Raw genomic sequence first — 56,431 nt, forward strand, 5'->3', positions numbered from 1 at the left:
CGCCACTGCAAGCGCGCCGAGCGCTTGAGCAATTTGAGGGCTCCGCGCCCGGCGCGCTTGCCCAAACCGAAACCCATGATTATCAAGATCAAACCCGCAGACTCTCGTTATGAACGAGGGACCGAAGGGGGGCAGGTCACGGACAAGAGACCTGCAGCGCATGTCCTATCAAGAAAGCCTGCACCGACGCGCCATTTCGAACCGTCACGCGCCACATGGATGAAGAGGCGCGCCAAACCGTGCGTGAGTTGCGCGATACCGCCGCCTATGACGAGAGCCGACGCCGACGAAAGAAAGTCGAGATGTTGTTCGCCCATCTGAAACGACATCTCGGCTTCAAACGCCTCCGGCTCCGAGGCCTCAAGGGAGCCAACGAAGAATTCCTCCTCGCCGCCACAGCCCAGAACCTAAAACGTCTGGCCAAAATGGTTCCCTGTTAGGGATCGGCATCGCCCTCAATAACAACCGCCAAAAACACTGTCTTTGACCGCGATTACAGCGGGTTGGAAAGGCGCGCTTCGACCAAACACAAGATGTAGTAGGTCGAGTTTTTCACCTAAATCGAACGTTTCTGGCGATATCTTCTTCGCTATTGCCGACATTGGCGCAAGCGCAGCGAAAGCTCGGTCTGTCCGCATAGTTGCTACTCGGTCGGCGGTGTGCCGCACAATGCCGCCGGTGAGAAGAGACAGGGCCGATGCCACTCGGCTCTGGGCATCACTCGAACTTCGGCGCGCGTCCCTGCATTTGTGCTGCGACCACTTCCATCTGGTCGGGCTTGCCGATCAGAGCTGCAGATTCTCGGCTCTCCTGCAGCAGGACCTCGGCCCGTTCCTGCGTCTCGGCGGTCTCGATCAGCCGCTTGGCCGCGCGGATCGCCGACGGGCTCTTGCCCGCGATCGTCCGCGCCAGGTCAAGCGCCGTTGCCTGTGGATCGTCGGCCAGTTGCGTCACAAGCCCCCAGCGTTCGCCCTGCTCTGCCGAAACCGGCTCGGCGGTATAGGTCATCAGGCGCAGCACGTCCGAGCGCACCAGCGGCGGCAATGTCACCATGCCGCCAAGATCGGGCACCAGCCCCCATTTCATTTCCATCAGCGACAGCCTGGCATCCGGCGACGCGATCCGGATATCGGCCCCGAGCGCAAGTTGCAGACCGCCCCCGTAGACCGCGCCGTGCAACGCCGCGATCACCGGGACGGGCACCCGGCGCCAGACCAGCGACATTTCCTGCAACAGGTTGGTGTCACCGTGGCTGCGCCCCATCAGCCATTCGACCGGGTCGATCTGGCCCATACTGGCAAAGCTGGCGAGATCCAGCCCCGCGCAAAAGCTCTTGCCTTCACCGGACAATACCACCGCCCGCGCATCGGACGCGGCAACCTGCTGGCCCGCGTCGACAATTGCACGAAACATCTCGTCATCCAGTGCATTCATCTTGTCCCCCCGGGTCAGTGTCACCCGGGCAATGTGGTCCTGATAGTCGACGGAAACGCGTGTCATGAAATCTCTCCGGTTGTCTGCGCCTCACCTCACCGCAAACCGACGCCCGGATCCAGATGAACGTGGCGGCACGCGACAGCCCTGCATTTACAAGCCCGGCGGTCGCGGTCATGGTCGCACCGGTTCACAAAGGCATCGACAGTGGCACAAGAGACGCCCCCTCCGCAGAAACCACCGCGTCATGCGATTGCCCGCGTGGCGTGGAACACGCTGGGTGCTGTGGCGCTGCTGCTCGGTCTGATCGGGGTGGTTCTTCCGGTGTTGCCGACCACGCCGTTCGTGCTGGTTGCCGCCTTCGCCTTTTCCAAGGGATCGCCGCGCATGCGCCGCTGGCTGACCGATCACGCGATTTTCGGTCCGCTGATCGCGGATTGGGAAGCGCATGGTGCCATCGCGCGGCCGATCAAGCGGCTGGCCTGCGGCATCATGGGCGGTGTGTTCCTGATCAGTGTCATTGCCGGCGTGCCGGTCAAGGTTCTGGTCATTCAGGCCATTTGCCTGGGCGGCGCGGCGGCCTATGTGCTCACCCGGCCGGACGGGCCGCGATAGGTCACGCTTGCGATGAATCATCGGCTGGGGTTATCTGCGCCCATGACAGAGCCCCGCTATACCCCGCTTGCCCGTTCCCTGCCCGCGACCGTGCCCTTTGTCGGGCCGGAAACCCAGGAACGTCAACGCGGGAAGACCTTTGCCGCCCGTCTCGGGGCGAATGAAAACGTGTTCGGCCCCTCGCCCCGCGCGGTTGCCGCGATGCAGGACGCCATGTGCGGTATCTGGATGTATGGCGATCCCGAGAATCACGACCTGCGCCACGCCCTCGCAGCGCATCATGGCGTCACGCCGGACCATATCGTTGTCGGCGAAGGTATCGACGGGTTGCTGGGCTATCTCGTGCGGCTTTTCATCGGCCGCGGCGACCCGGTTGTGACGTCCGACGGAGCCTATCCCACCTTCAACTATCATGTGGCCGGATATGGCGGGACATTGCACAAGGTCCCCTATTCCGGCGATCACGAGGATCCGGCGCGGCTGTTTGCCAGAGCCGCCGAGGTGGATGCAAAGCTGGTCTACCTCGCCAATCCCGACAACCCGATGGGGACGTGGCATCGCGGGACAGACCTGTTGGCGGCGATGGAAGCGCTGCCCGACGGGTGTCTGCTGGTGCTGGACGAAGCCTATGTCGAATGCGCCCCGGCCGGAACCGCCATCGAGGTCGACCCGGACGACCCCCGGCTGATCCGCATGCGCACCTTTTCCAAGGCCTATGGCATGGCGGGCGCACGGGTCGGCTATGGGCTGGGCGCGCCGGGGCTGATCTCGGCCTTCAACAAGGTGCGGAACCATTTCGGGATGAACCGGGCCGCGCAGGCGGGTGCAATTGCCGCGCTGCAAGACACCGGATGGCTTGATCGCGTGCTGGCGGAGATTGCCGCCGGGCGCGAGCGCATTGCCGGGATCGCGCAGACACATGGGCTGGTGCCGCTTGAGTCCGCGACGAATTTCGTTGCCATCGATTGCGGTTCTGACGGCGTATATGCCAAGGCCGTGCTGGACAATCTGATTGCCCAGGGCATTTTCGTGCGCATGCCCTTTTCGGTGCCGCAAAACCGCTGCATCCGGATAAGCTGTGGCACCTCTGCCGATCTTGACGCCTTTGAAGCGGCACTGCCCAAGGCGCTGGCGGCGGCGCGCGGCTGATCCTGCCACGATGACGGGCCGTTGACCGCCGGCCTGTGCTAACGCCCCGCGATGACCGCGGCCGCCGCCTGGACGCCTCCGGTTCCGTGCGCGATGCCGAGTGCGCGCATACCGGTTTCAATCCCGCCCAGCAGGCCCAGGATCATCTGACCATTCACATGCCCCATATGACCCAGCCGGAAAAACCTGTGCCGCGCGGGATCGTCCGGCGCCGCCATGCCCAGCCCGATCCCGAGGGTCAGCCCGAGATGATCGGCCAACCACGCGCGCAGCGCGGTGCCCTGCCCGGTTTCGAGCCGGAGCGCGGTCACCGCATGGCTGCGATGCGCAGGATCGGCGATGTTCATCCGCAAGGGGCCATTGTGCTCGCCCCACGTCTCGCAGGCCGCCCAGATCGCATTGGCCAGACGCGCATGGCGCGCCCAGACATGTTCGAGCCCCTCTTCGTTGATCATGTCAAGCGCGGCGCGCAGCCCGTAAAGATGATGCGTTGGCGCGGTGCCGCCGAAATACTGATAGAATTCCTGCGGGTTCGCCCGCGGCACCCAATCCCAATAACGGCTGACACAGGACAGTTCCGCCCGACGGGCGGCGGCCTTGTCATTGAAGAACACGAAACCCAGCCCCGGCGGCACCATCAGCCCCTTCTGGCTGGCGGTCACCATCACATCCACACCCCAGTCATCCATTTCGAACCGGTCACATCCCAGCGATGCGATACAATCCGCCATCAGAAGCGCCGGATGCCCGAGATCGTCCAGAACCGCGCGCAGGGCGTCGATGTCATTGCGCACCGAACTGGAGGTATCGACATGCACCGCCAGAACGGCCTTGATCTCGTGCCCGCGATCCGCGCGCAGCGTTTCGGCGATCCGCTCCATGTCCATCGGGCTGGACTTTCCGAATTCGATGAGCGCGACCTCGGCCCCGAGCCCCGCGGCAACGTCAGCCCATCCATGCCCGAAACGCCCGGTGGCCGGCACCAGCACCTTGTCCCCCGGCGCGAGCACGTTCGACAGTGCCGCTTCCCAAGCCCCGTGACCATTGCAGATATAGATCGCAACATGGTGCCGCGTGCGCGCGACACGTCGCAGATCGGGAATGAGACTGTCGGTCAGGCTGTGCAACGGCCCCTCGTAGATGTTGGGCGACGGCCTGTGCATGGCCTGCAACACCCGGCCCGGAATCACCGAAGGCCCCGGAATTGCGAGATATTCGCGCCCTTGCGCAACTGACAACGAGTCGGCCATGTCATCCCTTTCACAGATTTCACACAGCCTACATCCGGCGCGGGCGAGGTCAATCTGGCGGATCACGCGGGTTGCGTCGAATTTCTCAGATGATTAAATGGCCAAAACCCGGGCGGCGGAACCAATCCGCTCCACACCCCAACAGGATCAATACCTTATGAGCACACCTCCCAAATCCTCGGCCGAACTGCTGAGGTGGTTGTGGCGTGGCTATCTGCATCAGCACACCGGCACCATGGCCTTCGCGATGCTGTTCATGCTCATCGAAGGCAGCATGATCGGCGCGATCAGCTACATGATGCAACCGATGTTCGACGAGATATTCGTCGCCGGGAACAGCGGCGCGTTGGGCTGGGTCAGTGTCACGTTCCTGGTTATTTTCACCGTTCGTGGCCTTGCCGGCGTCACCCAGAAGCTGCTTCTGGCCCATGTGTCGCAGATCAGCGGGGCGCATCTGAGGATCGACCTTCTGAGACGGCTGATCAATCAGGACACGTCGTTTCACCAGACCCATCCGCCGGGGTTCCTGATCCAGCGGGTGCAGGGCGATGTGAATTCGATCGACATCGTGTGGCGCGGGATCATAACCGGCGCGGGCAAGGACCTGGTCTCGCTGATCGTTCTGCTGGGCGTCGCGGTGAATATCGACTGGGCCTGGACCGCCATCATGCTGGTCGGCGTGCCGCTGATGTTCCTGCCCATCGGCGTGGCGCAACGCTATGTGCGCAAGAAGGCCGCCATCGCGCGTGACCTCGGGGCGATCCTGTCGACACGGCTTGACGAGGTGTTTCACGGTATCGTTCCGATCAAGCTGAACAGCCTGGAAAACTATCAGGTCAAACGCTATGCCGATTACACCGATACCTTCCGTCGCGCACAGCTGCGTGCGACCTTCGGCACGTCTTCGATCACCGCGATGATCGACATGATGGCCGGTATCGGCTTCATGGGCGTTCTTCTGTATGGCGGTTCGGAGATCATCGCCGGCGACAAGACGGTCGGCCAGTTCATGAGCTTCTTTACCGCCATCGGGCTGGCCTTTGACCCGATGCGCCGGCTCGCCAGCCTGAGCGGCGCCTGGCAATCTGCCGCGGCGTCGATCGAGCGGCTCAAGGAACTGATGGACGCGCCGATCCTGCTGACGTCGCCCGACTCTCCCGTTGCCCCCCCAAAGGGGCTTCCCAACGTGGAACTCGAAAACGTATCGCTCAGCTATGGCGATGCCAAGGTGCTGCGCGACCTGTCGCTGAGCGCCGAAGCGGGCAAGACCACTGCGCTGGTCGGGGCCTCCGGGGCGGGCAAATCCACGATCTTCAATCTGCTGACCCGGCTCGTCGACCCGCAGGAAGGATCCGTCAAGCTCGGCGGGATCGACGTTCGCTCGATGGAATTGCCGAAATTGCGCGGCCTGTTTTCCGTCGTCAGCCAGGACGCCCTGCTGTTTGACGAAACCCTGCGCGACAATATCCTTCTGGGCCGCACAGATGTCAGCGACGAGGATCTGCAACCGGTGCTGGACGCCGCCCATGTTTCGGATTTCATCGGCAAGCTGCCGGACGGGTTGAACACCCGCGTCGGCCCGCGCGGCTCTGCTCTGTCCGGGGGTCAGCGACAACGGGTGGTGATCGCCCGTGCATTGCTGCGCAACACGCCGATCCTGCTGCTCGACGAAGCGACGAGCGCCCTTGACGCACAGTCCGAAAAGGTGGTTCAGTCCGCCCTTGATCGACTGGCAGGGGGGCGCACGTCGCTGGTCATCGCGCACCGCCTTTCGACGATCATCAATGCCGACAAGATCATCGTGATGGACCGGGGCCAGGTTGTCGATTCGGGCACCCATGCCGAGTTGCTGGAGCGTGGCGGCATCTATGCCGACCTCTATCATCTGCAATTCCAGGGCGGAAAGACCGTGATCGACCCGCAGGGGGCCGCCGCGCTCGCGGCGCATGCGCCGCATCTGTCCAGGCCGCGCGCGTCCTGGTTCCGCCGGATCGGACAAAAGCTCCTCGGATGATGGCAACCGCGCTTGTGCCGGCTCAGCGCCGGTATGACGCGGCGAGTCTCTCGGGATCGGCCCCTGCAAAATAGCGCGCGAGGGTCCAGAGGTTTCTGGCACCACGGCGCAGCCAGCCCGCCTCGCGATAGCGTTCCGCGCTGGTGAAGGCGCGTACCGGCAGCGCAATCAGGGGGCGGGGCAAGGCCCGGACCAGCGCCACATCCTCCATCAGCGGCTGATCGGGATAGCCCCCCGCCCTGTCATGCACAGCGCGCTGCATCAGCAGCCCCTGATCGCCATAGGGCAATCCGAAGAGTCGCGAGCGCAGGTTGGCCCATCCGGCGACCCATGCCGGCATCACACCACGTTCGCAAAAGGCCAGACGGAAATAGGCGCTCTGCCCCTGCCCGGCGGCCAGATGCGCGTCCACCACGGCGGCCCATCCCGGTTCAAGCCGCGTATCCGCATGCAGCACCAGCAGCCATCGCCCCCTCGCCTTTTCGATCCCGCGACGCAGCTGCCCCCCGCGCGAGGCGGGACCGCGGATCAGCACGGCACCAGCCTCGTCGGCGATACGACAGGTGGCGTCGGTGCTGCCGCCGTCCGACACGATCAATTCACGGATGAGCCCCGCCGAGAGCCCCTCCATCAACGCGGCGAGACAGCCCGGCAGATGCGCCTGCGCGTTCAGGGTCGGAATGACAATCGAGATTTCGGCCGGCATCGGGGCTTCCCTGTTGTTTCCGGCAGGCATACCTATATGTCGGGGCAAGTCAAACCAGGAGGCCGCCATGTCCGCCCGACGCATTCTCAAGCTCGCCGGTCGAGATACCGAAACGTTCCTTCAGGGATTGATCACCAATGATATCGCGGGCCTTGACGAGGGGCTGATCTACGCTGCCCTGCTCACCCCGCAGGGCAAGTTCATCGCCGACTTCTTCCTGCTTCGCCAGGATGATGGCGTGCTGCTCGACGTGGCGGAACCTCTTGCAGACGACCTGAAGAAGCGGCTGACGATGTACAAGCTGCGTGCGGATGTCACGATCACCAAAAGCGATCTTTACCTGCAGCGCGGGACCGGTCCGCAGCCCGAGGATGCCCATGCCGATCCGCGTCACCCCGCGCTTGGCTGGCGTCGCTACTCGGCCGATGCCCCGCTGGATGACGGCACCGATTGGGATGCCATCCGCGTGGCCCATTGCATACCGGAAACCGGCATCGAACTGACTCCGGACACGTTCATACTCGAAATGGGGTTCGACCTGTTGAATGGCGTCGATTTCCGCAAGGGGTGCTATGTCGGGCAAGAGGTTACCGCGCGCATGCGGCACAAGACCGAACTGCGCAAGGGCTTGCGCCGGGTGCGTATCAAGGGCAGCGCGCCCGTCGGCACACCGATCACCGCCGGGGACAAGGTCGCCGGAACGCTGTTTACGCAATCGGGTGAACACGCGCTGGCGTATCTGCGATTTGACCGGGCCACCGACGATATGAAAGCGGCAGACGCGACCCTGAGTCCGGCATGAGTGGCAGTATGACCAATCTCTCCAGCCATCCGCCCACGGGTTCGCAGCCTTGATCGAGCTTTATTCCGCCATCTGGCACGTCAGCGGGCGACGGCAACTGATCCTGATCGTGCTGTCACTGGGCGTTGCCGCATTGTCCGCCGTGCCTCTGAGCTATCAGAAGGATATCATAAACGCCCTGTCCAACGCCGAGATCGACAGCGCCGCACTGTTCTGGATGTGTGCGCAGATGATGGGCGTGATCCTGCTGAGCCTCTCGCTCAAATGGGTTGTCTCGTTCAGATCGGGCACGCTGGGCGAGGACATCATCCGCATTCTGCGCAAACGTCTCTACAACGAGGCCACCGCACCGGATCATTCGGGCAACCGGACGATCCCCAAAGGGACGCTGACCACCACGATCTCTGCCGAGGCCGAGGAGCTGGGCAAGTTCACCGGCGGAGCATTTTCCGATCCGGTCGTACAGCTTGGGACCCTGATCGCGGTCGTCGGCTATATCGCATCGTCGCAACCCGGTCTCGGGATCATCGCGCTTGCGATGATCACGCCCCAGGTCATCATCATCCTGTCGACCCAGCGCAAGGTAAACGAACTGGTCGCACGGCGGGTGCGCATCCTGCGCGACACCACGAACCGCATCGTCAGCGAGGAACAAGGCAGCGACGCGTCAAGGATCGAGGATGAGTTCGACGAGATTTTTGAAACCCGGCGTCGCATGTTCCTGTGGAAGCTGTCCGCCAAATTCGCGATCAGCACGCTCAATGCCGCGGCCACGGTGGCGGTGCTGATCGTCGGGGGCTGGCTGGTTCTGCAGGGGCGCACCGATGTCGGCACCGTCGTCGCGGCAACCATGGGGCTGAGCCGTTTGCAGGCGCCGACATCGTTCCTGATCGCTTTCTATCGGCAGGTCAGCGCCGCACGGGTCAAGTTCGAGCTCGTGCGCGAGTTGCTCGTCGAGCCGGACGACAACCCGGCCAGGGCCGCCTGACCCGGCTCAGGCGCGTTCGGTGTATTCCATGGTCTCGGTATTCACCACGACCAGCTCATCCTGACCGACGAATGGTGGCACCATGATCTTGATCCCGTTGTCGAGGATCGCCGGCTTGAAAGAGTTCGCCGCCGTCTGGCCTTTGACCACGGGCTCGGTCTCGGCGATCTTGCAGGTCACTTTTTGCGGCAGCGACGCGCTCAGGGCTTCGGCCTCGTGGAACTCGACCACAACGGTCATTCCGTCCTGGAGGAACGGGCGGCGATCGCCCAGGATCTCGGCCGGAAGCTCGACCTGCTCATAGGTGGTCGTATCCATGAACACCAGCATCCCGTCATTCTCGTAAAGGAACTGCTGGTCCTTCTGCTCCAGACGCACACGTTCGACCTTGTCGGCGCTGCGAAACCGCTCGTTCAGTTTGCTGCCATTGCGCAGGTTGCGCAACTCGACCTGCGCAAACGCCCCGCCCTTGCCCGGTTTGACGTGGTCTACTTTGACAGCGGTCCAAAGCCCGTCATTATGTTCGAGAACGTTGCCGGGACGGATTTCGTTGCCGTTGATTTTGGGCATGGTTTTACCTTCGCATGTGCTTGATCGAAAAGCTCAGGCACCTATATATGGCGGGATCGAGACTGGCAATACAACGATATCTCGTGCTGCACTTGCAGAAAGCCATGCACTCAGGGAATACGAGCCATGCAAGTTCGGGGTATCCGAATCAGTTTTGATCGGTCATAAGGGACGTCGCGCCGAAAAATTACAAGAGCAAGAATAACAAAGGAAACGAGATGAAAGATTTCGTTGACGGCACTGCCTTTAACAATGAACAAGGCAATCGTGCACGTAAACTCTTTGCGGCCGTGGTACTGGCTGCGCTGGATGATGCCATAGCCGACGACAAGAAGTACGGCAATGGGCCGGAACAGATTGCCCGCTGGGCCCGTTCGCGCGACGGGCGCGAGGTTCTGTCCTGTGCCGGCATCGATCCGAATGAACGTGTTGTATCCGGTCTGATGGAATTCGTGGGCCGGGGGGTCCGGACGTCTGTCGCGCTGTCCCGCGAGGAGAGCGAGCGGCGCAATGCGGCGCAACAGCAGGCCGAAGCCGCCTGAGCGCAATTCATCCCATCCGGCGATTCAAAAAACGCGGGCACCACTGCCCGCGTTTTTTGCACATTCTCCTGTCCGCTTTTGCGTGACAACCCCGGCAATTGCTCTGCAATCTGACGGCGCAACCCCCCGCAGCCTCGCGTGATCGGACTGCACCCCTGGACCAGCCAACGCGTTGAAATCTCTGATTCAGGCAGCGCCAGATGATCCGGCTCGGTGGCGAAACAGCCTAGCGCTTGCCCAATGCCTCAAGCACGCGATCGAGGTCTTTCGATTGCTTGGACACCCGCGCAGGCGCGTCCTTGGCCAGATTGTAATAGATCGTGGGATCATAGATCTGAACGGCCAATCCAAGACGCTCGGCGGTCAACAGGCCCTGGCTCGCAAGCAACTGATACGCGGCAATAACCTCTTCTGCACGCGCCGAGATCTGGGCCGTCAACGCATCTAGCAATTCCTGCTCCGCTGACAACACATCCAGCGTGGTACGTGCACCCAGCGTCGCCTCTTCGCGGATCCCGTCAAAGGCAACGCGGGCCGCGCGGACCCGCTCGGCGGTCGCCGCAAGGCTCGCCCGCGACACCTCCAACCTGACATACGCGTCCGCAACGCCCTGCACGGTATCGCGCTGCACGTTCAGCAGGTTGCCGCGCGCGGCATCGCGATCGGCCATCGCCGCACGAATGTTCGACTGCAACGCGCCGCCGCGATAAATCGGCTGGCGCAGGCTCAGCCCGACGCTGGCGTCATATCCATCATTCGAACTGTCCCAATCCTCGAGCAGCCCGACCGACACGTTTCCGTCAACTGTCGGTCCCAGGGCGCGGGTCGCGGATTGCACCAGAATCTCCTGCGCCGCGACTTGCCGCTGGGCCGCCAGGATGTCGGGATGGTAACGGACGGAAACCGACTGCGCGGCATCGACCGATGCCGGACGCTGCGGGAAATTGGTCGGCGTCACCAGTTGGCCGGGCTCGCGCCCGACCGCGTTGACATATTCCGCACGCGCATTCACCAGAAGCCCCTGTGCGGTTGCAAGGTTGCTGCGCGCCCCGGCCAGCCGCGATTCTGCCAGCGCCACATCGGTGCGCGTGACTTCACCCACATCGAACCTGTCCTGAGCCGCCCGCAATTCCTCGCCCAGAACCCGGACGTTGTTTTGCCGCAGCGAAACATTCTCGGTCTGAAGAATGACATCCATATAGGCGGCCACCGCACGAAGCAGGACACGCTGCTCGATCGAGACGAGCGTCTGTCGCGTCGCCAGCACGATTTCCTTGGACGCTGCAACCGTCAGACGACGCACCCCATTGTCAAGCAATCTCCAGGATGCCTCGAAGCCACCGGTGAACTGCGAAGAGCTCTGACCAAGCGACCCGCCGCTCCATTGCCTCGGTTCCCGGACCGAAGTGGACAGAACGAAATCCAGCACCGGCCGCAACGTCGCGACCGCCGCGGCGACATCCTCGTCCGCCGCCCGCAGCAGCGCCCGGTTCTGCTCAAGCAACCCGCTGGAATTGTAGGCGCCGATCATCGCATCCGCGAGGTTCTCTGCCCGCGCACCGCCAGCGGCAAGCACGCTGCTGCTGACGGTCAAGGCAAGAACCACCGCCTTGCCCAATCGGAATTTTGACATCCTGCTCATCTCGGTCTCCTGATCGCGTCGGGTGTGCCCGGGGTTGTCCCCGTGTTGTCCCATTGCATCTGCCTCACACTGCCGCCGCCGCTCTACCGGTATCAGAGAGCGAACGCGACCTCTTTCTCGAACCCCGGCAGGACCGGCGCGCTCGCGTTGAACGCAAACCGCCACGACAAGGAACCTGCCGTCTTGTAGCCGATCTTCACAATGCCAAGCGCCCCTTCCATGAAGAGACACGCAATGCGACCGCCATCCTTGAGCTGGTCGGCAATGGCATCCGGCAATTGCGCCACGCCGCCCTGTATCAGGATCACGTCATAGGGGCCATGTTCCGCCGCCCCCTCGGCAAGCGGCCCCTCATGGACGATGACATTGTCCGCACCGGTCTGAACCAGAGCTGCCTGCGCCTCAGACACCATCTCGGCATCTTCCTCGACCGCCACGACGGCTTCGGCCATCCGCGCCACGACAGCAGACGAATAGCCATGCGCGCAGCCGACATCCAGCACGAGCTCGTCACGCGAAATGTTCAGATCGTCCAGCATCTTGGCCAATGTTCGCGGCTCCAGAAGGACGCGCCTGTCGTTCAGCACGATATTCTCGCCGGAATAGGCCGTCTCTCTGAGAGCATCCGGCAGAAAGGCCTCGCGCTCGACCGTCAACATCGCCTCAATGATCGGAAACTTCGTCACGTCCGAAGGCCGCACCTGGGTATCGACCATCATCCGGCGGCGCAGCGCGAAATCTGTCATTACCAAACTCTCTTTTTCATACGGTTGCAGAGCTTTTGCCACATTGCCCGCCCCCCGGCAACGGCCCCCGGTACGAAAACCCGAGATGTGACACTTGCAGCCCAACAACAGATCGGATAAATGCCTCCCAAACCATGGCGCGGCGAGTTGGCGGAGTGGTGACGCAGCGGATTGCAAATCCGTGTACACCGGTTCGATTCCGGTACTCGCCTCCATTTATTTTCAAGCACTTGCGTCATCATAACCTTCTTGAGGGTGCGACCGTTTACAGATCGGTTTACAGTTTTGCTCCACTTTTAGCCTTCTGGGCTACTGCCAGCACCCGTTTCACACGGTCTGTTTCGTCTTTGGAAATTACCGCGTAGTGCTCGATCACCTGGCTGGCGTAGCGAATGCTCCAGCCCATGTATGACGCGATATCGTTCAGCCCCGCCTCCAGCAGCCGCGTTGCCGCCGTGCCTCGCGCGTCGTAGAGTCGAAGATCGAACCCCTTGGCGTCCGATGTCAGCTCTGGAATACGATTGCGCCACCAACTCACCGCCTTTGAGGCGCTTTCAGCGTCGAGCTTCTGCCTCTCGTCACCCACGAGAATAGGCATCCGGTCGAGTGACGTCGCATCCATAAGTGCGCCGAGCTTCTGGGACACAGGAATCGTCGCGATCTTGCTGCGCTTGTTTGTGCGCACCAGTGGCCTGCAGCCATGCCGTGTCTTGCGAATATGCCGACGGTTGAGGGCTGCCAAATCACCGGGTCGCAACCCCGTTTCACAGGCGCAAATCAGAATGCGGCGGGCATATTTCCGGAGCAGCTTGGCAAAAAAGCTCAACATCGGCAGGAGTCCAGACGATCTCAGCCCGGTCTGCCTCATAGAACTTGGCAGCTTGTGAAAGAAGTGGCGACTGATCTTGCCGTTGTCCACGGCCCGGTTCAGGAAACGCGTAACCACCGTCCCGCAATACTCGAACTGCTTTGGGGAGTGAGCCCATTTTTGCCGCCGCTGTGCTGCTGCCGGTTTCGTGGACACGAAGATAAGTTCGTGACCATGAAACTGGAGAGTGGATATGACGAGACGGAAGTTCCGCCGCGAGTTCAAAGTTGAGGATGGCAGCTTCGAGCCGGAGCTGGTCAAGCAGGGGCAGCGTCGGATTGTCGGTATGAATAACAAGATCGTCGGGCTCTACGCCGCCGATCTGCGCCGGATTTACAGCGCCCCGACCGCCGAGGCCGAGCTGGATGCTTTCGAAGAAAAACGGGCCGGGAAATATGCATCCATCGCCCCGGCCCGGCGCAGGACATGCGCCGGGGTGGTCCCGTTCCTTGCCTTCGATCCGGCGATCCGCAAGATCATCTGCACGACGAATGCCATCGAAAGCCTGAACCGCGTGATCCGCAAACCGATCAGGACGCGGGGGTCGTTCCCGGCTGACAAGGCCGCGACCAAGCTGATCTGTCTCACGCTCCGCAACTTCGAAAAGGACGGACGAAACGTTCGGGAATGGTCTGCGGCGCGCAATCAGTTCGCCATAATGTTCGGCGAGCGCTTCGACGCTTGAGTATCCGAAACCGCAGGGTCCGGGCCGGATATACAATCTTCAGGACAATCCCGGCACTGCTTGGCAATATCCGCTGCGCATATCATCGGTTCGCGTTCAGCGCGGCGGAATACGGCGGTCACTGCGACAGGCCAACACACCATTTCCACGTAACACGGAACTGGATAGACCGGATTCCCGGCATGTCCGGCGCCGAACAGCACACGCTGAATTTCGCCTACGAACCCGCACCCGAAATTTCGCGCCCGGCCTGCCACGCCCAAATCAAGCGGAACGCTGCATGACCGTGCCCTTAACACGGAAGGATATCCAAACGGCCTCAGTCATTCAGAACCGTCATGTTCTCCGCTTCCCAACCGATCCAAACCGGATCGTTTCCAAAAGACTGGCCAGTATCTGCGTCCACATAGGCCTTAAGCAGCGCATCGCCAACGGCGATCTGCATCGCCATGCGACTGCCCAGGAAGGTCTTGCCCACCACGCGCCCCTGCACCGCGTTGGCAGTGTGCGGACGTTCGGCGCTGAAGCCCAGCTTTTCCAGCCGGACGGAAACGGTGATCGGCTGACCTTCGCGAGGCAGACCGGCAGGCGCCTTGCCCAGCAGGGTCGTCCCCTCCCAGTCCATCACCACATTGTCACCCTCGATACCGCGCATCTGGCCCGACAGAATGTTGGTTTCACCGATGAACTCGGCCACGAAGCGACTGGCCGGTCTGAAATACAGCTCCTCCGGGGTGCCGTCCTGCTCGACCTTGCCCTTGTTCATGACCACGATACGATCGGACATGGTCAAAGCCTCTTCCTGGTCATGGGTAACAAAGAAGAAAGTCTTATGAGTACGGCGCTGGATCGACTTCAGCTCCTGCTGGACCTGACCGCGCAACTTGGCATCCAGCGCGCCCAGCGGTTCGTCCAGCAGAAGCAGCGCCGGGTCAGGCGCCAGCGCGCGTGCCAGCGCGACTCGCTGACGCTGTCCGCCCGAAAGTTGCACCGGGTAGCGCGAGGCGTAGGAATCCAACTCCAGAAACGACATGATCTCTTCGGATCGGCGCTTGATCTCGGATTTGTTCATACCTTTCAGTTCCAGCCCGAACGCCACGTTCTGCGCCACAGTCATGTGCGGGAACAACGCATAGTCTTGGAACACCATGTTCACATGACGCTTCTCCGGCGGTTGGGCGGTCACGTCTTCACCATCGAGGATCACCCGCCCGGTGGTCGGGCGCTCAAACCCGCCAAGAATGCGCAGAGTGGTGGACTTTCCGCAGCCCGACGGGCCGAGGAAGGTGACGAACTCACCCTGCGCGATGTCAAGCGTCAGATTGTCCAGAGCGACGGTATCGCCGAAATGCTTGGAGAGACCTTCGATGCGGACAAGTGGCGTCTGATCGGTCATGACTCAGGTTTCCTTGTTCATGCCGCGGGTGAAGCGCTCGGCCCAGATGCCGATGGCGGCAGTGAGGATCAGCGCGACAGTCGCGATAGCGTTGATTTCCGGGCTCATCCCGGAACGGAGTTTGGCAAAGATCAGCACCGGTAGCGTCGGTTCGTAGCCGCCCAAGAAGAAGGAGCGCACGAAATCGTCGAACGATAGCAGCAGGCAGAATATCGAGGCGCCGAGGATGGCGGGCACGAGGTAAGGCAGCGTGACGCGCATGAACGAGATTAGAGGATCAGCCCCCAAGTCACGCGCCGCCTCGATCTGGCTCTTGGGCAGGGTCGACAGGCGCGCCATGACAACCAGCACCACAAAGGGCACGTTATGCACCGCGTGCGCCCAGACGATCGCTCCCATGCCCGGTTCGATCCCCAGCCAGCGTGCGTAGATGCGGAAGGCGATCGCCGAGATGATGCCCGGCACCAGTGCGGGCAGCACCGTCATGCCAAACACGGCGGCGCGCCCCCAGAACTTGCGCCCTTCCAGAAGCACCGCGATCCAGGTGCCTACAAAGATCGAAATCAGCGTCGAGAGCACCGCGATAGCCACGGAATAGCCGAAAGTTGACAGAACCTCGGCATCGGCGAAGACCCCGGTATACCAGTCAAGCGTCCAGGACCGGATCGGAAAGCCGATGAACTTCGAGTCCTTGAAACCCATCAGGATCATCAGGATCAGCGGCACGAAGACGTAGAGGACAAAGGCCCAATAGACGCAGGCCAGAAAAATGCGGTTGCCGCGAAACACCTCGGGACGATCGTTCATTTCTTCTCTCCCTTGCGCAGCGAGTTCATCAGTTTCTGGAATGTCGCCGTGATGAGGAGCGCCGCGGCGAACATGATTGTGGCAAAGGCCGCCCCGGTCGGCCATTCATCGCCTGCCACGTGAAAGAATCCCGCGATGGTTTCCGCAAAGACTGTGGTCGACGGCCCGCCCAACAGGACTGGCGTCGCGTAGAAACCGGTCGAGATCAGAAACACCAGCGTGCAGCCCGACGAAATGCCCTCAATGGTCAACGGCAACGAAATGCGGCGGAACCTGGTCCAGGCGCCTGCGCCCAGATCCGCGGCCGCCTCGTTCATGCTCTTGGGCAGCTTCTCCAGCGCGGAATAGAGCGGCAGCAGCATGTATAGCGCGGTCAGGTAGACAATACCGACGCCCATGGAGAAGCTGGTGTACATGAAGGGGATCGGCCGGTCGATCAGGCCCAATGTCTTCAACACCAGGTTCACCGCGCCGGTATTGCCCAGCAGGATCATGATCGCGTAGGTGCGCACAATCTCGCCCACCCAGAACGGGATCAGCAGCAGCAACAGAAACAGCATCTGATTCTTGCGACTGACGTGACGCGCCAGGAAATAGGCCACGGGATAGGTGATGATCAGCGTACAAAATGTAAACACGCCGGCAAAGATCAGCGTGCGGAAGAACGGCATCCAGAAGATGCTGTCCCCGAAAAAGCGCGCGTAGTTGTCCAACGTGAAACTCTGCTCCACGCCCGGCGCGACCGGATATGCATCGGTCAGCGATACGCGTATCATCTGTAACATCGGTCCCAAGTGCTGGGTCAACACCCACAAGAGCGGGAATGCGGCGAGAATCAGGAACTGGCGTCGCGGCGAGGCCGTGGTCAGTCGAATTAACGCGTGATACGGTCCCCATGCCGCCAAGCTGCCCCAAAATGTGCGGCCCGAAGTTTCTTCTGTCATGGCTCGCTCTTCCTGCTATGCGGATGTGTCATACGGTCGTCTTTTGAATGTACCTGTGCCCCTGCCGCGCGTGCGGCGAGACAGGGGCAGGTTCGGTGAGCATGGAGGTCAGGCAGCCTTGATCGCCTCCACCGCCGGATCCATCAGACTGTATTTCAAATCGTTCTGCTCGGCGCGGAAGAACTGCAGATTGGCCAGTTGCTCATCCGGGAAGGAGGTGGATTTCCGCTCCAGCTCGGACAGGTGCGGCGCCACGTCCTTGTAGGTCGATATGAAACCCGAAGCCTTGGTCATTGCAGCGCCGATTTCCGGCGAGGACAGCAGCGCGTCAAGGAATGTATAGGCATTGTCTGCATTAGGAGCATTGTTGGCGATATTAAGCGTGTAGACGAACCCGTAAGAGCCTTCGCGCGGTATACTCATTGCAAGCGGGAAGCCATCGTTGATCAGCGCCGCGGCCGGGCCGTTCCAGGAATGACCCAGAAAGATATCCTGGTTGACCATCATCTGCTGGAATTCCGCGCCGCCGTCATAGTATTTCCGCACCAGCGGCTTCTTGTCGATCATGAACTGCTGAACCTCAGCCATGATCTCAGCCGCTCGTTTGTGATCGTCGGCATATTCGATGAAGTTGCCATCATAGCCCTTCATCAGCATCACAATCGAAAGCATGTCCTGAATGATGTAGGCGGTCTGGCCTTTGTACTTTTCACTGAACAGCGTGTCCCAAGTATATGCCTCTTCCTCGCTGACGACCTCGGTGTTGTAGGACAGCACTTCCATGCCGGACAAGATCGGCGCGCCCCACTTGTTACCGTTGATCGTAGACCAATCGCTTTCCGAAAAAGTCGGGTTGATCTTGTTCCAGTTGGTCAGCCGGTCGACGTCCAGCGGCGCAAGCAGATCACTTTCGATAAACTGAAGGAAACGGTGCCCGGCGACGGTCATGATATCCACCGTCGGGTTCGGCTGCTCAGCCGCCAGCAGGTTGAACTGCTTTCCCTGGTCGTCAACCAGACGAACGTTGACCTTGATGCCCGTCTCGGCCTCGAACTGCTCGCGAAAAGCTCCGGGAACAAAATCGTTGTAGGTCCAGATATTCACTTCGCCGCCGGACTGGGCCGAGGTGCGGCGCAGATAGACGGGGGAAGCGAGCGCCGCGCCGGTGGCGGCAGCGGTGCCGAGAAAACGGCGGCGGTTGAAAATCAGTTTCGACATGGTTCGATCTCCTTGTTGGTTCATTGGTGGTTATTCCGTCGCGCTTCAAGCGCTGGCAGACTGGCGCAAAAGACCGGTCTTCGCCGCCGTTTTCAATTCCTCGAGGCTGAACCGATCCAGGTCCAGCGCAGCGAGGATCTGATTCTCGGCCTCGAAATCCCGCCCATACATGGCGGAAAAAATGCGGATGCCGGCTTCGTGCAGCGGCGCGGGATGACCTGCCAGCCGGCCCAGTGCAGCGGTCAGCACCAGCCCATAAGGCACGTCTTCGGTGACATAGCGACTGTCGGCGGTGGCTGGCCCCGTACCGCCGTTGCCCTGTACGTGCATCTCCTGATTCATATCCGAGATTGAGGCGACCGGCACGTGAAAGGACAGGTGAAAATGCTCGAAGATCGTCTTGACCTCCAGCCCCAGCGCCTGAGCGATCTCCAGCCGTTCGCGATCCAGCTCTTCCAGAAGGCGGCCCACCTTGGGCGTGACGTTCTGACCCTGGGACCAGGTTTCGCCGCGCTCCATCCGAGTGATGTTCCCGAGGGCGATGCCCATGTGGTTTTGCGGATTGAGGTTGGAAAGCGAAATCGCCAACAGCCCGTCGCGTGGCTGAAAGCGGTCCCCGAACAGCTCTTGGCACAGCGCCAATGCGTCAGCGGAGCGGTCTTCCGGCACGGTGCAGAGATCGACGCGGCTGCGCACGGTGTTCACCTTGACTTCGGTGCCCGATTGGCGCCGCCCCGTGCATATCGTCGTCCCCCAGGCGATTATCGGCGCGATCACACCGCGCGCCGCCAGAAGCTCCATCAGGTAGACCGCTCCGAGCGACGCATGAGACGAGATGATCACGTGGTGCCGCTCTTCTATATACGGCGCCAGTGAGTCTAGCACAGTCTTGTGGCCATAGCCCGGCAACGCGACGATCAGCACGTCATTCTCGCGCGCGAGGGTAGCCGCACTATCCGCGATCCGCGGGGTCAGAGTTGTTACCACCGCGCCGGTGGCGCGCAGTGCCGCTCCATTTGCCAGCTCGACTGTGCCACTGCCCGAGGGCGACCACAGCATCGGGTCGTGACCCGCCTCTTTCAGCAAAGCCGCCGTTCCGAAAGCGATCGCCCCCGCGCCCGCCAGTCCTACCGTCTTACCCACATTTCCCCCTGATTCGCCCTGCCACATGCTCAACATACTACAACACTATAACAGATTATAATCCGTTATAATGGAATTTTACTCAGGAAACCGCCGCCGGCATCCGCACGGGATCACCCAGCACGTGCATCAGCCGGTTGGCCCAACCGAACAGCGAGGTCGACAGGATCAGGTCCAGAACCTCTGCCTCGTTCAGCCCTGCGTCCTTCAGCGCCGCCATGTGTTCCTGCCCAGCCTGCGATGGTGCATCGGACAACGCCACGGCAAAATCAAAGATCGCGCGGTCGCGTGGACTTAGATCAGCCTTGGTACCGTCGCGGAACAGATTGTCGGTCACTTCGGTAGATTTCTCAAGCTGCGCATGCCGCGCGGCATGGACCGCGGCACAATAGATGCAATGGTTGACCATCGACGCACCCAGCGCGCCCAGTTCCCGTTCCGCCCGGCTCATGCCACCCTTGTCGTACATGATCGCATTGAACAGCGGAGAGCGTACCTTCAGGCTTTCGACATCATGGGCCAGCGTCAGCACGTATTCCGAAACCTTGGTGTTCGATGGCGTAACCTTCAAAGCATCCAGCTGCGCTTCGCTCGCTTCCTTGAGGTCAACCGGCTTCACGCGGGGCTGCCAATGCGGCACGTTACGTGTAAATTTCGTGATCGCCTTGGTCATTCGTAGACCTCCTTCATCAAACGCAGCCCGGCGATTACCCGCAGTTGATAGGCCAGGAACGCGTTCAGTTCGCAAAGCCGCACGATATCGGCATCTGCAATTCCCGCCGCCTGCAAGCCTGAGATGTCGTGCGCCGAGACATTGCGCGTATCGGCGGCCACCTTGTCCATGAAAGCCAAGACCGGCGCCAGCCCCTGCCCCGCACCCTCATCGGACGGATCGGCAAGTGCGGCGTAGTCGCCCGCATCCTCAGCGTAATACGCCGCCAGCGCGCGGTCGTCGTTCAGCATCGCGATCCTTGCCGCCAGCGCCGCGCGCAGGTCGTGCGGCCACGCTCCGCAATCCTGCGGCCGCAGCACAGCCGCTTCGGCCTCCTGGGTCATCTCAAAGATATTCGCGCGCCCCTCGACGGCGACACCGGGCGCGCTGCCCGCGCACAGCTCGGCGCTCTTCAATGCGGTCGTATCCAAAGCCATCAGGCTACTTTCCCCTTCTTGTCGTCGCTGATCAGTTCCGACGGCACCCATTCGCTGCCATCCAGTTCCGGCTTGTCGTAATCGAGCATCGCCTGCCAATGCTCTGCCACATCCTCGGCATAAAGCTTTGCCGCGATCGCGCGTGCCATCCATTCCGCGCCTTCGGAAATCCCCGGGATGTCGCCGCTGACCTTGCCAAGGCTGGCCGAGGCGCCGTAGTTGAAGCAATAGACATTGGCCAGCCAAGGTGCCTGCCCCGGCACCTTTTCGCGGAAGGTGAAATCCTCGTTCAGGTATGGGAAACGCCCCAGGTCGCGAGACGGCTCGTCCGCCGGCGGGGTATAGACGTCCTGCCAAAGCAGGATGTCGCCCGCCGCGTCGCCGAACTCCGTCCGCGACAGCGGGTCGATGGTAAAACCGGTGCCCAGAATCACGAAATCCGCCTCGTAGGCCGTGCCGTCGGCAAAGCCGACCCGTACCGCCCCGTCCTGCTCGACTGTGCTTTCCACCGCCTTTCCAAAATGAAAATGGGCATTGGGATGGCGGCTGACCCGGTTGGTGGAGCCATGCGGCGGCGGCGTCTGGGTGGCAAAGGAATACTGCATGAAGCGCCAGCGCCATTCGTCGGGCAGGCCGGCATAACCGGCGGTGAACCCGAACGAGCCGATTCCCATCATCTTGTTGATGGTGGGCATCTCGTTGCGGCGGATCAGGTGGCGAACCTCAGCAGCGCCGTGCTCCAGCGCCTCGGCGGCATTGTCCACGGCCGAGGCGCCCACACCAACGACCGCCACGCGCTTACCCTTGAGACTGTCGAAATCGATATCGTCGGCGCTGTGCGCCCAGTATTTCCGGTCGAGTCCCTGCACGAAGCCCGGAATGTTCGGCTGGCCCGTGCCATCGCGCCCGGTAGCAAATACCAGCTTGCGGGTCAGGATCGACTCTTCGCGCGCGCCCGACAGGTGCAGCCGCAACAGATCACCCTCGGGTTCGACCCGATCGACGGACACCCCGTTCTCGGTCGGGATCTCCAGCACCTTGCGGTACCATTTCAGGTAGTCCATCCACATCGGGCGCGGGATCTTGTCCAGCGCATGCCAGTCCTCGGTTCCGTACTGCGCACGGTACCATGCCTGAAAGCTCAGCGCACCATGGCCGAAGGCTGGCCCGGTCAACTCCTTCGGTGATCGCAGGGTCTCCATCCGCGCATAGGTCAGCCACGGGCCTTCCAGTCCCTCGGGGCTGCGGTCCAGCACCCGCATGTTGTGGAGGCCACCGGTCTTCAGCGCCATCCAGGCTACCATGCCACACATGCCGCCGCCGATAATCACAACGTCACTGACTCCCTCGCGGACGGGCACCCAGTCCTTGCCCGGCCAACAGAGAAACCTCAGATCCTCGCGCAACCGCGCCTCCAGCACAGGAAGGCCCTGGCCGTCGATCGGGGAAGCAGTGTCATGTGTCATATCGTCTTTCCTGTAACTCTCGGGTCCACATGCGGCACGCTCAGGCAGGCCGGCTGGCGGACCAATCCTGATGTAGATCGTCAATATAGAATGCATGGACATGGCGTTGATGCGGCCCATGCGCAGATGCCTCGCGCAGGTGCGGGTGATCGTCGGGCAATTCCGGGTGATCGTGTTCTCGGGCCAGCGGGTCGTTCGCGGGCCAGACCCGCAGCGCCAAGACCGACACGCCGATGGTAAGCGCCGACAGGATCAGCAGCGCAGGCTCGAGCCCGACACGCGCACCCAGCTCGCCAGCAAGGGGATAGGCCACGAGCCAGCCCGCATGCGACAGCGAAAATTGCGCCGCGAACAATGCCGGGCGCGCGCCTGATCCGGCAGAACGTGCGATCACCAGCCCACCCGGCGTCAGCACCAGTGAAGCTGCCAGGCCGAACCCGACCCATAGCGCCATGTAACCGTCGTAGCCAAGCGGCAACGCGATGCCCAATCCAAGCACCGCATGCAGCAGCGCGCCCATCGCCATCACACGGCGTTCGCCCAGTGCTTTTATCAGGCGCGGCACCAACACCGCACCTATCGCGGCGCCAAGCCCGTAAAACGCCATCAGGATCGGGAAATGCCGCTCTGCATCGCCCAGCTGCGCCCCGGCCAACACCACCGAGTGTACCAGGACCCAGGCCATGCTCAGCGACAAGGAAAAATTCAGCAGGAACAAGCCGCGCAGCCGCGGTGTCTTGCGGTAGATTGACAGTCCCTTCAGCGCCCGGGTCAGGTACGACCCTTTGCGCGGATCAGCCTCGCCGACGGGAAAACGCGTGATCATCAGCGCGGTGATGGAGCCGACAAATGCCAGCGCCGCGACCCAGAACAGGAATTCGCCCGCGACCAGTTGCAGTACCATCGCGGCAATCACTGGCGACAGCACCGATTCCAGCGTATAGGCGATGCGCGACCAGACAAGCGCTCGGCTATAGGTCTGTTCATCCGGTAGCACATCCGGGATCACCGACTGGAAGATCGGCGTGAAACCGGACGATACGGCAAAGAAAACCAGCGCCAGCGCGCCGATCTGCCAGGTCTGGGTGGCGAAGGCCATCGGCAACAACAGCGCCATCCGTGCGATATCCAGCCAAACCATCACCCGTTTGCGCGACTGCCCCGCGAAAAGTGCCTCTGCCAGCGGCGCGATACCGACATAGGCCACCATCTTCACCGCCAGCAGGAAGCCAAGGATCTGTCCCGCCTCCGCCGTTCCGCCGATCCTGTAGGCTGCCAGCGACATCGCCACGGTCATCAGGCCGATCGCCAGCAGCGAGCAGACCTGCGCGACAAACAGCGTACGGAAAGCAGGATTGGCAATCGGGCTGATCCGGACTTCAGTCATGAAAAGAGCTTATCCTTTGGGAGGCTGTGATCGTTGAACCGGGCGGCACTTGTATCGGCGCGATGCTGTCCCGCATAGTCTGGGACGATCTGCGCCGGATTGTCCACGACCCTATTCATCAAAACCGCCATCTTGTCGCTCATCAGTGAGAAAAGGCTCAATAGCGCCCAGCAGGGCTTGGCGGTTTTCCCGCGCCGCTCCGGTATGCGCCTCAATGTAACGCAGTAGGTATTTATCGACGGCAGCCTCCCGAATGGCGCGTCGATCTGCGAATTCTCTCCGATCAGCCCATTACGGCTTTGATCGTGAACGTTGGCCCCGTGCAGCGCAACCTTTAAATCGTCGATCGCGGTCATATCATCCTTTGATTTACCAAACTGATTATGACGCGAGTTCCGCAAAAATCTCCACAGCTATTTGCCTCTGATTTCCATTTATTGGGTCATATGATCGACAATTGACCCATAAGCTAGATTATTTCAGCTTTCTTTGCGTTATCGTTCACAGTCTCTGGATGCCCGCCGGTCTGGCCTTTTTGAAATGCGATTTACGTGGCTGATCGTGCGTATCGCACGAGGCGGGTTTTAGCCTGAATTTGCTCTTTTCATGGCGGGCTATCCGGTCTATACGCGCGGCTTCACGCGGGGATACAGCCTTGGAGGATCCCTGCCCCAACATTTGGAGATATACAATGGCCGGAGAGATCCCAGATCTTCACGCCGAGGAACGGACGGGGACAGGCAAGGGCGCCGCTCGTCAGGCACGCCGCGACGGCATGGTTCCCGGAATCGTTTTTGGTGGCGATGTTGACCCGCTGCCGATCAACATCCCGTTCAACGCCCTGCTGACGAGGCTCAAGCAAGGCCGGTTCAAATCGACCCTGTTCAATCTCAAGGTTGACGGTCATGACGATGTGCGGGTGATCTGCCGCGACGTTCAGCGCGACGTGGTCAAGGACCTTCCGACGCATCTCGATCTGATGCGTCTGCGCCGCACCACCAAGATCAACCTGTTCATCCCGGTCGTTGTCACCGGCGAAGAGGTGTCTCCGGGCCTGAAAAAGGGTGGCGTGCTGACGCTGGTTCGTCCCGAAGTCGAACTGATCGTCACCGCAGGCGATATCCCCGATCACATCACCATCGATGTGTCCGAGCTGGAAATCGGCGACAGCGTGACCATTTCGTCGGTTTCGCTGCCCACCGGCGCGAAAGTGACAATCGACCGCGATTTCGTGATCGCGAACCTTTCCGCTCCGTCGGGCCTGCGTTCGGCAGAGGACGAAGAGGAAGACGCGGACGATACAGAAGTGGCCGAGGATGACGTCGAGGCGGATAACGCCGAAGAGTGATCGTCCGGTTCCGGACAGTCTTGAAGCGGGGTCCGTTCGGGCCCCGTTTTTCTTTGGTCATGCCTGGCGATCGAACACCTCGTCGAACGGCGCCTTCCCGGCACGGCGGCATGCCGGGGGGCTGGCATTTGCCGACATCATCGGGCATCAGATCCCCTGACGAAGCATGAAACGGTGAGGTCGGCCATGAAGCTGATTGTCGGATTGGGCAATCCCGGGGCGAAATACGCGAGAAACCGGCACAATATCGGTTTCATGGCGCTGGATCGCATTGCAGACGATCATGGGTTTGCCCCCTGGCGAGCCAAGTTCCAGGGTCAGTTGAGCGAGGGGCGGCTCGGGCGCGAGAAGGTGGTATTGCTCAAACCCGAGACATTCATGAACAATTCAGGACAATCGGTGGGCGAGACCATGCGGTTCTTCAAGCTGGAGCCTGCGGACGTGATCGTGATCCATGACGAGATCGATCTTGCGCCCGGTAAATCGCGGATCAAATCCGGGGGCGGTCACGCGGGGCATAACGGCTTGCGCTCGATCCACGCCCATATCGGAGAGGCCTATGACCGGGTGCGTCTCGGGGTGGGGCATCCGGGGCGCAAGGAACTGGTGCCGGGATATGTGCTGCGCGACTTCCCCAAGGCCGATGACGACTGGCTCGACGATCTGTTGCGCGGCATCTCGGACGGTGCGCCGCATCTTGCCGATGGGGATGGCGGGCGTTTCATGAACGCGGTCGCCCTGCGCACCGCCCCGCCCCGCTCATCGACCGGTACACCAAAGCCATCGGCGACGCCTGCGGTCAAACACGAGGCTCCTGCCCCTGCCGATGACCGGTCCGCCCTTCAGAAGCTGGTGGACCGCTTCAAATGACACTGGCCGACGCCTTTCTGGCGCAGGCCGACGCCTGTCGCCACCTCGGGTCGCCTTTCATGGGGCGGCTGCTGAGCCTGCTGGCGCAGCATTGGCCAACGGACAGCGCGCTGGACCGGCGCTGTGCCCTGTGGAGTGGCGACATCGGCCCGCGCGGTGCGTCGCTGCCCCTGCGTATCGCGGGCGGGCTGCATGCGCTGGTTCTGACCGGGCGGGATGCCGGACTGGCCGCCGCCTACCCGCCCGCCCATGTATCGGATCCGGTCCTGTGCGACGCGCTGCTTGCCGCACTCACAGAGCATGAGACCTTCATGCTGGAGTGGATTGAAAGCGCGCCGCAAACCAACGAAGTCCGGCGCAGTTCGGCGCTGATTGCGGCGGCGCACTGGATCGCCGCGCGACATGATTTGCCCTTCGTGACCTCCGAACTCGGTGCCAGCGCCGGGCTCAACCTTGCATGGGATCGCTACGTCCTGCGCGCCGGGGATCGACGGCTTGGTCCGAACGACGGCGTTCTGTGTCTGTCGCCCGACTGGTCCGGGCCAATGCCCGCCGCGAGGCCGATCACCTTGGCGCAGCGACGCGGTGTCGATCTTAATCCGCTGGACGCGCGCGATCCGGCGCAGGCACTGCGTCTGTTCGCCTATCTGTGGCCCGATCAACCGCACCGTCAGGACCTGACCCGGGCGGCAATCGACGCGCTGGACGGTCCGGTGGACCGGGGCGATGCAATCGACTGGCTCGGCCCCCGGCTGAGCGGCGCGCCGGAGGGGCACGTTCATCTGGTCTATCACACGGTTGCCTGGCAGTATTTCCCGCCTGCGGCACAGGCGCGGGGCACCGCGATGATCGAGGCCGCCGGCGCGCGCGCCACAGCATCGCGTCCGCTGGCATGGTTCGCGATGGAGGCTGACGATAAAAGCGATGGCGCGGCCCTGACTTTGCGGTTGTGGCCCGGCGATCTGCGCATCACGCTTGGCCGCGCGGATTTTCACGGTCGCTGGGTCCGGTGGGCGGGCTAGCCTGCCCCCTGCCCCGGGAAACGAAAGAGGGATACGGATGCGAACACTCGGCAAATGGTTGGGCCGGATATTGCTGTCGCTTGTGCTGGCGGCGGTTGTGGTCGGTCTCTGGAAACGTGAAGAGATCATGCGGCTCTGGGCCGTCAATTCCCTGTTTTCAGAGGACAGGATCGTCAGCAATTTTTCGCATATGGACCGGGCCTTCCTGACCGCACCGCTTTCACGCGGCGAGGGTCCGGTCAGCCCGCTGCCCGCGGGCACCCCTGCCCGGCTGTCCGACGACGCGGAAGCCTGGATCGTCGAGCGCGCGCTCACCTCGTTGCTGGTGATGAAAGATGGGGAAATCCGCTACGAAGGCTATTTTCTCGGCACGACCGCAGAGGATCGGCGGGTTTCATGGTCTATCGCCAAGAGCTATCTCTCCGCTCTTTTCGGCATATTGATCGAGGAAGGGGCGATCGGCTCTCTCGACGATCCGGTGACGCGCTATGTGCCCCTGCTGGTGGGAACAGCCTATGACGGCGCAAGCATCCGCAACGTGCTGAACATGGCCAGCGGTGTCACCTTCGACGAAGATTACCACGATCCCGATTCCGACATCAATCGCATGGGGCGGGTGATCGCCCTGGGCGGCACGCTCGACGATTTCACGGCAAGTTTCACCGAACGTTTCAGTGCGCCGGGGCAGGTCTGGCGATACGTGTCGATCGACACGCATGTGATCGGCATGGTGATCCGCGGCGCAACCGGGCGCAGCGTGAGCACGCTGCTGGCGGAAAAGATCATTGCACCGCTCGGGCAGGAGCAGGACGCCTATTACCTGACCGACGGCGCGGGGGTGGCGTTTGTGCTGGGCGGACTGAACATCACGACACGCGATTATGCGCGTTTCGCGCAGATGATCGTGCAAAACGGCGAATACAACGGACAACAGGTGGTTCCGGCCGACTGGATTGCCGCCTCGACGGCGGCAAGCGCGCCGACCGAACCCGGCCGCATGGGATATGGCTATCAATGGTGGATTCCGAACGCACACCGCCCCGGCGAATTCATGGGCCGCGGCGTCTATGGCCAGTATCTTTACGTTGACCAGGCAAGAAACATCGTCATCGTGGCCACCGCCGCAGACCGGGATTTTCGTCAGCCCGGCGTCACCGAAGACAACATCGCGATGTTCCGCCGCATCGCGGACACCCTGTAAGGAGAACCCCATGGAACAGGATGACAGCATCAACGTTCTGGGTGGCGCACTCGCATCCTGCTCTGCCGATCCGCTCACCGGATTCTTCCGGGACGGACATTGCAATACCTGCGCCGCCGATCAGGGCAGCCATACCGTCTGCGCCGTCATGACGGACGAATTCCTCGCATTTTCCAAATACGTGGGCAACGATCTGAGCACGCCGCGCCCGGAATTCGGCTTTGCCGGTCTCAAGGCCGGCGATCGCTGGTGTCTGTGTGCCGCACGGTTCCTTCAGGCCCATGACGAAGGCTGCGCGCCCAGGGTGAACCTGAACGCCACCCACCGCCGTGCACTCGACGTCGTGCCGCTTGGCGTGTTGCAGACATATGCCGACGGCGCAGAGAGCTGATTGATCGGACGTCGCGCGCGCCTCAGTTCGCGTCGCGCCCCTCGGTGTCGGACATGTCAAAACCCAGGTGCCGGGCAACCGTGAAGATATCCTTGTCGCCGCGACCGCACATGTTCATGCAGATCAGGTGATCCTTTGGAAGGGTCGGCGCAATCTTCATGACATGGGCCAGCGCATGGCTGGGTTCAAGCGCCGGAATGATGCCTTCCTGCGCGCAGCACAGCTGGAAGGCCTCGAGCGCTTCGGCATCGGTTATGCTGACATATTTCGCGCGACCGGTTTCATGCAGCCACGAATGCTCGGGTCCGATCCCCGGATAGTCGAGCCCGGCGGAAATGCTGAACCCCTCAAGAATTTGCCCGTCATCATCCTGCAGCAGATATGTCCGGTTGCCATGCAACACACCGGGGCGGCCGCCGGTGAGAGACGCGCAATGCTCCATCTTGTCGTTCACACCTTTGCCGCCGGCCTCGACACCGATGATATTGACGCTCTTGTCATCGAGAAACGGAAAGAACAGGCCCATTGCATTGGAGCCGCCGCCGATCGCGGCAACCAGCGTATCCGGCAAACGCCCCTCGGCCGCTTGCATCTGCTCTTTCGCTTCCTTTCCGATGATGCTCTGGAAATCGCGCACCATCGCCGGATAGGGGTGTGGCCCCGCGACGGTTCCGATACAGTAGAACGTGTCGCGGACATTGGTCACCCAGTCGCGCAACGCATCGTTCATCGCATCCTTGAGCGTGCCGCGTCCTGACGTGACGGGAATGACCTCGGCGCCCAGTAGCCGCATACGGAACACGTTCGGGGCCTGGCGTTCGACATCATGCTTGCCCATGTAGACCACACATTTCAGGCCGAACTTGGCGCAGACCGTAGCTGTGGCGACCCCATGCTGACCGGCACCGGTCTCGGCGATGATCCGTGTCTTGCCCATGCGACGGGCCAGGATGATCTGACCAAGCACATTGTTGATCTTGTGCGCTCCGGTGTGGTTGAGCTCGTCCCGCTTGAGATAAATCCTGGCACCGCCCAGATGCTCGGTCAGGCGTTCTGCGAGATACAGCGGGCTGGGACGGCCCACATAATGAGTCCAAAGGTCATTCATTTCATCCCAGAAACTGTCGTCGCTCTTGGCCTTTTCGTATTCCTCTTCAAGGCTCAGAATGAGCGGCATCAGAGTTTCGCTGACAAAACGCCCTCCGAAGTCTCCAAAGCGCCCGTTTTCATCCGGACCGGTCATGAAGGAATTGAACAGATCGTTGGCCATGCTGCGCCCTTTCAAGTCTTTCCCCTGTCCTAGTGCCGCGACCGGACGAGGGCAAGCCAAGGCATTTCAAAATGCCTTGAAAACGCGGGTTGAACCCGCGTCGCAAGACGCTTCAAGCGTCTTGAGGAAGGGCTTTTGAAAGCCCTTCACTTCAATCGGCGAATCGGGTGGGCGTTGCAGAAAACGACAAAATGCCGACCGTTCTCCACCGCCTGATATCCATGCCGGCGCACTGCGGCCAGGAATGCATCGCGCCCGACAAGACGTTCGACATCGCGGATCTGGCGCTTCACGACACCGCCACGTCGCGCCTCGTTCGAGGCGAAGACCTGGTAAAGCCAGTTCTCAGGGGTGAGATGAGGCGGCAAGACAGACATGCACCCACTTCTGACCTTCGGCGGTAAATTCCGGCTTAAGAAGATGCCGCCTCGACAAATGACCGGATCATCCTCGCATCCTTGACACCGGGCCTCGCTTCAACGCCGGACGACACATCGATCTGATGTGCCCCGGTCAGCGCAATCGCTTCAGCGACATTATCCGCCGTCAATCCGCCGGCCAGCATCCAGGGAACGGCCCATCGTCGGCCGGCGATGAGACGCCAATCGAAGGCCAGACCATTGCCCCCGGGCAGTTCCGCGCCTTTCGGAGGCTTCGCATCGACCAGCAGCTGGTCCGCAACCTTCTGATACTCCAGCAGCGCCGGCAGATCGCCCTCATCCGCGACCCCGACCGCTTTCATGACGGGCAAGCCAAAACGCGAGCGGATTGCCGCGACCCGATCGGGCGATTCCGACCCATGCAGTTGCAGCATATCCAGCGGTACGCGCTCCACCAGTTGATCGAGCGTTGCATCATCCGCGTTGACTGTGAGCGCAACCTTGCAAACCCCTGCCGGGACGGTCCCGGCCAGCAGGGCGGCGCTTGACATATCGACGTTGCGCGGTGATTTCGCGAAAAAGACAAACCCCACATATCGGGCACCCGCCGCAACAGCCGCGGACAGGGTGTCTGCGGTGCTCAACCCGCAGATCTTGATGCGAATGTCCGAAGGCATGGGAACGTCAGGCGGTTTCGTCCAGGATCGCCAGAACTTCGTCTTTGCCCCTGTTCTTCTCGGTCTTCAGCTTGCCCACCTGACGTTCGAGTTTGCGAACTTCACGAGACTTCACATCAACCTCACGCCGATGTTTGTATTCCCGCATCCATTCCCAGAAAAACCCGATCACCAGGCCCACCGCGATGCCGCCGAGCACCACCACGAAGAGGGGAAGCGACACCGTCATGTTGAAACCAAGCAGTTCCGCAACCGCGTCGGGCATCAGTTTCAACGTGACGAACCCCCGGTTCGCGAGCGAAACCGAAATCAACAGGACAGCCAGCAAGGCCAGGACGGCGTAGCGAATATACCGCATCAGATCACTTTCCGTTCAAACGGTCCCGCAGGAGCTTTCCTGTCTTGAAAAACGGGACATGTTTTTCCTCGACATGCACTGTTTCTCCGGTGCGTGGATTGCGCCCGATCCGTGCATCACGCTTTTTCACCGAAAACGCACCGAAACCACGCAGTTCCACGCGGTCACCGCGTGCCATGGCCCCCGTGACTTCTTCGAACACCGTATTCACGATACGCTCGACATCACGCTGATAGAGGTGAGGGTTTTCATCAGCGATTTTCTGTATCAGTTCAGACCGGATCATTCAGCGCGTCCCTCCCAAGGCAGCATCGCGATAACAAGACTGGTTTCCCGAGTATACGATCAAATTTCTTTCGCGGGAACCAGAACTATTGGATTATGAACGAAAAAACATGCGCGGTTCCGTGCCGGCAGCCGGATTTAAAGCCGGTTTGGAGGCTTGGGTTTAGCCCCTGCGCTGCTTTACCACCAATCGGCGAGCCGCACGATTCGCCGCGCCCGCGTGCATAATGCACCAGCAACCGGGCGCGAAAAACCCGCCGAACAGTGTCCGGCGGGTTTCTGTCTTGTCCGGGTTTACCGGTCGGATCAATCGTCGCCCTTGAGCGCCGCGCCCAGGATATCGCCCAGCGATGCACCGGAGTCGGAGGAACCGTACTGTTCCACGGCCTCTTTCTCTTCGGCAATCTCGCGCGCCTTGATCGACAGGCCGAGACGACGGGTCTTGCTGTCGACATTGGTGACACGCACGTCGATCTTGTTGCCGACGCTGAAACGCTCGGGGCGCTGCTCGGCACGGTCACGGGACAGGTCGGAGCGGCGGATGAAGGATTTCATGCCTTCGTATTCCACCTCGATGCCGCCATCCTCGATCGCCGTCACTTCGACAGTGATGATCGAACCACGCTTCACGCCGCCAACGGCCTCGGCAAACTTGTCGCCGCCAAGCGCCTTGATCGACAGGCTGATGCGCTCTTTCTCGACATCCACCTCGGAAACCACGGCCGAAACCATGTCGCCCTTGCGATAGTTCTGGATCGCGTCTTCGCCGCGCTCGTCCCAGGACAGGTCGGACAGGTGAACCATGCCGTCGATATCGCCTTCGAGACCGATGAACAGACCGAATTCGGTGATGTTCTTGACCTCTCCCTCGACCTCGGTTCCCTCGGGGAACTGCTCGGCAAAGACCTCCCACGGGTTGCGCATGGTCTGCTTGAGACCCAGCGAAACGCGCCGCTTGGCACCGTCGATTTCGAGCACCATGACTTCGACTTCCTGCGAGGTCGACACGATCTTGCCCGGATGCACGTTCTTCTTCGTCCAGGACATTTCCGACACGTGAACCAGACCTTCGACACCGGGCTCAAGCTCAACGAATGCACCGTAATCGGTGATGTTGGTGACGCGACCGGTATGCACGGAGCTCAGCGGATATTTCGCGCCGACCAGATCCCACGGATCTTCCTGCAGCTGCTTCATGCCGAGGCTGATACGGTGGGTTTCCTTGTTGATCTTGATGACCTGAACCTTGACGGTCTCGCCGATCGACAGGATTTCGCTCGGGTGGTTCACGCGGCGCCACGCCATGTCGGTGACGTGCAGCAGCCCGTCAACACCGCCCAGATCAACAAACGCACCGTATTCGGTGATGTTCTTGACCACACCGTCCACGGCCTGACCTTCGTGCAGGTTGCCGATGACCTCGGCGCGCTGTTCGGCGCGGGACTCTTCGAGGATCGCGCGACGCGACACGACGATATTGCCACGGCGACGGTCCATTTTCAGAATCTGGAAAGGCTGCTTGAGACCCATCAGCGGGCCAGCGTCGCGCACGGGGCGCACATCGACTTGCGAACCCGGCAGGAAGGCAACCGCCCCGCCCAGATCGACGGTAAAGCCGCCCTTGACCCGGCCAAAGATCGCACCTTCGACGCGCTCTTCGTCGGCATAGGCTTTTTCCAGACGATCCCAGGCTTCCTCGCGGCGGGCCATTTCGCGCGAAATGACGGCTTCGCCACGGGCGTTCTCGACCTGACGCAGGAAGACTTCCACCTCATCGCCAGCGGCAATGTCGGGGGCTTCTCCGGGATTTGCGAATTCTTTGAGGTCGACGCGGCCTTCCATCTTGTAGCCTACGTCGATGATGGCCTGGCCCGCTTCGATTGCGATCACCTTGCCTTTGACAACAGACCCTTCTTCGGGCGTGTCCATTTCGAAGCTTTCGTTCAGGAGGGCTTCGAATTCCTCCATGGATGCGTTAGCTGACATATATAAGTCGTTTCCTTTTTCACATTTTTGCGGGCCGCGCGGTTGTCTCCGCCGGTCTTGGATTGGTCAGAAGGACGCAAAGCAAAGAGGGCCGGATGGTCCGACCCTGCTCGTCTCGTTGCCATTGCGGTGATTTCCACCTTGTCGACGCCTGCGTCTTAACGAAGCGCCGCGCGCTTGGCAAGCCCTGCATCCACTGGCCCCGGCGCAACAATTGCGGCGCTCCCGCCCTGTGGGTCGGCCCGCGCGACGGGAGGAGAAAACCGCGCGGGCCGGCCGCTCTTCATCCGAAGAGCGGGTCTTCAAAGACGAAAAGCGGTTCCCCAAACCCGTCCACAGGGTCGCTCCGCCCGAGGACACGCGGCATCGCCAACGCGTCGGCTCCAACGGTGCCGCCGGGGATCACCGGATCAACATGCATTCCGTAGCGCGATCCACCATCGCTACCAGCGACAACCTCAGGATCAAACCGGCTTTCCCCGGCGATGTCCCCGATCTGACGATAGCCGCCGTCATCACGCGCGACGATCCTGAAAACAAACGTATCCATATCCAACCACTTGAAAACAAATCAACTTCATACTCCGAGCCCACCGGGTCGGCCGAGCACACATTACCCCGGATCGCAAAGCGGCATCAGTCCGGAATACGTGACTGGGGTTTTCCCGACCTTGACGCTCAGTCGTCGCGCGACAATCGGTCCTGGATCAGACGGCTGACATGCGCGAGCGCATCGTCGATGGACATGTCGCTGGTATCTATCAGGATCGCATCGTCTGCCGGCTTGAGCGGCGCATCGGCCCGGTTCATGTCGCGCTGATCCCGCGCCCGGACATCGGCAAGAACAGTTTCGTAGCTGTCCGTCGCCCCCCGCGCAACCTGCTCCTCATACCGCCGCCGGGCACGCACTTCGGGGCGCGCGGTCACGAAAAGCTTCAGATCCGCCGCCGGGCAGATCACCGTCCCGATATCGCGCCCATCCAGCACCGCACCGCCCGGCCGCGCGGCAAAGTCGCGTTGAAACGCCACCAGCGCCGCGCGCACCTCGGGGATCGCGGCGACCTTGCTTGCCATCTGCGCAACCTCGGCCCCCCGCAGATTGCCGCCTTCAAGTTGCCCGGCCGTCAACGCGCGTGCCGCAACAATCGGATCCGCACCGTTCAGCACCTGTGCACCCACCGCCCGATACAGCAGCCCGGTATCCAGATGGTCGAACCCGAATTGCGCGGCAACCGCCTTGCTGATGGTTCCCTTGCCCGCAGCGGCCGGACCGTCAATCGCGATGGTGAATGTCACTGGCTCCCCCTGAATTTACCCAGGCTCCACCTGACGACCTGCCCGATCACGCAGAGCAGAAGCAGCAGCACCGACGTCTCGTATAACTGGAACTTGAGAACCGTGTAGGTGCTGGCGAGTTCCACTTCTTCGGGACTGAGCAACGGTGTCTTCAGCATTCGGCCAACAGCCGCGTTTTCAAGCATGTCCACATAAAAGGCGAGCGCCGGAAAAACCGCTCCCGCCAATGCCCAGCGTCCGAAATTACGTCGCAATCCCATGCAGATGGCAAGCGCCAGACCACCCGCCAGTCCGATCGCAAAACCGGTGTCCAGAATCCGCTGTTCCCGCAGGTACAGCCGGCGCGCGGGCTCCTTGATCTGTGCCACATAGGCTTTTGCGGCGTCGTAACCATACCCGTCATTGCGCAGGTCGAATACCGCTTCACCATTCGAACCCGCCATGATCGCGGGAAGGGTCCAGCCCCACATCAACAGCAGACACAGCACCGCCAGCGCGGCAAGCGCCAACAGCATGCTCCACGCCCGACGCATCGCGTCGCTACGCCGGATGCCGCGACAGCGCGGCGCCAAGCCGCTGCATCAACGGTTCGAAAATCGGGAACGACGTGGCAATGGGGCCGCCATCGTCCACGCTGACCGGTTGCTGCGCTGCCATGCCCATCACCATGAACGACATGGCGATCCGGTGATCCAGATGGCTGGCGCAGGTCGCGCCGCCCTTCACCGATCCCGGACCATGGCCGGTGACCGACCACCAGTCTTCGCCCTCTTCGACATCGACGCCATTCGCGCGCAACCCGGTGGCCATCGCATCGATCCGGTCGCTTTCCTTGACCCGCAATTCCCGGACACCGCGCATCATCGTCACCCCATCGGCGAAACCCGCCACGACCGACAACACCGGGTATTCATCGATCATGCTGGCCGCGCGCTCGGGCGGCACGTCGATCCCCTTCATGGCCGGCGAAAACCGCGCGCGCAGGTCCGCCACCGGTTCGCCGCCTTCCTCGCGCTCGTTCTCATAGGTCAGGTCGGCCCCCATCTCCCGCAGGGTGGTGAACAACCCCGCCCGCGTCGGGTTCAGCCCGATTCCCGGCACCAGCACATCCGAACCGGGCACGATCAGGGCCGCACAGACCGGAAAGGCCGCGCTGGACGGATCGCGCGGCACGGCAATCACCTGCGGCTGCAACTCGGGCTGCCCGGTCAGGGTGATGACCCGCCCCTCGTCGGTCTCCTCGGTGGCGATCTCGGCCCCGAACCCCGCCAGCATCCGTTCCGAATGATCGCGGGTCGCCTCCTTTTCGATCACCACGGTCTTGCCCGGCGCGTTCAATCCGGCCAGCAGAACGGCGGATTTCACCTGCGCCGAGGGCACCGGCACCCGGTATCGCACGGGCATCGGATCCGCCGCACCCACAATGGTCATCGGCAGCCGCCCGCCCGAGCGCCCCACCGCCTCGGCCCCGAACAGGGCCAGCGGGTCGGTCACCCGCGCCATCGGACGCTTGTTCAGGCTGGCATCGCCGGTAAAGGTCGCGCTGATCGGGCAGGTCGCCATCGCGCCCATGATCAGCCGCACGCCGGTACCGGAATTGCCGCAATCGATGACCTGGTCGGGTTCCGCGAAACCGCCGACGCCAACGCCATGCACGCGCCAGGTGCCGTCCTCATCCCGCTCGACATCGGCCCCAAAGGCCCGCATCGCCCTCGCCGTGTCGAGCACATCCTCGCCCTCGAGCAATCCTGTGATCCGGGTCTCGCCAACCGCCATCGCGCCCAGGATGAGCGAGCGGTGCGAAATCGACTTGTCGCCGGGCACATCGGCCACGCCGGACAACGCCCCGCAAGGGGCGGACATCATCGGAATCGGGGTGCCGTGGCTGGACATATCGTGCCTCTCCTCAAGTCGGTGCCCCCCGCTTTATCCGATGCCCGCGACAGGGTCCACAACCCGTGACCACATCCCGCCGGGATCGGTTCACAGACGGCGGAATGTCAGGTAATGCGGCACCCGCCCCTCGCGCAACGCCTTCTGTTCATAGCGGGTCGACACCCAGTCATCCCAGGGCGCGCGCCAATCCGCCGGACGCTCCGCCAGCCACTCGAACCCGGCCCTTGGCACCTGTTCCAGCGTCTGCCGCACATAGTCAGGAATATCCGTCGCCACCCGCAGAATCGCACCGGGCGCAAGCACGTCGCGCAACGGTTCCAGATGCTCCGGCGTGACAAACCGCCGCCGATGATGCCGCGCCTTGGGCCAGGGATCGGGATAGAGCAGGAACGCCCGCTGGATCGACCCCGCCGGCAACACATCCATCAGATCACGCGCATCGCCGGGATGCACCGCCAGATTGCGCACGCCTGCCCTGCGAATCTTGCCCAGCAGCATCGCGACGCCGTTGATATAGGGTTCGGCGCCGATGATCCCGACATCCGGGTTCTCCCGGGCCTGATGCACCAGGTGCTCGCCACCGCCAAAGCCGATCTCCAGCCAGACCGGTCGCCCGCCGAACAGCCCGGCCAGATCGAGAGCGTCGCGTTGCGGGTTCTCGTCCCAGCCCACCGGTCCCGGCGACAGCGCAGCAAGGTCTTCGTCCAAATAAGCCTGCTGGCTCTTCTTCAGCGCCTTGCCCTTCAGGCGTCCATAGAAATTTCGATACGGTCGGCTACGTTCTGTCATGATGCGCGGTCTAGCCTGATGGGCGTCCGTTCACAATCCCCGCCGGCAGCGTCAGGCGCCACCGCTGGCACCCCCTTCGCGGGGGGCTTCATCTTTGTCCAAATACTCCGGGGAGTGTGAGGGGCAGCGCCCCTCATCCCGGTTTCCCTGTTCGGGCGATCGCCCTCAGAGCGCCGCTTTCAGCGCATCGACAAGATCGGTTTTCTCCCAGCTGAATCCGCCGTCGGCGTCGGGTTCGCGCCCGAAATGCCCATAGGCCGCGGTCCGCTGGTAGATCGGCCTGTTCAGTTGCAGGTGCTCGCGAATACCCCGGGGGGTCAGGTCCATCACCCGGGCGACCGCGTTTTCGATCGCCGCGTTCTCCACCTGCCCGGTGCCGTGGGTATCGACATAGATCGACAGCGGGCGCGACACGCCGATGGCATAGCTCAGCTGCAGTGTGGCGCGGTCCGCCAGCCCTGCCGCGACGATATTCTTCGCCAGGTAACGCGCCGCATAGGCGGCAGACCGGTCGACCTTGGTCGGATCCTTGCCCGAGAACGCACCGCCGCCATGCGGCGCCGCACCGCCATAGGTGTCCACGATGATCTTGCGCCCGGTCAGCCCGGCATCCCCGTCGGGGCCGCCGATCACGAATTTTCCGGTGGGGTTCACGTGCCACTCGGTCTGCGCGGTCAGCCAGCCATCGGGCAGGATCTCGGCGATATAAGGTTCGACGATCGCACGGATATCGTCGCTGCTCAGGTCCTCGTCCAGATGCTGGGTACTCAGAACAAGCGAGCGCACGCTCACCGGCCGACCATCCTCGTACATCAGCGAGAGCTGGCTCTTGGCATCCGGGCCAAGCGCCGGTTCGGTGCCGTCCTTGCGCACCTCGGCCAGGCGCCGCAGGATCGCGTGGGCATACTGGATCGGCGCCGGCATGAAGGCCGGCGTTTCGTTGGTGGCGAAGCCGAACATGATGCCCTGATCGCCCGCGCCCTCTTCCTTGTCGGCGGATGCATCGACACCCTGGGCGATATGCGCCGATTGTTCGTGCAACAGGTTGGTAATGTCGCAGGTCGCATAATGGAACTTGTCCTGCTCATACCCGATATCGCGAATGCAGTCCCGCGCAATCTGGTCGATGCGGCCCATGTAATCGTTCAGCTTGTTCTGATCGCTCAAGCCGATCTCGCCGCCGATGACTACACGATTGGTTGTGGCAAATGTTTCCGCGGCGACCCGGGCCTCGGGCTCCTCCGCCAGCAATGCATCAAGAATGGCATCCGAAATGCGGTCGCAGACCTTGTCCGGATGGCCCTCGGAAACCGATTCCGAAGTGAAAGTATAATTGTTACGGGACATGAATAGTGCTCCATTGGGGGTTATCCCGCCACGCCAGGAAGCCGTTGTGACGGATTTTGTCGGGTTAAGGCGGCTGGCCTAAGAGGTCAACTGCCTAAACAGCTTTTATTTTTCGTGAATTTCCCCAAAGACCGACCAGCCCGATCAGCAGGACTCCCAGAACCGGCCAGTCCCCGATGCGCGAATACAGGGTCGCCGGCAGGGGTTGGGGCAGTTCCGCATCGATGAATCCCGCCTCTCCCAGGGGGAGGCTTTCGACGACACGGCCCCATGGATCGATCATCGCCGAGATCCCTGTATTGGCCGCACGCACCATCGGCAGACCCTGTTCGATGGCACGCATGCGGGCCTGTGCCAGATGCTGGTAAGGACCGGCGAATTCCCCGAACCAGGCATCGTTCGTCACTTGCAGCAGGAAATCCCCGCGCCCCGCACCGCTCTTTGCGTCCTCGGGAAAGACAGCCTCGTAACAGATCAGCGGCAGCCCCCGGCCCAGCCTTCCGAAATCCAGCAGGACCGGGCCCGGACCGGCGCTGTACCCATCGCCCTCCTGCGCGGCGAATCCGCGCAATCCGAGCCGGGCAGCAAAATCGCCACCGGGGAAATACTCGCCGAAAGGAACGAGATGGTGTTTGTCATAGATTGCGGCAACGTCCCCGCCCCCATCCAGTTTCACCAGAGAGTTGAAATGGCGTGATCCGTCGCGGCGCTGGATCCCGACGGCCAGTGGCGTTCCCTGCGCCGCCTCCGACATACGCGCAAACGCCTCGGCCGCATAGTCGAGCAGGACCGGAACCGCCGTTTCCGGCCAGACCACGAGATCCGGTTGCGGTGACGCAGCGGTAAAGTCGATCTGGCGCTGAAAGAACGCCGGCATATAGTCCGGGTCCCATTTCTGATGCTGCGGGGCGTTGGGCTGAACGATCCTGACCGTCCCGGTCGTGGCGCTTTCCGCCGGCACCGTGCGGGCCAATCCCAACCCCACCACCGCCAGGATCAGAGCCGGCAGGAACGACATCAGTCGCATGACGGGATGGCGCCGCGTGACCAATGCGAGCCCCGGCAACAGCGCCGCCATCAGGGTCAGCACACCAAGCCCCTGCGGCCCGATCCAGGCAAGGGTGAGGCTCACCGGCGTCTCCACCCAGATCTGCGCCAGCCCCGCCCAGGGAAACCCCGTGAGCACATAGGCCCGCGCGAATTCTGCGAGCGAAACAGTCATGATGAGCGCCGCGACACGCATCGGGCCGCTGTGCCCGAGCCGCGCCGCTGCCCAGAATGCCGCCGCCCAGAACAGCGCCAGACCGCCCGACAGCAAAACCAGAGCAAAGGGCGCCATCCAGCCATGACGGGCCACGTCCACCAGAAATGGCTCGACAATCCAGATCAGCGCGTGCGCGAAATAGCCGGAGGCCAGTGCCCAGCCCAGCCATGCCACCCGTCCCGGCGTATCGACCCCGTGCAAAATCCACGGAACCAGCGCCAGCGCAACCATTGTGATCGCCCAAAATCCGTAGGGCGCAAGCCCGAGCGCGGCCAGCGCCCCGAGCCCTGCCGCCACCAGCATCCGGAGCGGCAAGCCACGGGGCGGTGCGATCATACGGCGTGCTCTGGCAGACGTATGCGCAAACGCTTGATGCGGCGCGGATCGGCGTCGATCACCTCGAATTCCGGGCCTTCGGGATGGGGCACCACCTCGCCGCGCGCGGGCACCCGCCCGGACAGCATGAACACCAGTCCCCCCAGCGTATCGATTTCCTCTTCGTCGACCTCGTCGCTGTCGGTCAGCGAGCGACCGATCTCGGCCTCGAAATCCGCCAGCGGCGTCTTGGCGAGGGCAACATAGCACCCGGGCTTTTCCTTGACCCAGGGGCGGTCCTCGTCGGTGTCGTGCTCATCCTCGATTTCCCCGACCACCTGTTCGATCAGATCCTCGATAGTCAGCAACCCGTCAACGCCGCCATATTCGTCGATCACCAGCGCCATGTGGCGCCGTTCCGTCTGCATCTTGGTCAGCAACACCCCGATCGGCATCGACGGAGGCACGAACAGCAGCGGCCGCAGCATCGAACCCAGGTCGAAATCCGATGTTTCGCCATTGAACCCGTGGCTGAGCGCGAAATCCTTGAGATGCACAAATCCCAGCGGGGTGTCGAGCGTGCCCTCGTAGACCGGGATGCGCGTCATGCCGCTCTCGCGGAACTGATGCACCAGTTCGTCCTTGGAGATCGTGTTGGCGACGGCGACGATATCCGCCGTGGGTATCGCGACATCCTCGACCCGCATGCGGCGCAGGTTGATCATGCCCCGCGATTCGACCGCCTCGCCACCTGCCGATGTGGCCGGTGTTTCCTCGGGGGGCGAAAACGCCTCGATGATGCGTCCGAGCAGGCCGGGGCGCTCTGCCTCTTCCTGCTCATCGGTCTCATGTCTCGCGGAAAGTTCCGTTTCGTCCTGTGGCTGCGCGCGCTGCGCCGCGCTAGAACTGCCGTCTGTGTCGTCCATCGTTCCTATCCAAATGGGAGCGCTCAGGCCCCGTCTTTTTCCCAATATGGGTCATCAATACCCAACTTGCCAAGTATCTCGACTTCGCAGCCTTGCATCAAGGTGGCATCGGGGTCACGAATGTGGTCATAGCCCAGAAGATGCAAGAGACCATGAACGATCAGATGTGTGACATGATCGCTCACCGGTTTTCCCGCTGCCTTCGCCTCGCGGGCACAGGTGTCGTAGGAAATCGCGACATCGCCCAGTTCGATCTCGCCAAAGACATCTGCCCGGGGCATGGCGGGCAACCCGCCCGGCTCCGCAGCCGCCAGATCGGTCGCAGGCCAGCTGAGCACATTCGTCGGCACCGGCTTGCCGCGAAACCCGGCGTTCAATTCGGCGATTTCGGCATCGTCGGTGGCAAGGATTGCGAGCGAGACCGCCTCCGCGTCAAGGCCCAGCCGCTCGAAGGTCGCCCGACCCGCCATCCCGGCGATCGCCTCAAGATCAATGTCCGACCATCGCGCGGATTTCTGGTGGATCTCGATACTCATGCAGGTCTCGTTATTGACGTCACGCCGGCAACAGGCCCGGAATATCCTATGCTTTAGACTGATTGCAGGGACCAAGACCAGCCCTTTGCACAGCATGCTCCAATGCGCGCCTACCTGTAAATCCTGCATCGGGCAGGAAAACGGTTGTCATAGTCCCTTCGGGCGCACTAAGCTCATCCAAAGGTTGCATTTGATTGTGAATTACCCCGTTGTTTTGCGCCTCGCGCCGCAAACAAGCGATTGTATGGAATGACAGGTTTTGCCGGACACCGTTTCGGCGCACGAGAAGGACAAGTTTCGTATGCCCGGTACAGAACTATCCACGAAGCAGATCGCGTTTCTTGACAGGTTCATCCTCAAGGGCTGGTTCACCGGAAGCAAGAACAAGAAGACCACCGACGCCTATACGCGCTATGTCGAGGTGGAACAGACATTCAAGGACGCGCTGCTTGCCTTGCCCGGCGACGACCCGAGGGTCAAAGAACTGGGCGGTCGCGCCGCCGGTCCGATGGCGAAGAAGAATGCCGGCGACTTTGACGGTGCCCGCGAGGTTCTTGCAGCGTTGATCCCCTTAGTCGGTCAACTACGCCAGACGATTACCTCGGAACATGCGAAAGCGGTTACCTCGGAACATACGCAAGCGGTCACGCAGTTTGACACCGTGTTGGCCGATCTGCCGGACGCGGACCCACGTGTGAAATCCATCGTCGCTCGTGCCGACGGGCCAAAAACCGCCGCCCCTGCCGATATGCCCGCGGCAATGGACGCGCTCAAGCAGCTTGGCGATGAGGCAGCCGAACTCGGGCCGGTCATGGTGGAGGAACACGCCGAAGCGGTGCGCCAGTTCCAGCAGGCGATCAAGGTACTGCCAGCCGATGATTCGCGGATCAAGCTGATCCTCGACAAATCGGTCGATCCGATCGGCAGGACCACCGCCAGGGAAAGCTTTGCCGCGATCAAGACACTGACCGATCTCAAGACCGAAATCGAACAGGCCAAGCAGGACATCGCCGCCGACAAGACCCGGATGCTGCAGAGGATCACCCAGTTGGCGGATCCCGGCGGGGCGTCTCCGGATGAAAAGGAGGCGATGGAGGCTGAACGCAACCGGGTTACGGCGGCAATGGCTGCCGACTGGCCGACTCCGGACGATTTCGCCAAGGCCCAACTGGCCTGCGACGCGCTTGCGAAACTGGTGCGCACCTCCGAAAAGCTATCCGCACTGGCAACCAAGTCTCCCCAAGCGGCTGCGAAAGCCCGCGAGGTCGTTGCGAGCTTTGATGCCATTATCGGCGACAGACCGGTGACAGCCGAGTGGATTGCCGAGATCGAGGAAGACATTGAAGAAGCGCGCAAGCATGCGTCCGACGCAATTTTGGAGTGGAACAAGGCCAACGCCCTGCCGGGAGACACCCCGCAACAGGTCAAGGCAAAGGAACTGGCGATCGAGGCCGCGCTGGCCGATTACCAGGCGGCGCAAAACAAAGAGGAAGCCGCACGCAAGATCAACAACGCCATCATCGGCAAGGAAAAGCTGTCGCAATCCCTCGCCTTCGGCCCGCTTGCCCCTGATGCCGGCCGCCCGTTCAATGACGGTTCGGCCGAGAAGCTGATTGCCGCCTATCAGAAAGACCCGCTGCTGGCCGACAGCGCCGCCGCCCTCGCCCAAAGGTCAAGAGATCCCGACCAGATCGCCCATGTGATCGAACCGATGTGCAACCTCGCAGCGTCTGGATTCGCGGCCAATGGAATGGATATGCGCGATGACCGAGCCCGGAGCTATGCCGAGAACCTGTTGAAATCCGGCGATCATATCGGTCCGGATTTCTATGACGGGCTGAACAGCTATCTGGAATCCGGCCGCCAGTTTGAAGAGAATCCGCTTGGGCCGCTGCCCAAAACCTTCTCGGAACTGGCCACGACGCGCAGCAAGGCGATCGGCGGTGCCATGCTGGCCGACGACGGTACGTTCGACCCCACATCGGACAAGGCGAGGAACGCCATCAACGACCTGATGTATCATCCCGGTATCCTGAGAAACGCCACGCCATCGCTGGCCCTGCATGCGTTCGAAACCCAGAAGGCATTGCAGGACGCCAAAACGAAAAAAGCCTGTGCCAAGGTAATCAACGGGATGAAGGCACCCACCGGACAGGCGGGTACGGGGCTGGTTTGTAAAACCCTTGGTGTCGGGCCGCCGATAACGGACGCAGATGCCCGACAGGCCGCGCTCGCCGCGTTTTTCACGCCTATGGACCAGGGACCGGTCGGGTCCTGCTTTACCACCGCTCCCGCCCGCAGGTTCCGGCACGAAAATCCCGCAGAAGCGCTGAAAGGCTTTGCCGAGATTGCAAGCCAAGGGACGTTCACATCGGCAGGCGGTCTCAAGGTGCCGGCGGTGACAAAGCTGAACGACGGTGGAAATCCGTTGGTGCAAAGCTGGGAATTCAGCGTCGCCTCGGCAGCCGCCACGCAGACCGGCAGCCGCGAGCGCAAGGCACTGCGCGGAAACCTGCTTGCGCCCGACGGTCTGGGCAAGGTGATCGAAACGGTCGGGGGAACCGACAAGCGCAAGCAGGAGGCCGCGAGAGCCAAGCTCACCACGGCTATCGCGACGGATTTCAACTTTTACTACGATCCGACGTCGGAAATAACGGATTCGAACGACGGTTCTTCATCGAAGGGGCGCTATCGCATCCAGCCGGTGGATGATTTCGGCGCGCCGCGGGGGGGGCCGATCACCACAAAAGAAGAGTTTATCAAAGAGTTGACCGACTCGGCGCTCAAGGCTCTGTCAGTGAGCAAGACCTCGGATGAAGGCAAAGCAATCATCGCCCATATACAGTCGAATACCTTTATCGACGCGGTCTGTCGCGGCAAGTACAAGCCATGGGAGCTGTCATCGGGTGGATTGGAGCGCGACCCCACCAAGGCGCTGTTCGGCGGCGATCCCCAAACCAAAACGTTAGTCACCAAGGTCTCCAATCCCAAGGCTCCGCCAAATGAGGGTGCCCGCACCAAGGAAGTTCTGACGGCTCTTGTGGACATGGTCACGGGCAGCACTGACCGGTTCATCAATATCGGCACCAGCGGCATCCATTCCTTCAACGCCTTGCCCACCGCAAAGAGCCGCCCCGGCGAACATTCGATGCAGGATCTGCACGGTTCGACCCCAAGTCGAACAGCCAGAAATATCCAGAGAAAGGTCATCGATCCGGGCAAGAAGATTTCGGACACCGCACTTTCGGTTGAGCGCGCGGCCCACATGTTCGACAAGAAGATCAACGCCATGCTGGCCAACGAAACGGACGATGCATTGCGCCAGGAGTTGGAGAGAGACGCCGAGCCGCACCGTCCCACCGCCGATGCAAAGCCCGAAGCGATCCTCGCCGCCGTTACCAAAGCTACCAAGGAATTCGACAAGAAAAGGGCCCGCCGCACCGCCGACAAATGGAAGGCCGAACAGGAAACCCCGCAGGATCGGGTCGACACCTGGAAGCGGGAGCAGGAAAAAACAGGGGTCACCGTTTCCGACACCGAGCTTGCCGACAAACTGCGCGCAGAACAATTGGCGGCGAGGGATGCGTATGACAAGAAGTTGGCCGACATGGAGAAGGCATACGCGAGGCGCACGAACAACTCCCTGCTTAGCGAACTCGCCAACAATCTGGGCAGTCCGCAGGTCATGGTGGCCGACACCAACTGGGGTGATGAACGGACCCATACCTTTTTCGTGGCGATGCCCGATCCCACCACTGGCGAGCTCAGGCTGTGGAAACGCACCGAGCCCGGCGGTGACTTGGCGCCGCTGGACCGAAAATGGATCGATACGGAATGGGACAGGACCGAATGACAATCCGCGACGAAACGGCATAGCAAGAAGGACAGAGAATGGCTCAGGATCCGCAGATATTGCTTTCGTTCGATGACGAAGGTGACGCAATCGTCATCGTGGACGACACGGAAGCGGGCGACGCGCGCACGCTGCTCGAGCTTGCCCCCGATCTGAAGGAACCGGGCAAGGCCCTTCAACTCGCGCAGGCGCTCAACCACCTCGCACATGAACAGACATTTGCCGTCATCGAAGACCCGGCGGCTTTTGCCGATTGGTACAAAAAACGCCTTGCCGAAGAAGACACCGATGCCGACTGGGTCGAGGGAACGTACCAGCTCAGCAATTACGCCACCCCGGATTTGACCGCGATTGAGGCCCCCAGGATCAGTGGCGATACCCTTACCTTTTTCGCCATAAACCGCCAGCTTGGCGCGATCTATGTGGTCAGCGCCGGCCTCGGGGGGGACACGCTCACCCCGGATTACGAACCGATGACCAACTGAGGGGGCGGACTTTCAGCCTCATGCGTCGGCGCGCGCCGCAGGCATAAATCCGCAGCATCGCCTGCATCGTCCCGACGGCGGGTCCGTCGATGGCGCAAAGTCGGCCCCCGATCTTGCCACGTCTCCCGATACCTATAGAAGAGCCACGGCGCTATCTTCACGAAGGTTCACGGAGAAAACGATATGACCCGAATTGTCTGCATTGGCGAATGCATGGTCGAGATGGCACCCACCAACACCGAAGGATCCTATCAGATCGGCTTTGCCGGAGACACGATGAACACCGCCTGGTATCTGTGCCAGTTGCTGGGCAGCGCCCATCAGGTCGATTACCTGAGTGCGGTTGGGCAGGACGCGATCTCGGATCGGATGCTGGCTTTTCTGGAGGATGCCGGTATCGGGATCGGTTCGATTCAGCGTCTGCCCGAATTGACCGTCGGCCTCTACATGATTCAGTTGCAGGACGGCGAGCGCAGTTTCAGCTACTGGCGTGGGCAGAGTGCCGCGCGGCTGCTGGCCAGCGATCCCGCGCGGCTTGCGGCGGCGCTGAACGGGGCAGAGATCGCGTTCTTTTCCGGCATCACGCTCGCAATTCTTCCGGACGATGATCGCGCGCGGCTGCTGTCGGCGCTGGCCACGTTCCGTGCCGCCGGCGGGACAGTGGTGTTCGACCCGAACCTGCGCCCGCGCCTGTGGGAGAGCCCGCAAACCATGACCGCCAGCATCTCCGCCGCCGCAGAGGTCAGCGACACGGTGTTGCCCTCGCACGAGGATGAGGCGACATGGTTCGGCGACGCCGACCCCGACGCCACCCTCGCACGCTATCTGAAGGCCGGGGCACGCACCGTGGTGGTCAAGAACGGACCCGGCGAGATTCTCATTTCGCATGACGGTACGGTCTCGCGCGTGCGTCCGGTGGCTGCCGCGACAGTGGTCGACACCACCGCAGCCGGAGATTCCTTCAACGCCGGTTTCCTCGCGTCGCGTTTGTCGGGGAAACCGATCGATCAGGCCGTTATCGACGCCGCTGCGCTGGCCGGGCGGGTCATCCAGTCACGTGGCGCGCTGGTGCCCTGCGCCGGCTAGACACGATCCGCCCGCACGACAGGCGAGAGTTCCGGCGATGCGCGCCTGCTGCGAAAACCCGTAACTTGCCTCTACCGTCCCGGCGAGCGGCAGGATAATCTTGGCGCATGATTTTGCGCCTTTTTCTGATCCTCGCTCTCGTCAGTTCCTGCGGTCGTCCGCTCACTGAAACCGAAGCGGCTTTCATTCGCGGCCTGCAGGGAGAAGAGCTCGATACCTCCCGCGTGCGGATCGTCAGAGGCGCGCCGGTTGCCGCTGTCACCTTTCGCCGCAAGGCCCGCCCGCGCGTGGCCTGCCGCGAGCGCATCCTTCCTCCGGTCAAGGAAGAGATCGTGACCACCAAGCCCGCCGCGGTTGCCTTGTTCAACCACGTCTATTTCGTCAAGGACTGGTATCTCGACGATTACATGCGCGACTATCCCGAGCGCCTGTATCTCGTGCAATCGATGCTGCTGGCGCATGAGATGACCCATGTCTGGCAATGGCAGAACCGCGCGCGCACCGGGTATTCACCGCTGCGCGCTGCGGCAGAACACGGCAGCGTCGACGATCCCTACCTGTTCGAACTGAATGACGTTCCCGATTTTCTGAGTTACGGCTACGAACAACAGGGCGCGATCGTGGAGGAATATGTCTGCTGCCGGGCGCTTGCCCCTGATGCCGCGCGCACCAGGCGTCTGCATGACATGCTGAGCGGTGCTTTTCCGGTGTCCGACCTGCCCGCATCGCGCGAGAGCGATGTCTATCTGCCCTGGCGGGACGCCGAGCTTGCGGGGATCTGCTCTTAGGGCGCGGGGCCGTGGCTCGCTCCTGATCACCGAAGCGGGCAGAGCCCGGTTCAGACCTCGGTGAGCCTGCCGTTCTCGAGCCTGAGAACCCGGTCCATGCGCGCTGCCAGCTCCAGGTTGTGCGTTGCGATCACCGCGGCGAGGCCGGTATCGGCCACCAGCGCCATCATCGTGTCGAACACCTGGTCCGATGTTGCCGGGTCCAGGTTGCCGGTCGGCTCGTCCGCCAGCAGCAGGCGCGGCGCGTTGGCCAACGCGCGACAGAAGGCGACGCGTTGCTGTTCCCCCCCGGACAAGGCCGCCGGGCGATGATCCGCCCGCGCCGCGATCCCGACACGATCAAGAAGCTGAAGCCCGCGCTCGCGCGCCTGTCTCTCGGCGACGCCGTTGGCAAGCTGGGGCAGCACGATGTTTTCCAGCGCCGAGAACTCGGGCAGCAGGTGGTGAAACTGGTAAACAAAGCCGATATCACGCCGCCGCGCCGCCGTTCGCGCGCGATCGGATTTGCCGGTAAGATCGACGCCGCCGATCCGAACCTCGCCCCGATCCGCAACATCCAGCAGTCCCGCGATGTGCAAGAGTGTCGATTTGCCAGCCCCGGACGGCGCCACCAGCGCAACCGCCTCGCCCTTGCCGACATTCAGGTCAAGATCCTGCAAGACGCGGATTTCCGCAGGCGATCCGGCTCCGTAGCTCTTGAACAGCCCCTGCAATTGCAACACCGGATCATTCATAACGCAGCGCCTCGACCGGGTTCATCCGCGCCGCGCGCCGGGCCGGGAACAGGGTGACGAGAAAGGACAGCCCGAGCGACAGGGCCACCGCCGACAACACATCTCCCAGCCTGAGTTCTGCCGGCAGACGGTAGATGCCCCGGATCGAGGGATCCCAGACCCCGCCGCCCATCACGTAGTTCACGAACGAAAACAACGGGTCGATATAGATTGCGAAGAGACATCCCAGAACGACCCCCATCACCGTGCCGATCAGGCCGGTGAACGCGCCGCAGATGAAGAACACCCGCATGATCGAGCCTTCGCTCAGCCCGATGGTGCGCAGGATCCCGATGTCGCGCCCCTTGTTCTTGACCAGCATGATCAGCCCGGACACGATGTTCATCGCCGCGATCAGAACGAGAATGGACAGGATGATGAACATCACGTTGTCTTCGACTTCGAGCGCGCGCAGAAAACCGCCCGCCGAGTCGCGCCACGTCCAGACCTGCGCCCGATCTCCTGCGGCGCGCAGAATATCAATGGTCAGGGCGTTTACCGCTTCGGGGTCTTCAACCATCACCTCCAGCTCGTCTGCCACGCCCTCGCGGTTGAAATAGGATTGTGCCTCGGCAAAGGGCATGTAGACGCGGGTCCGGTCGATATCGTAGCGCCCTGCCGAAAAGACATAGACGACCTCATAGGCGTTTACGCGCGGGCTGGTGCCGAACGCGGTCTTCACCCCGTTGGGCGAGGTCAGCTTGATCGTATCCCCGACGCCCGCGCCGATGGCCCGCGCCACTCCCGATCCGATCGCGATGCCGTCGTCAAAGCGGGTCAGGTCGCCGGCGGCCTGTTCGGATTGTGCGATGCCCGGCAACGATTCAAGGTCCTCGCGGGAAATGCCAAAGATCTCGGCCCCGGAACTCCCGTCACGCAGGCTGATAAGGGCCTGCCCCTTGATCAGCGGCGCCACCCGCGTCACGCCGGGCACCTGCGCGACGCGTTCGGCCCAACCCTCGTAATCTTCTATCGTGCGATCAATCTGTCCCTGTGGCCCGACGCGGCCGACATCATAGACCGTCACATGGGCATTGGCCCCCAGAATGGTGCCGACAAATTCGGTGCGAAAGCCCGAGCGCACCGCCAACGTCGCGATCAGCGCGAAAACGGCGAGCGTGATACCGATCAGGCTGATCCATGTCATGACGCTGACACCGCCTTCGGCACGGCGGGCACGCAGATAGCGCCACGCGATCATCCATTCGAACCGGGCAAAGGGGGCGGGCGTTCTGGCCATGTCGGCTCCTGTCTGCAATCGACGAACGGATACACCGGCAAGCCCCACAGTCAACCCCGCAGGGAAAACGGGCAATTGATTGTCGTCAGGCGATTGCGTAGCAAGGGCAGGAACTACAGATGGGTGCGCCTTGACCGTCATTTCCCTTACCTCGATTCCGCCCCGGTTCGACATGCTGCAACGCACGCTGGCCGACCTGCTGAAACAGACGGCCGAGATTCGGGAAATCCGGGTCAATATTCCGCGCAGCTATCGTCGCTTCCCCGAGGGCAGCTTTTCGCTCCCCGAGGTGCCCGAGGGCGTGCGCATCGCCCGGACCGAAGAGGATTACGGGCCAGCGACCAAGCTGCTGCCCGCGCTGACCGAACTGGCCGGCACCGATGAGCCGATCATCTATTGCGACGACGACCGCACGACGTCGGTTCACTGGGCACAGGACTTGATTGAAGCCGCTCGCGTCTATCCCGGACTCTGCATTGCAAATTCAGGATGGGATCTAGATAAGCTATCTTTTTATCTAACACGTGAACCTGATATGTCTCGAAGAGCTGTGATGTTAAGGTCCCGTTATGACCTTCCTTATCGAGGGCGGCGCTTATGGCAAAAAGTTAATGAACTTTGCCAAGGCCGGAGTCTGCCGAAACCCTACCGAACGTGGAACTTTCGCCGCGAAGGACTAATTGACGTCATGGAAGGCTGCGGCGGCGTACTTATCAGGCCAAGGTTCTTCACAGAACAAGTTTTTTCAGTGCCCGAAAAGGTTTGGACCGTTGACGATATTTGGCTGTCTGGGATGGTAGCAATGAACGGGATCGGAATTTGGGGACACAACGGTCTCATGCCAAACGAGATCCCCGGCGCCGAGGACGAGGCCCTATCTAACAGCACAATAGAAGGGCTAGACCGCCAACAAGCCAATCGCGAATGCGTCCAATACATGCAACGCGAATTCGGGATCTGGCAGACGGGCTGAAGCGCGCTCACGCGCTCAGGTTGTCCCAACTGCGCCAGGGCTGCATTCGACGCAGCAATGTCTTGACGAAACTGTGACGCGCCGCCCGGCGCACCGCCGGCTTGTCCAGATTGCCCCGAAAGATCCCCCACGACACGCGCAGGGGCAATTGCCCGATACGCACCCAGTTCAGGCATTGCTCGTCGCTGTAACGGGACATGTCCACAAATGGCGCATAGTTCTTGCGCCAGACCCGCGCCACTTCGGCTCCCGTTCCCATCAGATCGGCCGACAACCCACCCCGTCGAAACACCGCGATGGGCACCAGCATGGCACAGCCCCTGAGGCCGCGCAGGAAAATCCGCAGGGTCATGTCGTAATCCGCGACAATCCTGAATTGCAGGTCATGCCCGCCCATTTCCAGAAACACCTTGCGCCGGATCAGTGTCGAATTGTGACAGAACGGAATGCTGCGCAGCATGCTGTTTGTGGTCACGCGTCTGGCGTGAAACGTACTGCCATCGGTATTGACGTATGTGGTCTGCCCGAAAGCATAATCCGGATCGTCGCTGGCCAGTTTCTGCTGAACCAGCGCCAGCGAATCCGCGCGTTCAATCAGGTCATCCGAGTTCAGAAAGATGATATAATCACCACTGCTGGCGGCGACCGCCTTGTTCATCGCGTCATAAAGGCCGCTGTCCGGTTCGCTGAAGAAGCGTACGGGCACCGGTGCCCCGTCCTGTTGCAGCGTGGAGATCTTTTCCTCTATCAGGGCCTGGGTGCCGTCGGTCGACGCGCCGTCCCAGATGACATGTTCCAGACCTCTGGCGCTCTGGCCCTGAACACAGTCCATGACCTCCAGAATGGCGTCCCGGCGCCCGGCGTCGATCAGGTTCCAGGTTACCGTGATGACCGAGATCGTCGGCGCGGCCCCCATCGTTCAGACGGTCTTGCCATAGATCGCAGCCACCTTGGCGACGGCCTGCTCGGGTGGCAGTTCCTCGCTCTCGCCGGTGCGGCGGCTGGTCAGTTCGACAACCCCGTTCTTGAGCCCGCGCGGCCCGACGGTGATGCGCCAGGGCAGGCCGATCAGGTCCATGGTGGCAAACTTGCCCCCGGCCCTTTCGTTGCGGTCATCATACAAAGGTTCCAGCCCAAGCGCGGTCAGTGACGCGTAAAGCGCCTCACAGGCTCCGTCGGCCTCTTCGTCACCCTGTTTCAGATTGACGATCCCGCAGTGGAACGGCGTCACGCCCTCGGGCCAGATGATACCCTTGTCATCATGGCTCGCCTCGATGATCGCCCCCAACAGGCGCGAAACGCCGATGCCGTGGCTGCCCATATGCACCGGAACCTGCTTGCCATCCGCAGTCTGCACGGTCGCGCCCAGAGCTTCGGAATATTTGGTGCCGAAATAGAAAATCTGCCCGACCTCGATGCCGCGCGCCGTCCGGCGGCGGGCTTCGGGCACCTTGTCAAACAGCGCCTCGTCATGGGTTTCGTCGGTGCGGGCATAGCGACTGGTGAATTCTTCAAGGACCGCCTGGCACTGCGCCACATCGTCATAATCGATGTCGCGGTCGCCGAATTTCAGGTCGGTGATCTCGCTGTCATAGAAAACCTCGGATTCGCCGGTCTCTGCCAGCACGAGGAATTCATGTGTGTAGTCGCCGCCGATCGGGCCGCCATCCGCCCGCATCGGGATCGCTTGAAGCCCCATGCGCTCATAGGTGCGCAGATAGCTGACAAGGTGGCGATTATAGGCGTGCAGCGCGTCCTCCTTGGTCACGTCGAAATTGTAGCCATCCTTCATCAGGAACTCGCGCCCCCGCATCACGCCAAAGCGCGGGCGGATCTCGTCACGGAATTTCCACTGGATGTGATACAGCGTCAGCGGCAGATCCTTGTAGCTGCTCACATGGCTGCGGAAAATGTCGGTGATCAGCTCTTCGTTGGTGGGACCGTAAAGCATGTCGCGGCCATGCCGGTCGGTGATCCGCAGCATCTCTTCGCCGTAATCGTCATAACGCCCGCTTTCGCGCCACAAATCCGCCGATTGCAGGGTTGGCATCAGCATCGGGATATGCCCCGCGCGCACCTGCTCTTCATTCACGATCTTTTCGATATTGCGCAACACCTTGTGGCCCAGCGGCAACCACGAATAGATACCGGCCTGCGCCTGCTTGATCATGCCAGCGCGCAACATCAGCCGGTGGCTGACGATCTGGGCTTCCGCGGGGTTTTCCTTGAGAACGGGCAAAAAGTATCGGGACAGGCGCATGTGCGGTCTCTTCATGGAACTCGGTTTATCGCGGTCTATGCCAAAGCGCCGGCCCAGGCAATCAACCAATGCGCGGCCAAATCGGCGAAGGGCGCAGTTTTTCAAGGCAGAAAGCCATTTCACCGGCCCCATCCCCAGCCGCCCCTTGAAACCGGTCGGCCTATGGGCGATGAGAGATGCCAACGCAAGCAAGGGCAACGCATGACACTGCCAGTCAGGGATCAACTGAAATACTGGGGCATCGCAATGGCGATCTTTGCCGTTGTGCTCTGGTTCCTTGGTGACGTTCTGCTGCCCTTCGTGATCGGCAGCGCCATCGCCTATTTCATCGATCCGGTGGCGGATCGTCTTGAACGTCTCGGCCTGTCGCGGGTGGCTGCGACCGCGGTGATCACGATCTTTGCCCTGCTTCTTGCGGTTCTGCTCGGTCTTCTGGTCATTCCGACACTGATTTCGCAGTCGATCGATCTGATCAACATCATGCCGCAGCTCTTCCAGGACCTGCAGACATTTGTCATCACGCATTTCCCGTCCCTGCTGGTCGAAGGGTCGAGCGCGCGGGAAGCGCTGAATACCATTGGCGCGGCGATCAAGGAGCGCGGTCCCCAACTGATCGAGTCGGTTCTCGGATCCGCGCTGTCGTTCCTCAATATCGTGGTCCTTCTGGTCGTGGTTCCGGTGGTGTCGGTCTACATGCTGCTTGATTGGGACCGGATGATCGCGCGGATAGACTTTCTTCTGCCCCGTGAGCACGCCCCGACCATCCGCAGGCTGGCCGGTGAAATCGACGAGACGCTGGCGGCGTTCATCCGTGGCATGGGCACCGTGAGCCTGATCCTCGGCACCTACTACGCCATCGCGCTGATGATGGTCGGGCTGAACTTCGGGCTGGTCGTTGGCGTCGTTGCCGGGCTCGTAACCTTCATTCCCTACCTCGGCGCATTGATCGGCGGATCGCTGGCCATCGGGCTCGCCATGTTTCAGTTCTGGGGCGACTGGGCTTCGATCGGGCTCGTTGCCGGGGTCTTCGTGCTGGGGCAGGTCGTCGAAGGCAATTTCCTGACGCCGAAACTCGTCGGCGACTCGATCGGGCTGCACCCCGTGTGGCTGCTGCTCGCCCTGTCGGTGTTCGGCGCGCTGTTCGGGTTCATCGGGATGCTCGTCGCCGTGCCGGTATCGGCGGCTCTTGGCGTGCTCGCGCGCTTTGCCGTTGATCAATACCTGCAAAGCCGCCTCTACAGTGGCGAGTCGGGCCAGGACGCGCAGTAGCATGGCCGAACAGCTGAGCTTCGACTTGCCAGCCATGCCGGTTCTGGGGCGGGACGATTTCTTCGTGTCGCCGGAAAACGCGATGGCGGTTGCGATGATCGACGCCAGCGACAGCTGGCCCAATGGCAAGCTGGTGCTGTCCGGCCCGTCGGGCGCGGGCAAGACGCATCTGACCCATGTCTGGGCTGCCGCAAATGACGCCGAGATCGTCACCGCCGCTGACCTGCCATCGCGCGACATCCCGGCGCTGGCAAAGTGGTGCGCGGCGGTCGAGGACGTGCCCCAGATCGCAGCGGACACAGAGGCGCAGAACGCGCTCTTTCACCTGCACAACCTGATCCTGTCGCAGGGCAATCGCCTGTTGCTGACCGGACGGGGCGCGCCCAACCTGTGGGCTCTCACGCTGCCTGACCTGCAAAGCCGGATCGACGGAACCACGCATATCGCATTGCTCGCGCCCGATGACAGGCTGCTGGCGGCGGTTCTGGCCAAGCTCTTTGCCGATCGGCAAATCACGCCAAAGCCGGATGTCATCCCTTTTCTGCTGTCACGCATGGACCGGTCTTTCCGCGCCGCAGAGGACATCGTGCGCCGTCTCGACAAGGCAGCATTGTCCGAACATCGCACGCTATCACGGCGACTGGCTTCCGAGTTGCTTGGCGCGCCGGAGCGGAAAGAATAAAATGGACACATACCTGTCACTCAACTCGGTTAGCGGCACCCCCATGACAAACGCCAACTTTCTCGATTCGCCCTTTCCCGAACCCGTCGAACTGCCTGATTCTGACCTCACCGGACCCGGGCGGTTTCACAATCGTGAACTCAGCTGGCTGGCGTTCAACTGGCGCGTTCTGGAAGAGGCCGAGAACCCGCGCGTGCCGCTTCTGGAACGGCTGCGCTTTCTGTCGATATCGGCCAAGAACCTCGAAGAATTCTATACCGTCCGTGTCGCCGGCCTGCGCGAACTGGCCCATGCGGGCAACACCACGCCCGCGGCGGACGGGCTGACGCCCGCCGAACAGCTTGTCCTGATCAACGAGGACGCGCGCAACCTCATGCAATCGCAGCAACGGGTGCTGACCCAGCTGGAACCGGCCCTGGAGGCGGCGGGGATCATCGTCGTCACCCGAGAGGAACTCACCGACTCGGACAAGACCTTTCTCGCCGACGTATTTCTGAACCGGGTCTTTCCGGTTCTTTCGCCCCTGGCCATCGACCCGGCGCATCCCTTCCCCTTCATCCCGAACACCGGTTTCTGTCTGGCGCTGCAACTGGAGCGGACACGGGACAAGCGGGTGCTTCAGGCGTTGCTGCCGATCCCTCACCAGATCGACCGGTTCGTCGCGCTGCCGTCCGAACCGGGCGAGCAACGTTTCCTGCTGCTCGAAGAACTCCTGCTCGAGAATATCGGCAGCCTGTTCCCCGGCTACAAGCTCAAGAGCCATTTCGAATTCAGGGTGCTGCGCGACAGCGACCTGGAAGTCGAGGAAGAGGCCGAGGATCTGGTGCGCGAATTCGAAGTTGCGCTCAAGCGTCGTCGCCGGGGCGAGGTTGTCCGGATGACGCACTCTGCCGGCGCGCCCGAAGAGTTGAAATCCACGGTGATGAGAGAACTTGGTGTCGAGACCGCAGAAGTCGTCGAGATCGAAGGCATGATCGGCATTTCGGATCTCGACGAACTCGTTCTCGACAGCCGCCCCGACCTGTTATGGCCCTCGTTCACCCCGCGCGTTCCCGAACGGGTCAGCGACCACGACGGCGACATGTTCGCCGCGATCCGGAAAAAGGACATGCTGCTGCACCACCCTTACGAGACCTTCGACATGGTGGTGCGTTTTCTCATGCAGGCGGCCCGCGATCCCGATGTGGTGGCGATCAAGCAGACGCTTTACCGCACGTCCAAGAACTCGCCCATCGTCGAGGCCCTGTGCGAAGCGGCGGAAGACGGCAAATCTGTCACCGCGCTTGTCGAACTGAAGGCGCGGTTTGACGAAGCCGCCAATATCCGTCAGTCGCGACGCCTCGA

Annotated in this window: 56 protein-coding genes, 1 tRNA gene, 1 pseudogene and 1 riboswitch (1 of these 59 cut by a window edge); of the genes and pseudogenes, 22 read left to right on the forward strand and 36 right to left on the reverse strand. The window is 61.9% G+C overall.

The features are described from left to right. Positions 1-149: 149 nt before the first annotated feature. Positions 150-440 (forward strand): annotated as a pseudogene (locus AB9K34_RS23400) (transposase); the annotation flags it as partial. 277 nt (positions 441-717) lie between these two features. Here the strand turns inward: AB9K34_RS23400 and AB9K34_RS23405 are convergent. Further along, a complete protein-coding gene (locus tag AB9K34_RS23405) occupies positions 718-1,500 on the reverse strand; it encodes a crotonase/enoyl-CoA hydratase family protein (RefSeq protein ID WP_369957129.1) in 783 nt (260 codons plus the stop codon). A 141-nt stretch (positions 1,501-1,641) separates the two neighbouring features. On the opposite strand from AB9K34_RS23405, the gene AB9K34_RS23410 reads away from it, so the two are divergent. Both AB9K34_RS23410 and AB9K34_RS23415 read left to right on the forward strand, forming a co-directional pair. After that, positions 1,642-2,049: a YbaN family protein gene (locus AB9K34_RS23410; RefSeq protein WP_369957130.1), complete on the forward strand. Its 408-nt coding sequence runs from the start codon at positions 1,642-1,644 to the stop codon at positions 2,047-2,049. A 42-nt stretch (positions 2,050-2,091) separates the two neighbouring features. Next, positions 2,092-3,198, forward strand: a complete 1,107-nt coding sequence (locus tag AB9K34_RS23415) for a pyridoxal phosphate-dependent aminotransferase (protein WP_369957132.1) — start codon at positions 2,092-2,094, stop codon at positions 3,196-3,198. 38 nt (positions 3,199-3,236) lie between these two features. On the opposite strand, the gene AB9K34_RS23420 is transcribed toward AB9K34_RS23415, so the two are convergent. Further along, positions 3,237-4,448, reverse strand: coding sequence for an alanine--glyoxylate aminotransferase family protein (locus tag AB9K34_RS23420; RefSeq protein WP_369957133.1), 1,212 nt, complete (start codon positions 4,446-4,448; stop codon positions 3,237-3,239). A gap of 157 nt (positions 4,449-4,605) precedes the next feature. On the opposite strand from AB9K34_RS23420, the gene AB9K34_RS23425 reads away from it, so the two are divergent. Continuing rightward, positions 4,606-6,462, forward strand: coding sequence for an ABC transporter ATP-binding protein (locus AB9K34_RS23425; RefSeq protein WP_369957134.1), 1,857 nt, complete (start codon positions 4,606-4,608; stop codon positions 6,460-6,462). A 22-nt stretch (positions 6,463-6,484) separates the two neighbouring features. On the opposite strand, the gene AB9K34_RS23430 is transcribed toward AB9K34_RS23425, so the two are convergent. Next, positions 6,485-7,168 carry a TIGR04283 family arsenosugar biosynthesis glycosyltransferase gene (locus tag AB9K34_RS23430; RefSeq protein ID WP_369957135.1) on the reverse strand — a complete coding sequence of 228 codons (684 nt, stop codon included), beginning with the start codon at positions 7,166-7,168 and terminating at the stop codon, positions 6,485-6,487. Between the two features lie 67 nt (positions 7,169-7,235). Here AB9K34_RS23430 and AB9K34_RS23435 point away from each other — a divergent pair, with 67 nt between their 5' ends. Beyond that, the gene (locus AB9K34_RS23435; protein ID WP_369957136.1) at positions 7,236-7,970 is read left to right on the forward strand and encodes a folate-binding protein YgfZ; all 735 of its coding nucleotides are present in this window, start codon (positions 7,236-7,238) and stop codon (positions 7,968-7,970) included. Positions 7,971-8,019: 49 nt separating this feature from the next. Next, positions 8,020-8,958 (forward strand): ABC transporter transmembrane domain-containing protein, encoded by a 939-nt coding sequence (locus tag AB9K34_RS23440; RefSeq protein WP_369957137.1) that lies wholly within the window; start codon positions 8,020-8,022, stop codon positions 8,956-8,958. Positions 8,959-8,964: 6 nt separating this feature from the next. Here the strand turns inward: AB9K34_RS23440 and efp are convergent, their stop codons facing one another. Next, the gene (gene efp, locus AB9K34_RS23445; RefSeq protein WP_369957138.1) at positions 8,965-9,528 is read right to left on the reverse strand and encodes an elongation factor P; all 564 of its coding nucleotides are present in this window, start codon (positions 9,526-9,528) and stop codon (positions 8,965-8,967) included. A gap of 218 nt (positions 9,529-9,746) precedes the next feature. On the opposite strand from efp, the gene AB9K34_RS23450 reads away from it, so the two are divergent. Then, complete coding sequence (locus AB9K34_RS23450; protein WP_369957139.1) at positions 9,747-10,070, forward strand: DUF6280 family protein; 324 nt, start codon at positions 9,747-9,749, stop codon at positions 10,068-10,070. Positions 10,071-10,296: 226 nt separating this feature from the next. Here AB9K34_RS23450 and AB9K34_RS23455 read toward each other — a convergent pair whose 3' ends face one another. Beyond that, a complete protein-coding gene (locus tag AB9K34_RS23455; protein WP_369957140.1) occupies positions 10,297-11,712 on the reverse strand; it encodes a TolC family outer membrane protein in 1,416 nt (471 codons plus the stop codon). Positions 11,713-11,804: 92 nt separating this feature from the next. Beyond that, a complete protein-coding gene (locus tag AB9K34_RS23460) occupies positions 11,805-12,458 on the reverse strand; it encodes a protein-L-isoaspartate O-methyltransferase (protein WP_369957141.1) in 654 nt (217 codons plus the stop codon). 141 nt (positions 12,459-12,599) lie between these two features. Here AB9K34_RS23460 and AB9K34_RS23465 point away from each other — a divergent pair. Continuing rightward, positions 12,600-12,673: transfer RNA gene (locus AB9K34_RS23465), tRNA-Cys, on the forward strand. Positions 12,674-12,735: 62 nt separating this feature from the next. Here the strand turns inward: AB9K34_RS23465 and AB9K34_RS23470 are convergent. After that, entirely contained in the window at positions 12,736-13,482 is a 747-nt protein-coding gene (locus tag AB9K34_RS23470; protein ID WP_369957142.1) for a tyrosine-type recombinase/integrase, read from the reverse strand. Between the two features lie 37 nt (positions 13,483-13,519). Between AB9K34_RS23470 and AB9K34_RS23475 the strand changes: the two genes are divergently transcribed. Continuing rightward, the gene (locus AB9K34_RS23475) at positions 13,520-14,011 is read left to right on the forward strand and encodes a transposase (protein WP_369957144.1); all 492 of its coding nucleotides are present in this window, start codon (positions 13,520-13,522) and stop codon (positions 14,009-14,011) included. Positions 14,012-14,330: 319 nt separating this feature from the next. Here the strand turns inward: AB9K34_RS23475 and AB9K34_RS23480 are convergent, their stop codons facing one another. From AB9K34_RS23480 to AB9K34_RS23525, 10 genes are all read right to left on the reverse strand, one after another. Next, entirely contained in the window at positions 14,331-15,407 is a 1,077-nt protein-coding gene (locus AB9K34_RS23480; protein ID WP_369957145.1) for an ABC transporter ATP-binding protein, read from the reverse strand. 3 nt (positions 15,408-15,410) lie between these two features. Then, positions 15,411-16,196 carry an ABC transporter permease gene (locus AB9K34_RS23485; protein ID WP_369957278.1) on the reverse strand — a complete coding sequence of 262 codons (786 nt, stop codon included), beginning with the start codon at positions 16,194-16,196 and terminating at the stop codon, positions 15,411-15,413. 14 nt (positions 16,197-16,210) lie between these two features. Next, on the reverse strand, positions 16,211-16,990 hold the full coding sequence (locus tag AB9K34_RS23490; RefSeq protein WP_369957146.1) for an ABC transporter permease: 780 nt from the start codon (positions 16,988-16,990) through the stop codon (positions 16,211-16,213). Between the two features lie 276 nt (positions 16,991-17,266). Then, positions 17,267-18,376: a PotD/PotF family extracellular solute-binding protein gene (locus tag AB9K34_RS23495; RefSeq protein ID WP_369957147.1), complete on the reverse strand. Its 1,110-nt coding sequence runs from the start codon at positions 18,374-18,376 to the stop codon at positions 17,267-17,269. A gap of 45 nt (positions 18,377-18,421) precedes the next feature. Beyond that, complete coding sequence (locus tag AB9K34_RS23500; RefSeq protein WP_369957149.1) at positions 18,422-19,519, reverse strand: NAD/NADP octopine/nopaline dehydrogenase family protein; 1,098 nt, start codon at positions 19,517-19,519, stop codon at positions 18,422-18,424. An 82-nt stretch (positions 19,520-19,601) separates the two neighbouring features. Continuing rightward, complete coding sequence (locus tag AB9K34_RS23505) at positions 19,602-20,192, reverse strand: peroxidase-related enzyme (protein WP_369957150.1); 591 nt, start codon at positions 20,190-20,192, stop codon at positions 19,602-19,604. Beyond that, positions 20,189-20,668 (reverse strand): hypothetical protein, encoded by a 480-nt coding sequence (locus AB9K34_RS23510; protein ID WP_369957151.1) that lies wholly within the window; start codon positions 20,666-20,668, stop codon positions 20,189-20,191. The genes AB9K34_RS23505 and AB9K34_RS23510 overlap by 4 nt, the downstream gene beginning before the upstream one ends. Beyond that, positions 20,668-22,134 (reverse strand): NAD(P)-binding domain-containing protein, encoded by a 1,467-nt coding sequence (locus tag AB9K34_RS23515; protein ID WP_369957152.1) that lies wholly within the window; start codon positions 22,132-22,134, stop codon positions 20,668-20,670. The genes AB9K34_RS23510 and AB9K34_RS23515 overlap by 1 nt, the downstream gene beginning before the upstream one ends. A gap of 40 nt (positions 22,135-22,174) precedes the next feature. After that, a complete protein-coding gene (locus AB9K34_RS23520; protein WP_369957153.1) occupies positions 22,175-23,521 on the reverse strand; it encodes an MFS transporter in 1,347 nt (448 codons plus the stop codon). Continuing rightward, positions 23,518-23,877, reverse strand: a complete 360-nt coding sequence (locus AB9K34_RS23525) for a hypothetical protein (RefSeq protein WP_369957154.1) — start codon at positions 23,875-23,877, stop codon at positions 23,518-23,520. The genes AB9K34_RS23520 and AB9K34_RS23525 overlap by 4 nt, the downstream gene beginning before the upstream one ends. A gap of 335 nt (positions 23,878-24,212) precedes the next feature. Between AB9K34_RS23525 and AB9K34_RS23530 the strand changes: the two genes are divergently transcribed. From AB9K34_RS23530 to AB9K34_RS23550, 5 genes are all read left to right on the forward strand, one after another. Beyond that, positions 24,213-24,869: a 50S ribosomal protein L25/general stress protein Ctc gene (locus AB9K34_RS23530; RefSeq protein ID WP_369957155.1), complete on the forward strand. Its 657-nt coding sequence runs from the start codon at positions 24,213-24,215 to the stop codon at positions 24,867-24,869. Positions 24,870-25,055: 186 nt separating this feature from the next. Then, positions 25,056-25,739 carry an aminoacyl-tRNA hydrolase gene (pth, locus tag AB9K34_RS23535; RefSeq protein WP_369957156.1) on the forward strand — a complete coding sequence of 228 codons (684 nt, stop codon included), beginning with the start codon at positions 25,056-25,058 and terminating at the stop codon, positions 25,737-25,739. Continuing rightward, a complete protein-coding gene (locus tag AB9K34_RS23540; protein ID WP_369957157.1) occupies positions 25,736-26,761 on the forward strand; it encodes a DUF2332 domain-containing protein in 1,026 nt (341 codons plus the stop codon). Before pth ends, AB9K34_RS23540 begins: the two co-directional genes overlap by 4 nt. 37 nt (positions 26,762-26,798) lie before the next feature. Continuing rightward, positions 26,799-27,962, forward strand: a complete 1,164-nt coding sequence (locus AB9K34_RS23545; protein WP_369957158.1) for a serine hydrolase domain-containing protein — start codon at positions 26,799-26,801, stop codon at positions 27,960-27,962. A 10-nt stretch (positions 27,963-27,972) separates the two neighbouring features. Then, positions 27,973-28,353, forward strand: coding sequence for a DUF2237 family protein (locus AB9K34_RS23550; protein WP_369957159.1), 381 nt, complete (start codon positions 27,973-27,975; stop codon positions 28,351-28,353). Between the two features lie 22 nt (positions 28,354-28,375). On the opposite strand, the gene trpB is transcribed toward AB9K34_RS23550, so the two are convergent. The 15 genes from trpB to ybeY all read right to left on the reverse strand — a co-directional run bounded on the left by trpB (position 28,376) and on the right by ybeY (position 41,678). Then, the gene (gene trpB, locus AB9K34_RS23555; RefSeq protein ID WP_369957160.1) at positions 28,376-29,623 is read right to left on the reverse strand and encodes a tryptophan synthase subunit beta; all 1,248 of its coding nucleotides are present in this window, start codon (positions 29,621-29,623) and stop codon (positions 28,376-28,378) included. A gap of 146 nt (positions 29,624-29,769) precedes the next feature. After that, a complete protein-coding gene (locus AB9K34_RS23560; RefSeq protein WP_369957161.1) occupies positions 29,770-30,000 on the reverse strand; it encodes an N-(5'-phosphoribosyl)anthranilate isomerase in 231 nt (76 codons plus the stop codon). Between the two features lie 35 nt (positions 30,001-30,035). Beyond that, complete coding sequence (locus AB9K34_RS23565) at positions 30,036-30,680, reverse strand: phosphoribosylanthranilate isomerase (protein WP_369957162.1); 645 nt, start codon at positions 30,678-30,680, stop codon at positions 30,036-30,038. A 7-nt stretch (positions 30,681-30,687) separates the two neighbouring features. Continuing rightward, positions 30,688-31,038 (reverse strand): LapA family protein, encoded by a 351-nt coding sequence (locus tag AB9K34_RS23570; RefSeq protein ID WP_369957163.1) that lies wholly within the window; start codon positions 31,036-31,038, stop codon positions 30,688-30,690. Positions 31,039-31,042: 4 nt separating this feature from the next. Next, positions 31,043-31,324: an integration host factor subunit beta gene (ihfB, locus tag AB9K34_RS23575; RefSeq protein WP_027263109.1), complete on the reverse strand. Its 282-nt coding sequence runs from the start codon at positions 31,322-31,324 to the stop codon at positions 31,043-31,045. Positions 31,325-31,629: 305 nt separating this feature from the next. After that, entirely contained in the window at positions 31,630-33,309 is a 1,680-nt protein-coding gene (gene rpsA, locus AB9K34_RS23580; RefSeq protein WP_369957165.1) for a 30S ribosomal protein S1, read from the reverse strand. A 283-nt stretch (positions 33,310-33,592) separates the two neighbouring features. Next, positions 33,593-33,859: a hypothetical protein gene (locus AB9K34_RS23585; protein ID WP_369957167.1), complete on the reverse strand. Its 267-nt coding sequence runs from the start codon at positions 33,857-33,859 to the stop codon at positions 33,593-33,595. Positions 33,860-33,987: 128 nt separating this feature from the next. Continuing rightward, positions 33,988-34,605 (reverse strand): d(CMP) kinase, encoded by a 618-nt coding sequence (locus AB9K34_RS23590; RefSeq protein WP_369957168.1) that lies wholly within the window; start codon positions 34,603-34,605, stop codon positions 33,988-33,990. Continuing rightward, complete coding sequence (locus AB9K34_RS23595) at positions 34,602-35,120, reverse strand: hypothetical protein (protein ID WP_369957170.1); 519 nt, start codon at positions 35,118-35,120, stop codon at positions 34,602-34,604. The genes AB9K34_RS23590 and AB9K34_RS23595 overlap by 4 nt, the downstream gene beginning before the upstream one ends. Before the next feature lie 25 nt (positions 35,121-35,145). Then, a complete protein-coding gene (aroA, locus tag AB9K34_RS23600) occupies positions 35,146-36,498 on the reverse strand; it encodes a 3-phosphoshikimate 1-carboxyvinyltransferase (protein WP_369957171.1) in 1,353 nt (450 codons plus the stop codon). A 90-nt stretch (positions 36,499-36,588) separates the two neighbouring features. Further along, positions 36,589-37,290, reverse strand: coding sequence for a tRNA (guanosine(46)-N(7))-methyltransferase TrmB (locus AB9K34_RS23605; protein WP_369957173.1), 702 nt, complete (start codon positions 37,288-37,290; stop codon positions 36,589-36,591). A gap of 165 nt (positions 37,291-37,455) precedes the next feature. Then, a complete protein-coding gene (gene metK / locus AB9K34_RS23610) occupies positions 37,456-38,637 on the reverse strand; it encodes a methionine adenosyltransferase (RefSeq protein ID WP_369957174.1) in 1,182 nt (393 codons plus the stop codon). 6 nt (positions 38,638-38,643) lie between these two features. Beyond that, a riboswitch (SAM-SAH riboswitch) is annotated at positions 38,644-38,693 on the reverse strand. Between the two features lie 38 nt (positions 38,694-38,731). Then, complete coding sequence (gene lnt, locus AB9K34_RS23615) at positions 38,732-40,237, reverse strand: apolipoprotein N-acyltransferase (RefSeq protein WP_369957175.1); 1,506 nt, start codon at positions 40,235-40,237, stop codon at positions 38,732-38,734. Next, entirely contained in the window at positions 40,234-41,142 is a 909-nt protein-coding gene (locus AB9K34_RS23620) for a transporter associated domain-containing protein (protein WP_369957176.1), read from the reverse strand. The genes lnt and AB9K34_RS23620 overlap by 4 nt, the downstream gene beginning before the upstream one ends. A gap of 23 nt (positions 41,143-41,165) precedes the next feature. Beyond that, entirely contained in the window at positions 41,166-41,678 is a 513-nt protein-coding gene (ybeY, locus tag AB9K34_RS23625) for an rRNA maturation RNase YbeY (RefSeq protein WP_369957177.1), read from the reverse strand. 301 nt (positions 41,679-41,979) lie between these two features. On the opposite strand from ybeY, the gene AB9K34_RS23630 reads away from it, so the two are divergent. The 4 genes from AB9K34_RS23630 to AB9K34_RS23645 all read left to right on the forward strand — a co-directional run bounded on the left by AB9K34_RS23630 (position 41,980) and on the right by AB9K34_RS23645 (position 47,890). After that, positions 41,980-45,531 (forward strand): hypothetical protein, encoded by a 3,552-nt coding sequence (locus AB9K34_RS23630; protein WP_369957179.1) that lies wholly within the window; start codon positions 41,980-41,982, stop codon positions 45,529-45,531. Between the two features lie 38 nt (positions 45,532-45,569). Continuing rightward, on the forward strand, positions 45,570-46,016 hold the full coding sequence (locus tag AB9K34_RS23635) for a hypothetical protein (protein WP_369957180.1): 447 nt from the start codon (positions 45,570-45,572) through the stop codon (positions 46,014-46,016). Positions 46,017-46,199: 183 nt separating this feature from the next. Further along, positions 46,200-47,102 (forward strand): sugar kinase, encoded by a 903-nt coding sequence (locus AB9K34_RS23640; RefSeq protein WP_369957181.1) that lies wholly within the window; start codon positions 46,200-46,202, stop codon positions 47,100-47,102. Between the two features lie 107 nt (positions 47,103-47,209). Further along, positions 47,210-47,890 (forward strand): hypothetical protein, encoded by a 681-nt coding sequence (locus AB9K34_RS23645; RefSeq protein ID WP_369957182.1) that lies wholly within the window; start codon positions 47,210-47,212, stop codon positions 47,888-47,890. 50 nt (positions 47,891-47,940) lie between these two features. Here the strand turns inward: AB9K34_RS23645 and AB9K34_RS23650 are convergent, their stop codons facing one another. Further along, positions 47,941-48,624, reverse strand: a complete 684-nt coding sequence (locus AB9K34_RS23650) for an ABC transporter ATP-binding protein (protein ID WP_369957183.1) — start codon at positions 48,622-48,624, stop codon at positions 47,941-47,943. Beyond that, positions 48,617-49,903, reverse strand: a complete 1,287-nt coding sequence (locus AB9K34_RS23655; protein ID WP_369957184.1) for a lipoprotein-releasing ABC transporter permease subunit — start codon at positions 49,901-49,903, stop codon at positions 48,617-48,619. Before AB9K34_RS23655 ends, AB9K34_RS23650 begins: the two co-directional genes overlap by 8 nt. A gap of 130 nt (positions 49,904-50,033) precedes the next feature. Here AB9K34_RS23655 and AB9K34_RS23660 point away from each other — a divergent pair, with 130 nt between their 5' ends. After that, on the forward strand, positions 50,034-50,876 hold the full coding sequence (locus tag AB9K34_RS23660; RefSeq protein ID WP_369957185.1) for a hypothetical protein: 843 nt from the start codon (positions 50,034-50,036) through the stop codon (positions 50,874-50,876). A gap of 7 nt (positions 50,877-50,883) precedes the next feature. On the opposite strand, the gene AB9K34_RS23665 is transcribed toward AB9K34_RS23660, so the two are convergent. Then, positions 50,884-51,792, reverse strand: a complete 909-nt coding sequence (locus AB9K34_RS23665; RefSeq protein ID WP_369957186.1) for a glycosyltransferase family 2 protein — start codon at positions 51,790-51,792, stop codon at positions 50,884-50,886. 3 nt (positions 51,793-51,795) lie between these two features. Next, positions 51,796-53,136, reverse strand: coding sequence for a proline--tRNA ligase (gene proS, locus AB9K34_RS23670; RefSeq protein WP_369957188.1), 1,341 nt, complete (start codon positions 53,134-53,136; stop codon positions 51,796-51,798). 201 nt (positions 53,137-53,337) lie between these two features. Between proS and AB9K34_RS23675 the strand changes: the two genes are divergently transcribed. The 3 genes in view from AB9K34_RS23675 to AB9K34_RS23685 are tightly spaced (at most 43 nt apart) and all read left to right on the forward strand, a layout consistent with a single transcriptional unit that may run on beyond the window. After that, a complete protein-coding gene (locus AB9K34_RS23675; protein WP_369957189.1) occupies positions 53,338-54,405 on the forward strand; it encodes an AI-2E family transporter in 1,068 nt (355 codons plus the stop codon). Between the two features lies 1 nt (position 54,406). Then, the gene (locus AB9K34_RS23680; RefSeq protein WP_369957190.1) at positions 54,407-55,087 is read left to right on the forward strand and encodes a DnaA ATPase domain-containing protein; all 681 of its coding nucleotides are present in this window, start codon (positions 54,407-54,409) and stop codon (positions 55,085-55,087) included. Between the two features lie 43 nt (positions 55,088-55,130). Next, on the forward strand, positions 55,131-56,431 hold the 5' portion of the coding sequence (locus AB9K34_RS23685; RefSeq protein WP_369957192.1) for an RNA degradosome polyphosphate kinase. Its footprint extends 886 nt past the window's final position; 1,301 of the gene's 2,187 nt are visible here — the first part of the coding sequence; the start codon lies at positions 55,131-55,133; its stop codon lies beyond the right edge, outside the window.

Origin of the sequence: Sedimentitalea sp. XS_ASV28, assembly GCF_041224545.1 — a bacterium.
In the GTDB taxonomy this organism is placed as follows: domain Bacteria; phylum Pseudomonadota; class Alphaproteobacteria; order Rhodobacterales; family Rhodobacteraceae; genus Sedimentitalea.

Excerpts from the sequence above, each read along its gene's own strand:
- AB9K34_RS23405 (WP_369957129.1), bottom strand. The coding sequence starts at position 1,500 with ATGACACGCGTTTCCGTCGACTATCAGGACCACATTGCCCGGGTGACA.
- AB9K34_RS23415 (WP_369957132.1), top strand. The coding sequence starts at position 2,092 with ATGACAGAGCCCCGCTATACCCCGCTTGCCCGTTCCCTGCCCGCGACC.
- AB9K34_RS23420 (WP_369957133.1), bottom strand. The coding sequence starts at position 4,448 with ATGGCCGACTCGTTGTCAGTTGCGCAAGGGCGCGAATATCTCGCAATT.
- AB9K34_RS23425 (WP_369957134.1), top strand. The coding sequence starts at position 4,606 with ATGAGCACACCTCCCAAATCCTCGGCCGAACTGCTGAGGTGGTTGTGG.
- AB9K34_RS23430 (WP_369957135.1), bottom strand. The coding sequence starts at position 7,168 with ATGCCGGCCGAAATCTCGATTGTCATTCCGACCCTGAACGCGCAGGCG.
- AB9K34_RS23435 (WP_369957136.1), top strand. The coding sequence starts at position 7,236 with ATGTCCGCCCGACGCATTCTCAAGCTCGCCGGTCGAGATACCGAAACG.
- efp (WP_369957138.1), bottom strand. The coding sequence starts at position 9,528 with ATGCCCAAAATCAACGGCAACGAAATCCGTCCCGGCAACGTTCTCGAA.
- AB9K34_RS23450 (WP_369957139.1), top strand. The coding sequence starts at position 9,747 with ATGAAAGATTTCGTTGACGGCACTGCCTTTAACAATGAACAAGGCAAT.
- AB9K34_RS23455 (WP_369957140.1), bottom strand. The coding sequence starts at position 11,712 with ATGAGCAGGATGTCAAAATTCCGATTGGGCAAGGCGGTGGTTCTTGCC.
- AB9K34_RS23460 (WP_369957141.1), bottom strand. The coding sequence starts at position 12,458 with ATGACAGATTTCGCGCTGCGCCGCCGGATGATGGTCGATACCCAGGTG.
- AB9K34_RS23475 (WP_369957144.1), top strand. The coding sequence starts at position 13,520 with ATGACGAGACGGAAGTTCCGCCGCGAGTTCAAAGTTGAGGATGGCAGC.
- AB9K34_RS23480 (WP_369957145.1), bottom strand. The coding sequence starts at position 15,407 with ATGACCGATCAGACGCCACTTGTCCGCATCGAAGGTCTCTCCAAGCAT.
- AB9K34_RS23490 (WP_369957146.1), bottom strand. The coding sequence starts at position 16,990 with ATGATACGCGTATCGCTGACCGATGCATATCCGGTCGCGCCGGGCGTG.
- AB9K34_RS23495 (WP_369957147.1), bottom strand. The coding sequence starts at position 18,376 with ATGTCGAAACTGATTTTCAACCGCCGCCGTTTTCTCGGCACCGCTGCC.
- AB9K34_RS23505 (WP_369957150.1), bottom strand. The coding sequence starts at position 20,192 with ATGACCAAGGCGATCACGAAATTTACACGTAACGTGCCGCATTGGCAG.
- AB9K34_RS23510 (WP_369957151.1), bottom strand. The coding sequence starts at position 20,668 with ATGGCTTTGGATACGACCGCATTGAAGAGCGCCGAGCTGTGCGCGGGC.
- AB9K34_RS23515 (WP_369957152.1), bottom strand. The coding sequence starts at position 22,134 with ATGACACATGACACTGCTTCCCCGATCGACGGCCAGGGCCTTCCTGTG.
- AB9K34_RS23520 (WP_369957153.1), bottom strand. The coding sequence starts at position 23,521 with ATGACTGAAGTCCGGATCAGCCCGATTGCCAATCCTGCTTTCCGTACG.
- AB9K34_RS23525 (WP_369957154.1), bottom strand. The coding sequence starts at position 23,877 with ATGACCGCGATCGACGATTTAAAGGTTGCGCTGCACGGGGCCAACGTT.
- AB9K34_RS23530 (WP_369957155.1), top strand. The coding sequence starts at position 24,213 with ATGGCCGGAGAGATCCCAGATCTTCACGCCGAGGAACGGACGGGGACA.
- pth (WP_369957156.1), top strand. The coding sequence starts at position 25,056 with ATGAAGCTGATTGTCGGATTGGGCAATCCCGGGGCGAAATACGCGAGA.
- AB9K34_RS23540 (WP_369957157.1), top strand. The coding sequence starts at position 25,736 with ATGACACTGGCCGACGCCTTTCTGGCGCAGGCCGACGCCTGTCGCCAC.
- AB9K34_RS23545 (WP_369957158.1), top strand. The coding sequence starts at position 26,799 with ATGCGAACACTCGGCAAATGGTTGGGCCGGATATTGCTGTCGCTTGTG.
- AB9K34_RS23550 (WP_369957159.1), top strand. The coding sequence starts at position 27,973 with ATGGAACAGGATGACAGCATCAACGTTCTGGGTGGCGCACTCGCATCC.
- trpB (WP_369957160.1), bottom strand. The coding sequence starts at position 29,623 with ATGGCCAACGATCTGTTCAATTCCTTCATGACCGGTCCGGATGAAAAC.
- AB9K34_RS23560 (WP_369957161.1), bottom strand. The coding sequence starts at position 30,000 with ATGTCTGTCTTGCCGCCTCATCTCACCCCTGAGAACTGGCTTTACCAG.
- AB9K34_RS23565 (WP_369957162.1), bottom strand. The coding sequence starts at position 30,680 with ATGCCTTCGGACATTCGCATCAAGATCTGCGGGTTGAGCACCGCAGAC.
- AB9K34_RS23570 (WP_369957163.1), bottom strand. The coding sequence starts at position 31,038 with ATGCGGTATATTCGCTACGCCGTCCTGGCCTTGCTGGCTGTCCTGTTG.
- ihfB (WP_027263109.1), bottom strand. The coding sequence starts at position 31,324 with ATGATCCGGTCTGAACTGATACAGAAAATCGCTGATGAAAACCCTCAC.
- rpsA (WP_369957165.1), bottom strand. The coding sequence starts at position 33,309 with ATGTCAGCTAACGCATCCATGGAGGAATTCGAAGCCCTCCTGAACGAA.
- AB9K34_RS23585 (WP_369957167.1), bottom strand. The coding sequence starts at position 33,859 with ATGGATACGTTTGTTTTCAGGATCGTCGCGCGTGATGACGGCGGCTAT.
- AB9K34_RS23595 (WP_369957170.1), bottom strand. The coding sequence starts at position 35,120 with ATGCTGTTGGCGCTTGCCGCGCTGGCGGTGCTGTGTCTGCTGTTGATG.
- aroA (WP_369957171.1), bottom strand. The coding sequence starts at position 36,498 with ATGTCCAGCCACGGCACCCCGATTCCGATGATGTCCGCCCCTTGCGGG.
- AB9K34_RS23605 (WP_369957173.1), bottom strand. The coding sequence starts at position 37,290 with ATGACAGAACGTAGCCGACCGTATCGAAATTTCTATGGACGCCTGAAG.
- metK (WP_369957174.1), bottom strand. The coding sequence starts at position 38,637 with ATGTCCCGTAACAATTATACTTTCACTTCGGAATCGGTTTCCGAGGGC.
- lnt (WP_369957175.1), bottom strand. The coding sequence starts at position 40,237 with ATGATCGCACCGCCCCGTGGCTTGCCGCTCCGGATGCTGGTGGCGGCA.
- AB9K34_RS23620 (WP_369957176.1), bottom strand. The coding sequence starts at position 41,142 with ATGGACGACACAGACGGCAGTTCTAGCGCGGCGCAGCGCGCGCAGCCA.
- ybeY (WP_369957177.1), bottom strand. The coding sequence starts at position 41,678 with ATGAGTATCGAGATCCACCAGAAATCCGCGCGATGGTCGGACATTGAT.
- AB9K34_RS23630 (WP_369957179.1), top strand. The coding sequence starts at position 41,980 with ATGCCCGGTACAGAACTATCCACGAAGCAGATCGCGTTTCTTGACAGG.
- AB9K34_RS23635 (WP_369957180.1), top strand. The coding sequence starts at position 45,570 with ATGGCTCAGGATCCGCAGATATTGCTTTCGTTCGATGACGAAGGTGAC.
- AB9K34_RS23640 (WP_369957181.1), top strand. The coding sequence starts at position 46,200 with ATGACCCGAATTGTCTGCATTGGCGAATGCATGGTCGAGATGGCACCC.
- AB9K34_RS23645 (WP_369957182.1), top strand. The coding sequence starts at position 47,210 with ATGATTTTGCGCCTTTTTCTGATCCTCGCTCTCGTCAGTTCCTGCGGT.
- AB9K34_RS23650 (WP_369957183.1), bottom strand. The coding sequence starts at position 48,624 with ATGAATGATCCGGTGTTGCAATTGCAGGGGCTGTTCAAGAGCTACGGA.
- AB9K34_RS23655 (WP_369957184.1), bottom strand. The coding sequence starts at position 49,903 with ATGGCCAGAACGCCCGCCCCCTTTGCCCGGTTCGAATGGATGATCGCG.
- AB9K34_RS23665 (WP_369957186.1), bottom strand. The coding sequence starts at position 51,792 with ATGGGGGCCGCGCCGACGATCTCGGTCATCACGGTAACCTGGAACCTG.
- proS (WP_369957188.1), bottom strand. The coding sequence starts at position 53,136 with ATGCGCCTGTCCCGATACTTTTTGCCCGTTCTCAAGGAAAACCCCGCG.
- AB9K34_RS23675 (WP_369957189.1), top strand. The coding sequence starts at position 53,338 with ATGACACTGCCAGTCAGGGATCAACTGAAATACTGGGGCATCGCAATG.
- AB9K34_RS23680 (WP_369957190.1), top strand. The coding sequence starts at position 54,407 with ATGGCCGAACAGCTGAGCTTCGACTTGCCAGCCATGCCGGTTCTGGGG.